The following is a 40,783-nucleotide window of genomic DNA, read 5'->3' as shown; positions in this document are numbered from 1 at the left end:
AGTGTGGCCGTCCACCCTCTCAGGCCGGCTACCCGTCACCGCCTTGGTAGGCCATCACCCCACCAACAAGCTGATAGGCCGCGAGCCCATCCCCCACCGAAAACACCCAAAGGCGCAATCTTTCCCAAACCCGCCATGCGACAGACCCGGAATACCCCGTATTAGCCCCACTTTCATGAGGTTATCCAGAAGAAGAGGGCAGGTTACTCACGTGTTACTCACCCGTTCGCCACTCATCCACACCCACCAAAAAGGCAAGCGCTTCACCGTTCGACTTGCATGTGTTAAGCACGCCGCCAGCGTTCGTCCTGAGCCAGGATCAAACTCTCCAAACAAAACCAACAAAACCCCAACCAACCCCAAAACAAGAGCCAACCAGAGCAAAGCCAGTACAAAGCCCAGAAAACCAGACCAAAGCCCAACCCAACCCCAAGCAAAACCCAGAGCCAGGCAAACCAAAAACAAACAGCCCCAAGAAACCACACAAACGCGCAGCCCCCCAGAACCAAATGACATAAAAAACATGACACACTATCGAGTTCTCAAACAACACACCCAGCCAGCTCTTATTCGAACCACGAAGGTTCGAACTTGCCCTGGCGAGCAACCCCGCTATCCTAGGATACTCGCTCATTTGATGTCAACCCGAAGCGCATTGCCCTCGATCACATCTCGCGTTGTCCTCGCGGCGGAGTCGCTACCGGAAGGCCTGACCGAAGGCGCAAGCCGTCCTGCAGCGGGCTGTACTTTAGGCAGGTTCACCCCCTGAACGTCAAACCAGATCACCATGATCCAGGACACATCGATTTTTCCCGATAATTCCAGCACTTCCTCTCTCTCCGTCCAGGAAGCACTCACACATGCAGGAGGGCGTCCGGCACCACGACGAAGAGTGGTGCCGGACGCCCTCGGCTGTATAACAGGACGAGAGCTCTTAGCCTCTACTCCTGCTCGGCAAACTTACACACCGCCTTGGCCACGGCGTCGGCGACCCGGGTGTCGAAGGCGCCGGGGATGATGTACACGGGGCTGATCTCGTCGTCGGCGATCACTGAGGCGATGCCGGTTGAGGCGGCCCGCAGCAGCTCGGTCGAGATGTCGGTGATGCCGGTGTCCAGCAGACCGCGGAAGAGACCGGGGAAGGCCAGGACGTTGTTGATCTGGTTGGGGAAATCCGAGCGGCCGGTCGCCACCACGGCGGCGTAATCGGCGGCGCCGATCGGATCGACCTCGGGAACCGGGTTCGCCATCGCGAAGACGACGGCGCCGTCGTTCATGACCTTCAGATCCTCGGGCTTGAGCAGGTTGCCCGAGGAGACACCGATGAAGACGTCGGCGCCCTTGAGGCCCTCCTTGAGGGATCCGGTCACCTGGCGCGGGTTGGTGTTCTCCGCGAGCCACTTGCGGTGCTCGTTCATGCCCTCGGTGTCCGCTGCGGACAGAGCCCCGGTGCGCCCGTAGCCGACGATGTCGGTGGCGCCGTGAGCCATGAGCAGCTTAGCGATGGCGTTGCCTGCCGCACCGACACCGGACAGGACGATGCGCACGTCCTCGATCTTTTTACCCACGATCTTCAGGGCATTGATGAGGGCGGCCAGGGTCACGATGGCAGTGCCGTGCTGGTCGTCATGGAACACGGGAATGTCGAGCTCCTCGCGCAGGCGAGCCTCGATGTCGAAGCACTTGGGTGCAGCGATGTCCTCCAGGTTGATGCCCCCGTAGGCTGGTGCGATGGCCTTGACGATGGAGATGATCTCTTCAGGGTCCTTGGTATCCAGGGCAACCGGCCAGGCGTCGACGTTGCCGAACTGCTTGAACAGGACGGCTTTGCCCTCCATGACGGGCATGGCGGCAGAGGGACCGATGTCCCCCATGCCCAGGACCGCGGTACCGTCGGTGACGACGGCAACGGTGTTCTTCTTGATGGTGAGCATCCGGGCGCGCTCGGGGTGGTCGTAAATGGCTTTGCAGACACGGGCCACCCCAGGGGTGTAGACACGAGCCAGGTCACGACGGTTGTGGATCGGGTACTTGCCGGTCACCTCGATTTTGCCGCCGACGTGAGTCAAGAAGGTGGAGTCGCCGACGTTGCGCACGACGACGCCGTCGATCTCCTCAAGCTTGGTGACGAGCTCATTGCGGTGCTTGGAGTCTCGGGTGTCCGCAGTGAGGTTGACGGTGAGCTTGTCGCCGTCGGCGTCGGCCACGTCGACGCCGGTGACGATGGCGCCAGTCGCAGTGGCGGTGTCGACCAGACGGGCAACCGCCTTCTGTGAGGCGGGCACCTCGAGGTACAGGGCGACGGTGTAACTGGGACTGGGCTGAACCATGGGCACTCCTTGTAGGACAGGCGGGGCTTGAGATGAAGTGCTCTGAGCCTATCCCCCACCGGCCGTCTCCTAGCCAAATGACGGTCCTATGCCGACCGGATAGTGAGACACCAATGCTCACTCGCAGGCATTCCACCTCCTTGTTGGGAGGGGTCTCACATGAAGAGGCATCCAGCCTCCCGTCTCCTCTGGAGCTCCCGACGACGAAGGCCCGGCCCGTTCCCCTGGCGGCAGCCATGGGAAACGGGCCGGGCGATATCAGCATCCCTCGGTGCGAGGGGACCGGTGGTGGCGGACGGTCAGCTCAGTGCGTCGAGCCTCTCAGCCCTGGACGCGCTCCATGACCAGCTCACGCACGCGCTTGGCGTCGGCCTGGCCGCGAGTCGCCTTCATGACGGCACCGACGATGGCACCGGCCGCTTGCACCTTCCCGCCGCGGATCTTGTCGGCAACGTCCGGATTCGCCGCCAGGGCCTCATCCACGGCCTTCAGCAGGGCCGAATCGTCGGAGACGACCTCCAGGCCGCGAGCGGCGGCCACGGCCTCGGGATCACCCTCTCCGGCCAGAACCCCCTCAAGGACCTGGCGAGCCAGCTTGTCGGTGAGACGCCCGGAGTCGACCAGCGTCTGCAGCTCGGCGATCTGCTCGGGCGTGACCGGCAGGTCCTCCAAACCGGTCTCTTGCTCCTTGGCGGTGCGGGAGAGCTCGCCCATCCACCACTTGCGAGCGGCCTGGCCGGTGGTTCCCGCAGCCGCCGTGGCCTCGATGAGCTCGAGGGCCCCGGCGTTGACGACGTCGCGCATCTCGGTGTCGCTCAGGCCCCACTCGGCCTTGAGGCGACGGCGTTTGGCTGCCGGCATCTCCGGCAGGCCCTCGCGGATCCGCTCGACCCACTCGCGGCTGGGCGCCACCGGCACGAGGTCCGGTTCGGGGAAGTAGCGGTAGTCGTCGGCGTCGGACTTGACACGGCCGGCGCGGGTGGTGCCGTCGGCCTGGCCGTGGCGCGTCTCCTGAAGAACCTCTCCCCCGGCGGCCAGGATGGCGGCCTGGCGCTGGATCTCGTAGCGGACGACCTGCTCGATCCCGCGGAAGGTGTTGACGTTCTTGGTCTCGGTGCGAGTGCCCAGCGGCGCGTCGGGCGACTCGCGCAGGGAGACGTTGACATCGGCGCGCACGTTACCGCGCTCCATGCGCGCTTCGGAGACCCCCAGCGCTCGGAAGATGTCGCGCAGCGTGCGCACGTAGGCGGCCGCGACCTGCGGGGCCTTGGCCCCCGCCCCCTCGATGGGGCGAGTGACGATCTCCACCAGCGGCACGCCGGCGCGGTTGTAGTCCACCAGGGAGTAGCTGGCGCCCTCGATGCGGCCGTCGGCGCCTCCGATGTGGGTGTTCTTACCGGCGTCCTCCTCCATATGGGCCCGCTCGATCGGGATGGTGAAGAAGGCTCCGTCCTCCAGCTCGATCTCCAAGGCGCCGTCGTGGGCGATGGGCTCGTCGGACTGGGAGGTCTGGAAGTCCTTGGCCAGGTCCGGGTAGAAGTAGTTCTTCCTGGCGAAGCGGCAGGACTCGGCGATCTGGCAGCCCAGGGCCAGGCCGATGCGGATGGCGTACTCCACCCCTCGGGCGTTGACCACGGGCAGCGCACCGGGGAGTCCCACCGAGGTGGGGGTCACCATCGTGTTGGGCTGGGCGCCGAACACGTTGGGGGCGGCGTCGAACATCTTGGTCGCGGTCCCCAGCTCGACGTGCACCTCCAATCCCAGGACCGGGTCGTAGCGGCGAACGGCCTCGTCAAAGTCCATCAGCGTGTCACTCATCGTGTCTCCTCCAGCTCGGGCGCGCGAGACAGCAGCGGCGCTCCCCATGTCTCCTCCAGCGCGGCCTCCAGCACGGCTCCGGCCCGGTAGAGCCGGTCATCGGCGCGCTGCGGCGCAAGGATCTGGAAGCCCACCGGCAGCCCGTCGTCACTCAGGCCCGAGGGCAGGCTCATACCGGGCACCCCGGCGAGGTTGGCCGGGATCGTAGTGACATCCAGCTTGTACATTGCCAGTGGATCGTCCTTCTCCCCGAAGCGGTAGGCCGTCACCGGGGCGGTGGGCGAGACGAGGATGTCCGCCTTGTCCCAGGCTGCGGCGAAGTCGCGCTGCACGAGGGTGCGCACCTTCTGGGCCGAGCCGTAATAGGCGTCGTAGTAGCCGGCCGACAGCACGTGCGTGCCCAGGATGATGCGGCGCTTGACCTCGTCGCCGAAGCCCGCCCCGCGGGTGGCCGCCATGACGGTCTCGGCGGTGACGGGCCCCGACGTCGGCTCGACCCGCAGGCCGTAGCGCATCCCGTCGTACCGGGCCAGGTTGGAGGAGGCCTCAGCCGGCATGATGAGGTAGTAGGCGTCCAGTGCGTACTCCAGGTGCGGTAGGGAGACGGTCTCCACACGTGCGCCCGCTGCCTCGAGCAGCTTCAGAGCGGCGTGGAAGGAGGCGACGACGCCGTCGTGGTAGCCCTCGCCGCCGTCGAGCTCGGAGATGACGCCGACCCGCAGACCGTTCAGGTCCCGCCCCTCCTGAGCGGCACGCACGACCGCCGCCATGCCTCGTGGCGCGTCCGGCAGCGAGGTCGAGTCCAGCGGGTCGTGGGAGGCGATGACGTCATGCAGGAGAGCGGTGTCCAGCACCGTGCGAGCCATGGGGCCGGGCGTGTCCAGGGAGGAGGCCATGGCGATGACGCCGAAGCGGGAGACCGTGCCGTAGGTGGGCTTGACGCCGACTGTGCCGGTGACCGCCGCGGGCTGGCGGATCGAGCCGCCGGTATCGGTGCCGACGGCCACGGGGGCCTCATAGGCACCGACGGCGGCCGCCGAGCCGCCCGAGGAGCCCCCGGGGATGCGCCCGAGGTCCCAGGGGTTGGCTGTGCGTCCGAAGGCCGAGTGCTCGGTGGAGCCGCCCATGGCGAACTCATCGAGATTGGTCTTACCCAGAATCGGGGTGCGGGCGGCGCGCAGGTTGCGCACGAGGGTGGCGTCGTAGGGCGGCACCCAGCCCTCGAGAATCCGCGAGGCGGCGGTGGTGACCTGACCGCGGGTGACGATGAGGTCCTTGACGGCCACCGGCACACCGGTCAGCTCACTGGTCGCCTGCCCCTCCTTGCGGGCGGCGTCGGCGGCATCGGCCTGGCTCAGGGCGTGCCCGGCATCGACGTGGAGGAAGGCGCCCACGGCGCCGTCGACGGCGGCAATGCGGTCCAGGTGGGCCTGGGTGAGCTCGCGGGAGGAGACCTCCCGGGCCGCCAGGGCTGCCGCCTGATCAGCGGCACTGCTTCTGATGAGACCGGCCAGTCCGGTTGTGTCAGTACTGCTCATGAGGCGGAGTCCTCCCCCAGGATCTGCGGCACGAGGAACATGGAGTCCTCGGAGGCTGGTGCTCCGGACAGAAGCTCATCGACGTCGAGTGTGGGAGCCGCGACGTCCTCACGCAGCACGTTGGTCAGGGGCACGGGGTGGGAGGTGGCCGGGAGGTCGGGCGAAACCACGCTGGTGACCCGGGCGAAGGAGGAGGCGACCGCGTCCAGCTCCCCGGCCAGCCGCGTCACCTCTTCCTCGCTCAGCGCCACCCGAGCCAGCGCCGCAACCCGTGCGACCTCATCAGTGGAGATAGCAGACATGGTGTGGAGTCTAGCCGGGACCGGCCGAACTGCCGTCGCATCATGGCGACACGGGACCCACAGCGGGGATCGGTACCCATGGACGATCCGGGACCGGAGGGTGAAGATAGTCTTCGAACCCCGGAATTACAGCGGAAGCGAAACCGAGGCCGGATTCGTGCGATCTCACAGCACGTCATCCTCGAGGATGATTGACATCCCCTCGTTTCACCGATGTCATGGTGGGCACCGGGTTGCTGACGACCGCCGGGAACAGTGTTCCCGCGACGGACCGACAGCGGCCCAGTAGACCAGGCCTCCAGGACGCTGGACCTTCCGGAGGTCGGACAACTGGATTCGACGGCGCTCCGCACGGTGCGGGGCATTCGGTCGAGGGACGAGGACGCATGAGCAGCAACACTTCCCCTACTGGTGCTCAGCACCAGGGAGAAGCCTCATCGAGCAAGACCCCTGTGCTCAGCACACCCTACGGAGAACCCGCAGGTGTGCATCGTCAGTCTGTCTTCCAGGCGGCTGCGAACGATACGACACCGCACGTACGCGCTACCAGCACTATCGCAGACGATATGAATAAGAACCTGGGCGGCACCGAGGAGATCGAGGCGGTCGACGCACCGGGAGCCGACAACGGGCTGCACGACCAGTCGAGCGGCTTAGGCACCGAGGCGGCAAGCAGCGCCGGCTTCACTGATGGCGCCGATGATGCCGCTGCGGCCGCCCCGGTTTCCCCGGTCGTCTCCGCTTTCGCGGCGCCCGCGCGCCCGAGTGAGGACTCCTACCTGAACGAGCCCCGGCGTCGTCGGCGTTGGCCGATCGGCGTCGCGGCCGCAGCGCTTCTTCTCCTGGGCGTCGTCGGTGCGGGGGGCTACGCCTATGCCGCGCACTACGACGGCCGGGCCGTACCGGGGACAACGGTGGCCGGCACCGACGTCTCCGGCCAGAACCGCGAAGAGGTGGTCGCCACCATCGAGAACCGCGCGAAGAATGCCAAAGTCGATATCTCAGGGGATGTCACTGCCAGCGCCTCCCTGGAAGATCTGGGAACAACCGTGGACGCCAAGGCCACAGCCAATGCTGTGATGGCGCGCGGCGACACGCTCGGGGAGAAGTTCCGTGCCCTGGTCTCCAAGGGGGAGATCCCGGTAGTCACCACTACCAACAAGGCCTCGGTTGACAGCTATGCCATTTCCCTGATCCCGGAGGACCGCGCCAAGGCGCGTAACGCCACCGTCGTCCTCGGCGATGACGGCGTCACCTTCTCCACTACAGGCGCTTCCAAGGGCGCGGCCCTGGACGCGGACGCCCTGACGCAGGCCGCACAGAAGGCCGCCACGTCGCTGGGCTCGTCATCGGTCTCCCTGACAATGACGAACGCCGACCCGAAGGTCTCCGACTCCGACGCCCAGAAGGTCGCTAACGAGGCCAATAGCTGGGTCTCCCAGGACGTGACCATCACCCTGGACGACGATTCCTACACGGCGGAGGACACGGACAAGGCCTCATGGATCACAGTGACCAACTCCGCCGACTCCGCCCCTACCATCGCGGTGGACTCCACGAAGGTCTCCCAGTGGGTCAAGGCTCAGGCCGAGGAGGCCAAGGTCGACCCGGTCACCGGTCAGCGCAATGTCAACGCCAGCGGGCAGGTGGTTTCCACCCCCACGGAGGCCAAGGACGGCAAGACCGTCAGTAACGCTGATGCGGTCACCACGTCGATCGTTCAGTCCCTCGGCAGCGACAAGGCCTACACCGGTTCTTTCGAGACGACGACGGTCAAGGCGGAGTGGAAGGATCGCACCATCGCCGACGGTGCGGAGAACCTGCCATACCAGGCTGCTCCGGGTGAGAAGTGGGTCGACCTCAACCTGTCGAGCAAGACGGTGACTGCCTACGAGGGCGCAACCGTTGTGCACGGCCCGGTCTCCATCGTGGACGGTGCCGCCGAGACCCCGACGGTGACCGGTACTTACAAGGTCTACCTGCAGTACGCGTCCCAGACCATGCGTGGCGAGAACGCCGACGGATCGCCCTATGTCGCCGAGGACGTCCCATGGGTGAGCTACTTCCACAGCGGCTACGCCTTCCACGGCGCGGGATGGCGTTCGAGCTTCGGGTACTCCGGCTCCCACGGCTGCGTCAACATGCCGGTTTCCGAGGCGCAGTGGATCTACAACTGGGTGGACACGAACACCGTGGTCCAGAGCCACTACTGAGCCAATCGGTCGATCCGCTGCCGGGGCGGGGCGCCTCCCTGAAGGAGGCGCCCCGCCCCGGCTCGGTGAAGAGCCTCAGGAGACCGCCTGCGGCCCACCCTCCAGGAGCGAGACAAAACCGTCCTCGTCGAGGATCGGCAGTCCCAGCTCACGGGCCTTGACCTCCTTGGAGCCCGCCTTGTCTCCGACGACGACGAAACTCGTCTTCTTCGAGACGCTGCCCGATGCCCTACCGCCCCTTGAGACGATGGCTTCCTTGGCACTGTCCCGGGTGAATCCCTCCAGGGAGCCGGTGACGACGATGGTCAGCCCGTCCAGGGTTCTTCTCGGTACCTCCGTCCCCGGCTGATCCGAGGTCTCCTCGCGGGTGCGGACACCGGCGGCCTCCCAGCGGCTAAGAATCTCGCGGTGCCAGTCGACGTCGCGCCACTGAGCCCAAGAATCGGCGATGGTGGGACCCACGCCGTCGACCTCGGCAAGCTCGGTGATCTCGGCATGGCACAGAGCGTCCAGCGACCGGAAACGCGTGGCCAGGGCCCGGGCCGCCGTCGGGCCGACGTGCCGCACGGACAGGGCCACCAGAATGCGCCACAGAGGTCGATTGCGGGCCTCACGGAGCTGGGAAAGCATGGCGGTCGCGTTCTTGCCCGGCGCCGTCGCCTTCTTGACCCGGCCATCGGCGTCGTATGTCTGCTTGGTCCAGAAGAACCGGCTCAAGCGCCAATCACCGGTGGGGACCCCGCGGCGGGAGATGGGACGCCACACGAAGACCTCGCGCAGGTCGTCCTCGGTCAGGTCGAACAAGGAGGCTTCCCCGGAGAGAACCGGGGTCTGCCCGTCGATCCCCGCCTTCTTCAGCATTTCCTCGACGGCCTCCACCCGCTGGGAGGCGTGCAGGGAGTCGAGTTCACCCGCCGACAGGCTGAGCCGTCCGCGTTCCGTCTCCAGGCTCTGCCCCGCAGCGAGCGCGGCCAGTGCCTCCCGGCGTTCGGCGTCGGGCCGGGTGAGGGCTCCGGCGGCTTCGTCACCCAGTCCTTCGACATCCAGTGCACCCCGGGAGCCGATATGGGCGATCCGCTCGGTCAGCTGGGCGGGACAGGAACGGGTGTTGGGACAGCGCAGATCGACGTCGCCGTCCTTGGCCGGGGCCAGCTCGGTGTCGCAGGAGGGACAGTGCGTCGGCATGACGAAGACCCGCTCGGTGCCGTCGCGCAGATCGGCGACTGGCCCCAGAATCTCGGGGATGACGTCGCCGGCCTTGCGCACGATGACCATGTCCCCGATGCGCACGCCCTTGCGGGCCACCTCGGTGGCGTTGTGGAGCGTGGCCCGGGCCACCGTCGAGCCGGCAACGAGGACCGGTTCCATCATGCCAAAGGGGGTAACGCGTCCGGTGCGGCCCACCTGGACGGCGATGTCCAGCAGACGGGTGCGGACCTCCTCAGGCGGGTACTTGTATGCCGTGGCCCAACGAGGCACCCGGGAGGTGTGGCCCAGGCGGCGCTGGAGGGAGTGGTCATCGAGCTTGAAGACGATGCCGTCGATCTCGTGGATGAGGTCATGGCGATGAGTGGCGTAGCGCTCGATGTAGGCCTCGCGCTCCGAGCGTCCGCTGACCACGGTGTTGTAGGGGGAGACCGGCAGTCCCCAGCCGGCCAGGAGCTCGTACCACTCGTGCTGTCGGGTGGGGAGTTTCTCCCCCGGAGCCGGAATGATCGCACCGACACCGTGGGCGATCATTGCCAGCGGCCGCGAGGCGGTGATGGCCGGGTTCTTCTGGCGCAGTGAGCCCGCGGCAGCGTTGCGGGGGTTGGCGAAGACCTGCAGAAGCGGGGCGCCGTCGGCCTGTCGCTGCACGTTGCGGATGCGGCGCTCCTCGTTGAAGGCCTCGAACTCCTGGGTGGGGAAGTAGACCTCGCCGCGCACCTCGAGCAGGGAGGGGTGGGCGTCGCCGCTCAGGATCAAGGGGACGGAGGCAATGGTGCGCACGTTGCCGGTGACGTCCTCGCCGGTGGTTCCATCGCCGCGGGTCGCGGCCCGGGTGAGAATCCCATCCTCGTAGGTCAGGGCCACGGCCAAGCCATCGATCTTGACCTCGGCGGTCATGGCGAGCTCGTCGTCGGCGACTCCGGTCTCGACGCCCATGCGCTCGGCCCACTCCTGGACCTCGACAAGGGAGAAGACGTCCTGGAGGGAGTACATGCGCTCGTGGTGGGGGGCGGGGGCGAAGTCGGTGACGGCGCGACCGCCCACGCTACGGGTCGGTGATCCGGCTCCGGCCAGAGCGGGGTGGGCGGCCTCCAATCCCTCCAGCTCGCGGTAGAGAACATCGTAGGCGGCGTCGGACAGAGGGCTCTCGGCGTCGACCGCGTTGTAGTAGGCGTCTCGGGCGGCCTCGATGTCACGCACCAATTCGCCCCAGCGTTCCCGAGCGGACGCGGGAACAGCACTCAGGACCGCTGAATCCTGCCGGCCGGAGCCTGCCGGAGAGGGGGCCGACGGGCGAGCGGAACCGGGGGAGGTATCGGTGTCAGTCATGGGGCCATCTTTCCTCAACCGGGATCAAAACGGTTTCAGGCGTCCCAGGTAGAAGTCCCCAGATGCAGCCAAACCGTGAAACTGCGGCATTCCGGGTTTCCACAGCACTCACAGACTGCCGCGAGGAGCGAGGTTGTCCACACCCGGCGTTGTTAGCCGGTGACGGCATCGACTCGACCAGTGATTCTGGACGAGTGAGTACCGCCGTAGATGTCTCAAGCCTCCATCGCCCCCGCTCGGAGCACGACCCGTCTCCCTCCTGCCCGCGGTCGGCCGGAGCAGCGGCGGCGGGGGCGGCTCTCGACGCCTTGTCCGGCCCATGGCACCTCGCGGTCCTGGACGGACCCGACCTCGGCCTGGTGGTGGCCATTGGGAACGGCACCGTCCTGGGCAGAGGCGAGGTGCTGAGCGATCCACTGGTCTCGCGCCGCCACCTGCGCCTACGGCTCCACGGCGGCCGCGTCCTGGCCCAGGACTGCGGCTCGGCCAACGGCACCTACCGTTACTGGCGCCTGGGCCTGTGGCTGCGTCTGCGCAGGGAGGTCGGGCTGAGCGAAGGGGCGCTGCTGCGTCTTGGAGACAGCGTGCTCGAGCTGCGCGGACGCCCTACCGACCTCGTGGTCCCGGCGCCTGAGTCGGCCTCGTCGATGGCCTGGTCGATGGTGGGCTCACTGATCTGCGTCCTGGTCATGGCCGGCTCCGCGGCGATAGCGATCACCACTGGAAGCCGTGGCGCCATGGGCATGGTCATGGTGGCACCGATGCTCGCCATGACGATCATGCGTCTGGTTCCATTCCTGCAACGACGTCGAGGAGGCCGTACCAACCGCACCGACGGACCTCGATGGCGCGGTCGCCGACGTCGCAGACGATGCCGGCCGGGCTGGAGCCGTGGCCGTCCGGATCCCGCCATGATGCTGCTGGCCCTGGCCGCGCGCTATAGCGTATTCGAGTCCGCAGGCGGCTCCGGGGATGATGCGGAGTCCGACGGCTCAGCAACGGCATCGACCTCCGGCGAGATCCTGGCCGCCTGGACCTCTGAGCCCCGACGACGGTACATCCTCTCACTCGCCGACTCGGAAAGCCTGGCTCTGGTCGGCAAGGACGCTGAGAGCACTCTGAGATGGTGGTGCGCTCAGCTCCTGGCCCGCGATGAGGTCCGGGTGACCGAGCTAGACGATCTGCTGGACAGCCGATTCGATGGCCGCGCCGGTGAGCGCAACAGGAACTCGTGCGGAGTCAGTCTCACCTGGGGGCCGCGGACTCGTCCTCATTGCGCTCAGATCCTGATCTGCCCGGGCGATCGGGTTCCACCGCAGGCACTGAACGTGTGCCCGGCTCCGGCCGGGGCGCCGTCGAGCTCACCGGTCTGGTGGGACGCGGTCCGTCATCTGTGTCGGTCCAGGATCACCTCGAGGGCCGACCCGTCGTTACAACTCGACGGCGTTCCCGATCTTGTCCGTCTCAGCGAGGTCATCGACGACCTCGACGACCACGAGCTGCGGGCGCGGTGGCAGGAACAGATGCGCTCGCCAGCCCGTGGAGCATCGTCGCTGTCCGCAATACTCGGAGTGGGACCGCAGGGGCGGGTCGGTGTCGACTTGGTGGCGGACGGCCCTCACGCCCTTCTGGCCGGGACCACGGGATCGGGAAAGTCTGAGCTGCTCATCTCCTGGCTGGTGCAGCTGGCTCTGAGGTGCCCGCCGGACCGCCTAACCATGGTCCTCGTCGATTACAAAGGAGGAGCCGCCTTCGGGCCTCTTGTCGGTCTACCGCACACGGCCGGGGTTCTCACCGACCTGGATCCGGCCGGTACTCAGCGGGCGCTGTCCTCATTGGAGACGGAGGTGCATCGGCGTGAGAAGATCCTAGCCGCGCACGGCGCCAAGGACGTCTCCTCGCTACCGCCGCGGGTCGTCATCCCCCACCTGGTGGTAGCGGTTGACGAGTTCGCCACATTGGCCGGCGACCACGCAGAGGTCCTGGAGGCTCTGGTGCGCATCGCCGCCCAGGGACGCAGCTTGGGGATCCACCTCATTTTGGCCACCCAGCGGCCCCAGGGCGCCGTCTCCCCCGCGATCCGTGCCAACACCTCCTTGCGGGTATGCCTGCGGGTACTCGACGCCGCAGACTCCAGAGACGTCTTGGGGCACGACGGCGCCGTCCGACTCGGCCGCCATCCCGGTCGGGTCATGGTCAGCGGAGTCAGCGCAGCTGGTGGGGCCGATCATGGCTCTCGCGACGACGAGGACCCGTTTCGCACGCAGACGCTCCAGGCCCCCTGGTGCGGGTCCGCTTGTGACGTCCAGGAGCTCGTGGATCTCATCTCTCGCGCCTCCGAGGGGCTAGCCTCGCCGTGGCGTCCGTGGGCGCCCGCCCTGCCCGCCGTCGTCGACGAGGCAGAGGCGCTCGAGCTGGGACGGCATCGGTGCCCGCAGGGGGCCCTCGCGGAAGGCGGGGAACCTGGCCAGCTAAGAGAGTCCGGGGACGACAGTCACGACGAACAGATGCAGTCCGGCCAGGACGGGATGGCTGACGAGGTTCTTCTCGCCCTGACTGATCTCCCCCATCAGCAGCGGCTGGGACTGTGGTACTGGCGGCTCACGCGTCCCCTGCTGGTACTCGGGGCACCGGGGTCGGGGCGTTCCACACTCGTGGTGTCAGCCGCAACGGCGGCACTGCTCTCAGGGCGAGGGGTGCACTTGTGCGGACTCACTCCCCCGGCGGGTGACAGCACCGGCGCGGCCGCGGGCCCCGCCTCGAGAGTGAAGAGCCTTCTGGCGCATCCCAGGGTGGGCACCGTTGTCGGCACAGAGGATCCGCGACGCCTGGCCCGATTGTGGGGGCTGGCGGCCGGCGGGAACCTGGGAGGGGACCTGCTGTGCCTCGACAACGTCGACGCCCTCATCCCGGCCATCGATGAGGTCCTGGGCCCCGGGCAGGGCAATGCCCTGCTAGAGGCGGTTATCCGTACCGCATCGGCGACGAACATGCCCCTGCTGCTGACAGCCCCACTGGTCGCTTCCACCTGCCGGTGGGCCGGGTCCGTGGGACTGAGACTGGTCCTGGGCGCCGCCACCGGTACCCAGGCTGCACTCGCCGGTCTTCCACGCGGAGTGGTCACAGGCGGTGTCCCGGGGCGGGGCGTCATCCTCGATGGGACGGCCACGACCAGCTGTCAGATCGTGCTCCGCGAAGGGCCCATGGCAATCGGCCCCGACCGGGATCGCGGCTCCACTCTCCGGCTCAGACCCTTGCCCACACGGATAACCTGGGAGAATGTCCCGGAGGGCACCTGGGCAGTGGGAGGAGATGCGGCCGCCCCCGTTGCACTACCGTCAGGCACCAGCGTCCTGGTCACGGGGCCGCCCGGTTCGGGGCGCTCCACGGCGTTGCGAGCGCTGGCTCAGGCGCTCGACTCGGGAGGTCTCGTCGTCGACGACCTGGACCTGGCCGATCAGACCACTGCCAGTCAGGTCGAGGCCGCGTTGGCGCGATCGGAGGTGGTTCTGGCCTCGGCATCGACGGAGAAGGTCGCCGCCACCTTCCGCGGCGCGATTTCAACCCTGCGCGAGCGCGAAGCGCTCGTCGTGCTGTGGCCCGGCTTGCGGCATGCAGACCAGGCCGCTGGAATATCTCTGAAAGCGGTCACCGATCCAAGAGCGGTGACGCTTCCGGGACGCGGAGCGCTCGTCTACCGGGGAACCTGTCTGGCGATTCAGATCGTGCTGCCACGGCCCGAGGCCGGCGACATCCCTCTTGAACATCCTGTTTAACAGGAATTCTCAATGGTGGAAAGTAGCGTTATCTCAACACTACAGTGCCCTGTGAGCATCACGACAGGGTATCAGCGCAGGTCTCACGACAGAAGTCTTGCCCGACGCCCCCCGTCATGTGAAAGTTGCTCTCAGAAGTGGCCGCCGTCCCCTTACGAGCCGGACTGGCGATAGCCGCATGACCGATGACCTTGAAGGGGGCCCTCATGGACTGGCGCAGCCAAGCCGCATGTCTCACCGTCGACCCGGAGCTCTTCTTCCCCGTGGGAAACACCGGTCCCGCCATCGCTCAGATCGCCAAGGCAAAAGAGGTGTGCGGCCGCTGCGAAGTTGTGGATACCTGCCTGAAGTGGGCACTGGAGAACGGCCAGGACGCCGGCGTCTGGGGAGGCATGAGCGAGGACGAGCGACGCTCCCTCAAGCGTCGTGCAGCTCGCGCTCGCAGGTCGTCCTGAAAGTCGATTGTTTTCTTCACGCCACGGCGTTCGCACGAATTTAATTGTGCGAACGCCGTTTTGCTGATTCCGACATTTCCGAAAAGTTGGTGGCGATACATCAGAGCTCGTTCCGGGCGGCCCTCTGGTTAAGACGAGCGTGAATGACGACGTCGGTTCCCCCTGTGTCGAGAGACTGCCAGTCAATACTTCCTCGCAGCTCCCCGCGCACCAGGGTGGCGACGATCCGTGTCCCCAGACCAGTCATGAGCGTATCCGGGGCCACGCCGGAACCGTTGTCTATGACATGAACCTCGAGCCGGTCCTCCTCACGGCGGACCTTGACCGTGACTCGGCCGTCACGCCCGTCGAGTCCGTGCTCGACGGCGTTGGTGACCAGCTCGGCCAGCACGGTGGCCAGTGCCTGGGCAGTGTCAGCGTCGACAACGCCGAACGAGCCCTCCAACGAGGTGCTGACCTGGCCGGTCGGCGAGGCCACGACTGCGGCCATGCGGAGGATGGATGAGAAGACGTCGTCGAAATCCACCCGCTCATTGACGTTGTGGCTCAGGGCGTCGTGGACGGTGGCGATCGTCGTTACCCGTCGTTCGGCCTCGGACAGGGCCTGGCGGGTCTCCTCGTTCGAGGCGCGGCGCGCCTGCATGCGCAGCAGCGCCGAGACGGTCTGAAGGTTGTTCTTGACCCGGTGGTGAACCTCGCGGATAGTGGCGTCTTTGTTGAGCAGGACCTGCTCGCGTCGGCGTACCTCGGTGACGTCACGGACCAGAAGTGCCGCCCCTGAGCGATGCCCGTCCAGAGACAGGGGGATGGATCGCACCGAGAGGAACACTCCTCCGACCTCCACCTCGGTGAGCCAGGCCTGCCGCCCCATGAGGACCACCGCCAGGGTCTCATCGACGGGGGTGCGGGCCGGAATGATCGAGGTGACGGCCTCGGCCAGCTGGATGCCCTCCAGCTCACCCTCGATGCCAAGACGGTGGAAGCAGGAGCGCCCATTGGGGCTGACGTAGACGATCCGCCCATCCTCATCCAGGCGCAGGACGCCGTCGGCCACGCGCGGGGTGCCATGGCGGATCGTGGTGCCCGCCCCCTGGATGGGGAAGTCGCCCGCCGCAGTCATCCGGCACAGGACTTCGGCGATTTCCTCCATCTCCCGCTCGACGATGCGCCCGCCGCGGATGACCCCCACCGAGGTCTCGCGGGTGACGACGGCGATCGGCGTGCCCGCATGGACGACCGGGATGTACTCCTCCTGCACTGCGGCAGTCCCGGTCCAGTAGGGTTCGGCGGCGTCCTGGATCTGGGCGGTGGACAGCGACTCCATGGCCATCGCCTCGCGCGAGGCCGGCATACGCCGGCCGATGACGTCCTCAAGATGAACGGTGGTACCGCCCGAGGGCCGGGTGTGCCCGGCTGCGATGAAACGTCCCGCGCGGGTGCGCACCCACAGGACCAGGTCAGATGTGGACAGGTCCGCGATCAGCTGCCAATCGGCCACCAACTGGTGAATCCAGTCGAGATCGGCCTCGGCGAGGTCGACTGCGTCTCTGAGGGCGCTGGGCAGAATATTAGGCACCTCTCAAGGTTATCGGCAGTGAGCGAAACCGGCTCGTTGAGGCGGCTATTTGCCAAGCATGACACACGGTCGGGGCGGAGCTCACCTCACCGCCGCCGCGTCGCGGGGCCTTCGGCCGGAGATGATGCGATGTGCTCCGACCCGGCAGGGCGTGGCAGGATCGCTGCATGAGGAAAACCATCACCATCACCTATCCCGCCGATCCCACCCGCACCGCCCAGATGCTCGCCAGTCCCGCTTACCAGGAGGGGAGGATCGCGCGAGCCGGACTCGACGACGCCTCGGTCGACGTCGCCCAGCGCGGTCAGGGTTTCGTCTCCACCATCTCCGGAAACATCCAACCCTCCCAGCTGCCCTCGGTCGCCTCGAAGCTGGTGCGCTCCGCCGTATCCTTCAGCGTGGCCGAGTCCTGGGGCGAGCCGGCGGACGACGGCTCACGTTCCGGCGGCTACGACGTGACGATCAAGGGCGCCCCGGTCAAGGTCAGTGCCACCTCCACCATGGCTCCGGCCACTGACAACGCTGAGAATGCCGAGAGCGCTGAGGACTCCGTTTCGACGCAGGCCACCGTGGTCACCGTCGACGTCGACCTGAAGGTCACCGTGCCCCTGGTGGGCAAGACCATTGAGGAAAAGGCCATGAGCATGGTGGACCGGGTCGTGGCGGACGAGGAGCGCCGCGCCGCCGCCTGGCTCGCTGAGCACTGAGCACCTCCACCGTCGCATATCCGCTCGTCCACTGTGAGCCTGGCCGCTAGGCGCCGTTATTCCCGGCTGCGCGCCTGGCGGACAGGCGCGCAGCACGGGCGTGTACGTGGACACCACCCCGATTCATGGCACGATCGGGCCATGAGCACATCAAGCATCCCCTCCTCCCCCGCCACGGCGGGCACTGCCGGTGCCGTGTGGGCCGAGCGCACGGGCACCCGCCAATACATCGGCCGCAACTCCGCCGGAGCCGAGGTGCGCGTCGGCATGGGCCCGGGCGAGTTCTCCCCCGGGGAGCTGATGAAGATCGCCCTGGCCACTTGCAACACCCTCTCGGCGGACCACCGCCTGGCCAAGGCCCTGGGCGAAGACTTCGAGGCCACAGTGGGCTGCTCCTCGGTCAAGAACGACACCGAGGAGCGCTATGAGTCCTTCCAAGTCGAGATCGTCGCCGATCTGTCCTCGCTCGACGCCGACCAGAGAAAGCTGCTCGACCAGAGGGTGGCGAGCGCGGTCGACCGCCACTGCACCGTGGGGCACACCGTCGAGCACGGCGCCACCTACACGACGACGATCGTCGACCCCGACGAGGATTGAGCGCTCGGCGCCCCCCACTGCCCCGCCCGCCATCGTCGCCGTCTGACACGCACATGAGGAGACAACCGTGAACGCCTCCGGCTCTGGGCGCTCCACCGCGTTGGAACGAGCCCTGGACAAGGCCATCGCCATCCCGGCGGCCCGCATCGAGGAACGCGCGGCGCGGATGCGCCGGGACCGTCCCGGAGCGGACGCAGCCGAGCTCGTCGAGATGGCTGCCTCCCGCTTCCGGCGGGATGCGGGACTGTCATCGGGCGCCGTCGGGGCCTCCGCAGCCCTGCCGGCGATCAGCACAGGCGCGGCGGCCGCTCTGACGGTGGGGCAGAGTGCCGCCTTCATCGCCTCGGCCGTCACCTACGTGCTGACGGTGGCGGAGATCCAGGGGATCCATGTGGTCGACGCCGAGCGCCGCCGGGCGCTGGTCCTATCCGCACTCCTGGGCAAGGAGGGCTCCGAGGCGGTCCAGGGCCAGCTGGGGCTGTCCACGATGTTCTGGGCGGCGCAGGTACTCATGCAGATGCCGCTGCCAACGGTGAAGTCGATCAACGCCCGCCTCATCAAGCGGGTGGCCAAGCGGTCGGCCGCCAAGGGCGGGGCGCTGGCACTGGGGCGTCTCATCCCCTTCGGGATCGGAGCCGCCATCGGCTGGTCCGGCGGGCGGGCACTGGCCAATCAGGTCATTGAAGGCGCGCAGGCCGCGCTCGGGCCGCAACTCGTCCTGGGCGGCCCCAGCACCTACATCAGTGATATGAACGACCCCAGCGTCGAGGTGATCGACGTATGAGCGACACCGGCGCACCCGGGCCGACGTCGGCGGCCGCCCGGTACCCGGCCCTGGAGCAGATGGGGCTCGTCCCCCCGCCAGGTGTCGACGTCGCCTACGAGAACCTGCTGGCCGACGTCCTGACCAACGGTGCCCCGAAATCGGACCGCACCGGCACCGGGACCCACTCGCTCTTCGCCCGTCAACTGCGCTACGACCTGGCACGGGGATTCCCCCGTATCACCACGAAGTTCGTGGCCATGAAGGCCGTCAAGGGCGAGCTGCTGTGGTTCCTGCGGGGCGACACGAACGTGCGCTGGCTCCAGGAACGGGGCATCGCGATCTGGGACGAGTGGGCTGACAATGCCGGTGAGCTGGGGCCGGTCTACGGCGCCCAGTGGCGCTCCTGGCCCACGTGTGACGGGGGCGCCATCGACCAGATCACCGGGCTCATCAACACGCTGCGCACCGACCCGGACTCGCGGCGCATGCTGGTCTCGGCCTGGAATGTCTCCGATCTGAGCTCTATGGCTCTGGCCCCCTGCCACGCCTTCTTCCAGTGCTATGTGGCCGATGGCCGCCTGAGCCTGCAGATCTACCAGCGCAGCGCCGACCTGTTCCTGGGGGTGCCCTTCAACATCGCCTCCTACGCGCTGCTCACCCACATGCTCGCCCAGCAGGCGGGCCTGGAACCCGGTGAGCTCATCTGGACCGGCGGGGACTGCCACATCTACGACAACCACGTCGAGCAGGTCCGCACCCAGCTCTCCCGGGTGCCGAGCGCATACCCCTTCCCGACGCTGCGCCTGGAGCGTGCCGCGTCCATCGACGCCTACGACATGGATGACATCGATGCCTCCCAGGGCTATGAACATCATCCCGCGATCAAGGCCCCGGTCGCGGTATGAGCGGCCTGGGAATGATCTGGGCCCAGGACGTGACCGGTCTCCTGGGGGCCGACGGCGACATGCTGTGGCGCGTGCCCGCGGACTTCGCCCACTTCAAGGCCACGACCATGGGCTGCGGGCTGGTCATGGGGCGTACCACCTGGGAGTCGCTCGGGGGCGCCCTGCCCGGTCGGCGCAACGTGGTCCTCACCCGCGACCGGTCCTGGCAGGCCGAGGGCGCGATCCGTGCCGGTTCGCTGCGCGAGGGGCTCTCGGTCGCGGCGCGGGGCCTGGCCGCGGAACTGGGTCACGACCCCCGTCAGGGGGCGGCCGTAGGGCTACCGCGCATGTGGGTGATCGGCGGCGGCAGCGTCTACGGGCAGGCCCTAGCCGAAGGCCTGCCCGATGTGCTCGTTGTCAGCGTCTTGGATCTGGATGCCACCGAGCGGGCCCGCGAGCGCGCTCTGCCCGCCTCGGCGCTGGTGCGCGCACCGGGGATCAGCACACAGGAGTGGGCCATTGATCCGGCCCTGTCCGACCCGGAGGGTCAGTGGCGCCCCGTGTCCGGGGACGCGCGCTGGCGAGTGGAGATCTGGCGGCACCTCTAGACGCGCTCAGTGGGCACAATGGGTACTCAGTGGGCGGCGTCATAGCGCGCTCGGGCCTCACTGACAGTGCCGAGGTGATCGGTGGCCCAGGTCTCGACCTGAGCGAGTGCCTCCGCCAGCCCCCGACCCGAGTCGGTGAGCTCGTAGGTCACTCGCGGCGGGATCTCAGGGTACTGATGGCGCTTGAGAAGGCCATCGCGTTCAAGCCCCCGTAGGGTCTGGGTGAGCATTTTGGTGGAGATGCCGTCGACTCGGGCCGATATCTCCTTGAAGCGTTGCGGCTGGTCCGCATGATGGAGCGCCCCGACGACGAGCACGGTCCACAGGTCCCCGAGTGACTTGAGTAGGCGGCGTGAGGGGCAGCTGCGGCTATAAGGGTCGGGGGCCATCTCCATGCCGGTCGGCTTCTCAGTATCGGCCACGTTGTCTCCTCGTGCGCTTGGTCACCGATCCGTCGTCGGGCGCCCATGAGTGTGAGCGCCCGACGACGGACATGGGTGACAGGCTACCTGCGAACCGGGCGCCTCACTCGGACACGACGGCAAGGCCTCCGGTCCAACCGATCTGCTCAGTGACGGCCAGGGCGATGTTCAGCGCGCCGAGCGCCTCCAGACGCTCCGCCCGCTTGAGCTCGCCAGCGTCTGCCCACGTCAGTCCGGCGGCCTCGATGAGCGCACGCAAGCTCGTCTTGGCCTCCGCGGAGTCGGAGGCGGCCAAGACGGTTGTCGGGCGAGCGCCGACGGTGCCGGTCGCCAGGACGGCGGCGAAGACGGTGTTGAAAGCCTTGACCACCTGGGCATCCGGGAGTCTCACGGCGAGCTCGGCGGCCGCAGAGCTACCGGCCGGAACGAGAGAGTCGAGGGTGGTGAAGTCCAGGGGGTTGGTCGGGTCGACGACAACCTTGCCGGCGAAGGCCCTGGCGCCATAGGTAGCGATGACGTCGTCGATGGCGGCGTAGGGCAGGGCGAAGACGACGATGTCGCCGCTCAGGGGCGAGCCGATCTCAGCGACTTCGACGCCCGACAGGCCGGTGACCTTGGAGGTGTCGCGTACCAGGACCTGAGTGCTGGCGCCGGCCTTGACCGCCAGACCTGCGACAGCTGATCCGATGTTGCCGGCGCCGATGATGGAGATGGAGGGGACTGACATGAGAGCTCCTTAGTGTTGTTGGTGGACGAACACCCATACTCTCCCACACATAGTCACTTCCCTAAAGAGAGTGAGTGCGTGAAAGAGAACATACTGGTGGCGGAGCAGGCCGTTCAGAGGAGCTTCTTGGATGTGAGCCAGTCGGTGGCGATGACCTTGGAGCTCAGTCCCTCACCGGTGGAGCGCTGGTTGAGGGCGCGCAGCTCGTCGGGGGTCAGTAGAGCCGAGACCCGGTTGATGGCGGTCACCGCGATGGCGGGCAGTGAGGCGGACACCAGTGGGGTGACGTTCTGCGGAAGGATGAGCATCTGGGGATCGGACAGGACGACGAGGTCCTGCGTCTGGATGACGGGGTCCGAGGAGTAGATGTCGGCGACGTCGACGGTGCCGTCAGTGAGCGCCTTGACGGTCAGCGGCCCGCCGGAGTCCTCTACTGGCGTGACAGAGGCCTCGACGCCGTAGACGGCCTTGAGCCCCTCGGGCCCATAGGGCCGGGTGGTGAACTCGGAGTTCGCGGCGATCGTAATGGGCCGCCCCAGGGAGGCCAGGTCTGCGATCGAGGCCAGGGAGTGGGCCTGGGCGGTGGCCCGGGTGACGGTCAGTGAGTCCTGATCCGTAGCCTCGGCCGGGGTCAGGACGGTCAGGGAGCGCGGCAGAGTCGTCAGCAGGGTGTCCTGAATGGAAGTGGTGTCGCTTGCGGCGCGGGAAGGAGTGGCGGTGCCGGTAGCGGTGGAGGGACTACCTGAGCCGGCGGTCTTGCTGTAGTACTCCAGCAGATTGCCTCCGTACTCAGGGATGACGTGGATCTTGCCAGCCTCGAGCTCGGGCAGGTAGACCTCGCGCTGGCCGATCTGGTACTGCCGGGTGACAGTCAGGCCCGCCTTCTCCAGCATCTGGGCGTAGAGCTCGGCGATGATCTCGTTGGAGTAGTACTGCTGGCTGCCAATGATGATGGGACCGCCGGAATAGCCTCCCGAGGCCCGGTCGATGGCGAAGGGATCGGTGTCGGAGCAGGCGCTGAGCGCGACCAGGCCGCCCAGCGCGCCGACGCCAGCCAGCAGGCCACGTCGCGTCAGTGGTTCTCCGGAGCGCGTGCTGGGGTGTGCGGTCATGCGGTTTCCTTCCGGTGCTGCCGGACGCCCGGGGGCGTGACAGCCCACTGAGCGAGGGCGAAGAGGGCCTCGGAGGCCAGGGCGAGGGCGATGACCAGCATTGCCGAGGCGAGCATCATGACGTAGTCCTGAGTCTTGAGTCCCAGGAACATGAGCCGGCCCAGCCCACCGGCGCCGGTGTAGGCGGCCAGCGTGGCGGTGGAGATGACCTGGAGGCTGGCCGAGCGCAGCCCGCCAATGAGCAGCGGCGCACCCAGAGGGATCTCGACGCGCCCCAGAATCTGGAGCTCGCTCATGCCGCTGGCCCGGGCCCCGTCGACGGCCATGACGGAGGCCGCACGCACGCCGCTCATAGCTCCGGCCAGGACGCTGGGCAGGGCCAGGACGACGAAGGCGATCATGGGAGCGGTCAAACCGACGCCGAGCGCGAGACCGAACATGGTGATGAGGCCCAGGGTGGGCAGAGCGCGGGCGGCACCGCTGAGCGGCTGCACCCAGCTGCGCCCGCGACCGGTATGGCCCACCCACCAGCCGGCGGGAACCCCGATGAGGGCGGCGATGAGGACGCCAGCCAGCGAGTACACGGCGTGCTGGATCATCAGCGACCCGATCCCCATGGCCCCACTCCAGTGAGCGGGGTCGGTGATGTAGGCCAGGGCGGCCAGGACGAACCTCATGCCTCATCCTCCTGGTTCTCCCGGCCGTCATCCTCGCGGCCGCCGGCTGCAGGCACCTGTGCGGGCCACCCGGCCGTCTGAAGCACCTGTCCGGCACCGGCGCGTTTCCACGTCCATGGCAGGCACAGGCGCCCTAGGGCGAGAATGATCCCGTCCAGGACGAGGGCCAGGACCGCGGTGGCCACCAACCCGGTGACGATCTCCGCGGTGATGCCGCGCTGGAACCCGTCGGTGAACAGCCAGCCCAGGCTGCGCACGCCGAGTACCGCTCCGACGGTGGTCAGCGAGATCGTCGAGACGGTCACCACCCGCAGGCCCGTGAGGATCGCGGGTCCTGCCAGCGGCAGCTCGACGGTGAGGAAGCAGCGGAAGCGTCCCATGCCCATGGCGGTCGCGGCGTCCAGGACTCGCCCGTCGACGGCGTCGAGCGCATCGGCGGTGGCCGGAACCAGCAGCGCCAATCCGTAGAGGGTCAGGGCGACGATGACGTTGAACGGGTCGCGGATCCCAGTGGCCAGGATGATGGGAAGGATGACGAACAGCGCCAGCGACGGGACGGCGTAGAGCAGGGAGGAGCCGGTCACTAGCACGGCGCGCAGAGGGCGGGCCGCGCGGGCCAGTCTGGCGATGGGGATCGCCAGGACGAAGGCGGCGAGAATCGCGGGAACCGCCTGGAGCAGGTGGGCCAGCAGGTGCCCGGCGATGGTGGGCAGGTTGGCCAGGACCCAGCTCATGCGCTACTCGCCACACTCTCAGAACTCTGCGCACTGCCCGGCTTCGTGGTCACCGGCTCATCGGACAGGCGCCCGACGGCGCGGCCAGCCTGGTCCAGGACGATCCGGGTGTCGACGACATCCTTGAGCCGTAGCTGGCGTGCGGCGTCATCGAGTCCGAGGAAACGGGCCACGAAGTCGTCGGCCGGGTCGGCGAGCAGCTCTGCTCCACTGCCTCTCTGAGCGACCCGGGCGCCCTCGCGCAGGAGGATGATCTCGTCCCCTAGGGCCAAGGCCTCGTCGACGTCATGGGTGACGAAGATGATCGTCTTACCCAGCTCGGCCTGAATCCGGACCATCTCGCGCTGGAGCTCGCGGCGCACGAGGGGATCGACGGCGCCGAAGGGCTCATCCATGAGGAGAACCTCGGGATCAGCGGCCAGAGCCCGGGCCACGCCAACCCGCTGGGCCTGCCCTCCGGAGAGCTGGTGGGGGTAGCGCCCCGCCAGGTCGCGATCGAGGTCGAGCATGTCCATGAGCTCGAGGGCCCGTTGCCGGCAGTCACGGCGGTCCGCGCCCTGGAGGCGGGGCACGAGAGTGATGTTGTCGATGACGCGTCGGTGCGGTAGCAGCCCCGCGTTCTGCATGACGTAGCCGATGGACCGACGCAGGGCAACGGCATCGCGGGCGGCGATGTCCTCATCATCGATGAGCACTGCACCGCTGGAGGGCTCCACCATGCGGTTGACCATGCGCAGCAGGGTGGTCTTGCCGCAGCCGGAGGATCCCAGCAGGACGGTGGTGGTGCCGGCCTCGATGCGGGCCGAGAAGGAGTCGACGGCGGGGGCACCGGATCCGGCGCCCCTCCCGGCCGGGTACAGCTTGGTGACGGCGTCGAAGATGATGGTGCTGCTCATAGAAGGTGCCGGATATCCTCTCCTGGCCGCAGACAGCACGACCGTATAGCGTGCCGCAACCGTACCAGCCGTCACTTGCTGAACTGCCGGAAGGCAGGCTTTACCAAGGCGATTGGTGCAGGATTGAAAGCAAACACCCAGGTACCCGCGAACAACCTCGGAGGCGCACGCATGACGGACATCACCGACAGCGACGCTCCCGCCACGATGCTGGCGGCTCAGCTCAGTGAATCGGGCAGCATCGGCAACCTCCGTATCGTCGAGCTTCCGATGCCGGTGCCTCCGGATGGCTGGGTGCGTCTGAAGGTCATGGCCTTCGGCCTCAACCGCAGCGAGTACCATTCCGTTCACGGCCTGGCTGAGGGGATGACCTTCCCGCGCATCCTGGGGATCGAAGCCTCCGGGGTCATCGACCTGGACCCGGAGGGCATCCTGGAACCCGGCACCCAGGCTGTCACGATGATGGGTGGGATGGGACGGCTCTTCGACGGCGGTTACGCCCAGTACGTTGTCGTGCCGCGCACGCAGATCATCACCTTCCATTCCAGCCTGCCCTGGGAGGTCATCGGCTCGGTGCCTGAGACACTGCAGACGGCCTACGGAACCCTGACCACAGGCTTGGATCTCCAGCCGGGGCAGAGCCTGCTCGTACGCGGAGGCACCTCGGCGCTCGGACTGGCCACAGCCGCGCTCGCAGCCGACATGGGCTGCCGGGTCTATGCGACCTCTCGCCGCGAGGCCGGGCTGGAGCTGCTGCGCTCACGAGGCGCCACCCCACTCCTGGACGACGGGAAGGTCGCTCCACGGCTGCGCGAGGCAGAGCCGAGTGGGGTTCACACCGTCCTTGAGCTGGTCGGCGTGCCGACGCTACGGGACTCGCTGGCAGCGACGGCGGTTCACGGAACGGTCTGCTTCTCCGGGATGCTGTCGGACTCATGGACGATTCCCAATTTCTACCCGATGGACTGGATCCCCAACGGGGTGCGTCTGACCACCTACTCCGGCCAGGCCCAGGACCTGCCGGCGGAGGTGCTTCAGCGGACCCTGGATCGGATCGAGTCGGGCGATCTCGATCTCCTGCCCATCCACTCCTACCCTCTGGCCGACATCGCCCAGGCGCACGAGGACATGGCCTCGGGACGCCACATGGGCAAGCTCGTCGGTCTGCCGTAGGACTAAGTCGGCGCGCTCAGGCTGCCAGTGACACGGCGTCATCGACTCGGAAGTCACCCTTGATCAGGGCCTGGATGCCTTGTGCGTAGGAGCTTGCCGTAGGTCCTGCAGTGCGTGCCAGCACATCCTCCAGCCAACGGGAGTAGGCGGTACCGGCGGCATTGGCAACACGGTTGAGAGCAATTTCGATCACGATAATCTCCTTGGTGAATCTCTGGTATTTCAACGAGTTCTGCGCCGATCTCTGTCGACACCCACTACTGTAGGAGACCATATGATCATCTGAAATCTTCATTTAGACGTAAAGTGATCATCCGTGAGTACCTTCTCCCCCACCAGCCGTCAGCGTCAGATCCTCAAGAGCCTGAGCACGACGACGGTCATGAGCGTGAACGCCCTGTCGCGACTCACCGACGTCTCCGGAGTGACGATTCGTCGCGACCTTGCGGAGCTCGCTCACAAGGGCCTCGTCACCCGCGTCCATGGAGGTGCGCTGCGCGCACCCCGGCGCGGGGCCAGCCAGCCAATCTCCTTGCGCCGCGGCGAGGACCTGGAGGCCAAGAGGGTGCTGGCCCGGGCCACGGCAGAACTCATCGATGACGGGGAGAGCGTCATCATCGACAACGGAACCACCTGTGAGATGGTGGCTGAGAAGCTCGTCGGGCGCGACATCCGGGTCCTGTGCCTGTCACTGTCGGCCGCAGCAGCACTGGCATCCACGCCCGGCCCGATCGTCACCGTTCCCGGAGGGATTGTCGAGACCGACACACTGGCGATGCTGACGACAACCGCGGTCGACGCCGTGCGCCGCTTCCGCGCTGACGTCGCCGTTCTGGGAGCCTGCGCCGTCTCCGCGCAGAGCGGCCTGACCTGCACCGAGGATCACGACGCCGTTCTCAAGGCAGCCATCATCGGTTCCTCGGCTCGATGCCTTATGCCCGCTCCACCGCGCAAGCTGACGCGGTCCTCCACCTACGGGTTCGGCGAGCTGAACGACCTGGACACCCTGCTGACGACGACCGCCATCGACCCGGAAACGCTGACAGGCCTGCAGGAGGCAGGCGTGTCCGTCGAGATGCACGACGTATAGAGAGACACAGCTGCTCGGCAACACGGTGGGGCCACGCCGTCAGGCGCAGCCCCACCGGGGAGTACCAGGGGTTACTGAGTGCTTTCGTAGTCTCTTCCGGCTCAGAAGGTCGGGCGCAGGGCGACGTCGTCGGAGTAGTCGGAGGCGACGAGTTCGACGCGGTTGCCCTCGGGGTCGAGCACGGTGGCCTCGTAGTAGCCGTCTCCGGTCTCGCGGGGTCCGTCGATCACCGGTACACCGGCCTCGGACATGTTGGAGGCCAGGCGGTCGACGTCGTCACGCCCGGGCAGGCCGAAGGAGACGTGTGCCCAACCCAGCGCGTCGGTCTCTCGCCGCTCGGCGAGCTCCGGACGGGTCATGATCTCCAGGCGGGTTCCCCGCTCGTCCGCGGGGGTCTCGGCGAAATGGAGGATGTGGGTGCGCAGGCCGGTCTTCGGGTTCTCGTAGAGGCCGTTGGCGTGCCCGTCGAACCAGTGGGAGTAGAAGTCGCGGGCGCCGTCGAGGTCGGCGACCCAGATGGCAACGTGGTCGAGGTGCGGCATGATCGTTCCCTTCGTGACGGTGCAGAATCACTGTAAATGACCAGAGATGATCGCACGATCATTCTTCTCAACAGTGATTTTCTGCTGTTAATTCAACGGATTAGCTGAACCGCTCTCCGTTGACACCAACAGTAAAAGACCATACGATCATTGTCATTGCTCGTTCCCAGGCAAAACGATCACCTCATCGCTGTTGAAGCGGAGGAAGCATGCCCAACAGTCCCCACGAGAGGCGCCGCACCATCCTGCGGGCCCTCAGCCCCACCACGGTCCACAGCGTGCAGGCGCTGTCCCGACTGACCGGAGTCTCAGTCATCACCATCCGACGGGACCTGACCGAGTTGGCCCATGAGGGTCTGGTGATTCGGGTCCACGGCGGGGCCCTGCGCGCTCCGCGCCGTGGGGCCGCCCGACCAGCCGCCATGCGCCGCGGTCAGGACGTGGAGATCAAGCGCCGCCTGGCGCAGGCTACCGCCGAGCTCATCGAGGACGGAGAGGCGGTCATCATCGACTCCGGGACCACCTGTGAGATGGTGGCCGAGCAGCTCGCCGGCCGCGATATCCGGGCCCTGTGCTTGTCGCTGGGTGCCGGTGCGGCACTGGCCTCCGTGCGCGGGGCCGCGGTAACCATCGCGGGTGGCCCGGTGGATCCGGAGTCCCTCTCCCTGTTCTCCGCCGAGGCGGTCGACTCTGTTCGCGCCTTCCGGGCCGACGTCGCGGTCCTATCCACCTGCGCCGTGTCCACCCGCGAGGGGCTGACCGTTATGGAGTCCGACGATGCCATGGTCAAGCGCGCCATCAAGGCCTCCTCCACCCGGCGCATCCTGCCGACCGCGCCGAGCAAAATCACTCAGACCAATACCTATCGGTTCGGCCGTATCGAGGACCTCGACGCGCTGCTGACGACAAGCCAGATCGATCCCGACGCCCTCGAGGAGCTACGGGGTGCCGGGGTCGACGTCGTGCTGTGCGACTGACCGCCGGCAGCCGAGCCGGGATCGAACCGACTCAGCCAAGAAGCGCCGCAATGGTGCAGGAAGCGGCCAGCAGCGGGAAGGTCCCTTGCTTGGCTGCCGCGCTGCGGTGGGGCGCCAATGCCAGGACCAGGACGACCACAGCCGCCAGCATCGCCTCGGTACCGATGCTGTTCCCCAGGACAATGCTCAAAGCCTCCCGCGCTCAGGAAGTCGCCTGCTGGGTCACCCAGGCGATGAAGTTCTCCTCACCGGAGCCGGTCAGCTCGGCCATCGTGTGCCCCTGACCCCAGATGGTGGCGAAGTCGACGCTGCCGGCTCCGGCTTGCTGGAGCGCCAGGGCGAGGTTGACCTCCACGGTGGAGGCGGTGTCGCCCTGGGTGATGCCGGTGCGGATTCGCCAGGCCGGGGCGATAGTCGACGTACCACGCCCCTTGGAGTCCTGGGTGAGGTAGTAGAGGGGGTCGTACATCGACACGCGCGTGGCCATGTCGGTGCCGACCGAATCCTTCGTAGCAAGGTCCTTCTCGTACGCGGCGACACCGTAGTCGTTGCTCCAGCCGCTGAGGGCGGAGTACTTCGACTGCCCCTTGGAGATGACCTCGCGGCTCGAGGAGGAGAAATGCAGCTTGTTCTCCCCTGATCCCATGACGAGATTCTCGGTCTGGGCGCGGTCGACGCCGTCGAAGGCTCCCACATCCTTGGAGGCGTTCTTCTGGGAGGTGACGAAGCCCTCGAGGCCGGTGATCGTCGCGGTATTGGTGGAGGCGTCGTAGGCGACCCACCGCGAGGAGGAGTTGAGAGAGGCGATGTACTCCTCCACCGTGTTGTAGGTGGTGGTCTCGCTGCTTGATTGACCGTCCGGCCCGCCACTCGAGGGCGCACCACCGCCACCGGGTCCCATGCCGGCCATCTCGGTGGATGAGGGCGTGTAGGGGAAGGAGGTGGCGGACAGGAAGTCGTTGAGGGATTTCTGGATGACCGCCACGAGGTGGTCGTAGTAGGAGCCGGCCAGATAGGTGCCCTTCGAAGAGCTCTCCAGGCTCAAAGGCTTGCCGTCCGAATCGGTCAGCTTCAGCTCGTTGAGATAGGCGGGGAAGGCCGCCGCGAGGTCCTGGGAGTAGGCCCTCGTCCAGGTGCCCTCGGCCCGGGTGCCGGAGGAGGCGAACTGTCCCATGTTCCACTCGTAGGCGGCGTTGGCGCTGTCCAGGGTGGTGATGGGGCACCAGCACATGGCTCCGGCGACGGCGTCGGACAAGGCCTTTCCGCTGGTGTCGGTGGTGGCGGCGCCCAGGGCGGCCAGGTAGGGGGCGAAGAGCCCGCTGTCGCCCGAGGCCCCGGCCACGGCGCTCTGGGCACCTCCTCCGCTGTGCCCGAAGACATAGACCTTGGCGGCGTCGCCGGGGATGGAAGCGGCGTTGTAGCGCCGGTAGCGCACGGCGGCCTTGAGGTCGGTAACGCCCCAGGGCGCGTTGCCGGAGTAGGTCTGGGAGTTGGAGTCCTTGCCGCGAAGGCCGGCGTGGACGTAGATGAAACCGGCCTCCATGTAGGCCTTGATGGTGTCGTAGGAGTACTCGCTGGGCGGCTTCTGGGCGGAGTAGCCCGGGGTGTTGACCGGGAGGACAGTCGGTGCCGTGGCGGCCGTGAAGCTGCCGACGGCGCCTGAGGCATTGATCGTGGCGGTGTAGGTGCCGTTGCCGTTGTCGGTTCCGGTGAAATAGGCGCCAGGCACGTAGATGCCCAGAGTCTCGTAGTCTGAAGCCTGGGGCGTGGCCACGTAGCTCAGACCCAATTGGTAGTAGACGTCGCCCGTCGCGTCATAGCGCCAGGCGGCGCTGTCAAGGGTCAGCTTCGGGTCGGTGGGGGCCTGCGACGACGCCGTGGCGGAGGCCTGTGAGGCGGTTCCTCCACTCGAACAGGCCCCCAGTCCCAGGACTCCCGCCGCAGCGGGCAGGGCGGTGAGGACGGTGCGTCGCGACAGGTTCATAGTGGTTCCCCTTCCATACCGTGGTCCGAGTCATGATCCACTTGTCTTCTGCGTGCTTGGCTTCAGCACATCACCCTAGAACAGGGTTCCTCCCATAACCGACCTGTGGCTTTCCTGTGGGAGTGAAGGACAAGGACGATGACGGTTCCCGCCTCCTGAGATGGAGGGCGGGAACCGTCATCGTGCTCGGTGGTCGGGGACCGGAGTCGGGGTTCAGTCCTCAGCGGCGCTGGGGTGGGTCATGTCCATGGGCACGACCCACTTGTCGAACTCCTCGGCAGTGACGAAGCCGAGCTCGAGGGCGGACTCGCGCAGGGACAGGCCCTTGTGGTGGGCGTTCTTGGCGATCTTGGAGGCCTTGTCGTAGCCGATGTGGCGGTTGAGGGCGGTGACCTGCATGAGGTTGGTCTCCAGGTTGGCCTCGATCCGCTCGGTGTTGGGCTCGATGCCGTAGGCGCAGTTGGTGTCGAAGGAGACGCAGGCGTCGCCCAGGAGCTGGATGGACTCCAGGACGCACCAGGCCATGACCGGCTTGAAGACGTTGAGCTGGAAGTTGCCCTGGGAGCCGGCGAAGCCGACGGTGGCGTCGTTGCCGAAGACCTTCGTGGCCACCATGGTCATGGCCTCGCACTGGGTGGGGTTGACCTTGCCGGGCATGATCGAGCTGCCAGGCTCGTTCTCCGGGATGATGAGCTCGCCGATGCCGTTGCGGGGGCCGGAGGCGTACCAGCGCACGTCGTTGGCGATCTTCATCAGGGCGTCTCCCAGGACGCGCAGGGCGCCGGAGACCTGGACCAGGGCGTCGTGAGCGCCCAGGGCGGCGAAGAGGTTGTCCGCCTGAGTGAACTCGATGCTGGTCTCCTCGCTGATCTTGGCCGCGCACAGGGCCCCGAACTTCGGGTGGGCATTGAGACCGGTGCCCACGGCGGTGCCGCCGATGGCGAGCTCTCGGGCGCGGGAGTCGGCGTAGCGGATGCCGTCGAGGGCGAAGTCGATCTGGGCGACCCAGCCGCTGATGACCTGGCCCAGGGTGATGGGGGTGGCGTCCTGCAGGTGGGTTCGCCCGACCATGACGACGTCGGCGTAGGCCTTGGCCTTGGCGTCCAGAGTGTCGCGCAGCTGCTGGACGCGCGGGTACATGGCGGCCAGCTCGTTGACGACGGCGATGTGCATGGCCGTGGGGAAAGTGTCGTTGGAGGACTGGCCGCGGTTGACGTGGTCGTTGGGGTGGACCGGGGTCTTGGAGCCCCGCTCGCCGCCAGCCAACTCGATGGCGCGGTTGGAGATGACCTCGTTGGAGTTCATGTTGGACTGGGTGCCCGAGCCGGTCTGGAAGACCACGAGCGGGAACTCGGCATCGAGGTCACCGGCGATGACCTCGTCACCGGCCTTGGCGATGAGGTCGGCGATGTCGGTAGGCAGCTCGCCGAGCTCGGCATTGGCCAGGGCGGCGGACTTCTTGAGGATTCCCAGGGCCTTGATCATGGGGCGGCCCCACACGAAGGTCTCGCGGCCGATATCGAAGTTGTGCAGGCTCCGCTCGGTCTGGGCCCCCCAGTAGCGGTTGGCGTCCACCTCGATGGTGCCCATGGAGTCGGATTCGGTACGGGTCGTGACGGCCTGGTCTGGCGTCTTTGCATCAGTTGTCATAGGTGCAAGGTTAGGCGCACACGATCGTCGACGGGCGAGGACGGGCGTCCCACGCGTCTCAGATCGCTACCGGCCGACGGCGTCGTTACGGCGGCTCATGACGACCGGAGCTGTTCCAGAGCCAGGTCGAGCAGGTCCGCGAGATGCTCGCCTCCGTCGATGGTTCGGGGCTCATGGAGATGACCGGTGATCTGCAGGGCGGCCAACCCATGAAGCAGGACCCAGACGATGGTGGCAATCTCACGAGTCGGCCCGGGGCGCAGCAGATCGGCATCCTGGGCCTGAGCAACGAGCTCGCCGACGGCGGACATGGCGTCGTCGGCAGCCTCCTCCAACCCGGGATCCGGCTCGGCAATCGGCGTGTCCCCGAAGACCAGCTGGTAGTGATGGGGGTGCTCGACAGCGTAGTCGATGTAGGCCCGACAGCCGGCGTGCACCCGTTGCCAGGCATCCTGATGGCGCTCCGCGCCGTGACGAATCCATCCCGCAATCTGTCGCAGCGTTCGCTCGGCCAGTGCGCGCATGAGCGCCGCCTTGTCCGCGTAGTGACGATAGGGCGCTGAGCGGGACACACCAGCGGCTTCTCCGACGGCGCGCAGCGTCACCGCCTCAGGCCCGCTGTCCTCGAGCAGCCTTGAGGCTGCATCGAGGATGGCGGCACGAGTCGGTGCTGAATCACGGGGGCTCACGAATCAAGCCTACCCACATGTTGACAACGTCAACTTCAAGGCTATGCTGACATTGTCAACATAGCCTTCTGAAAGGGACGATTCATGACCGACTCCACCCAGACCAACGCCGACTTCGACGCCGCCTACCTGCGCACCTGGACCGAACCTGACGCGAGCAAGCGCCTTGCGCTCATCGAGCAGGTGTGGGCCCCCCAGGGCTCACTGCACGTCTCCTCACCCGGCCTGTCTCTGACCGGAACCACCGATATCGCGGCGCACATCGAACACGTTCACAACGATCTCATCGCGAACAAGGGACTGACCTTCGCCTACGACCAACGTGCGGAGTCCGGTGACGCGCTACTGCTGCGCTGGTCGATGACCGCACCGAACGGCGACGTCGTCGGGCGCGGAGTTGACACCGTCTTCCGCGATTCCGATGGCAAGGTGACACGCGCCTACATGTTCATGGGTGTGAACTGACCCGAACTGGGATCAGACGTCGCAGTACACGTCCGACCCCCTACGATATCGCCGCCAGCACCGCCTGGATGCCGGCGGCGATCGTCGCGTGCGCGGCGGCCGCGAGGCGAACGACCTCGTCGGGATCGGTGGGCGCCTGCGCAAAGGACAGGTCGGAGACGATGCTCATGCCAGCCACGCGCACGCCGAGCTGATGCAGAGCGATGGCCTCCATGACCGTGGACATGCCCACGCAGTCGGCGCCGACGGCCTCCAGCATCCGGGTCTCCGCCATGGTCTGGTACTCCGGGCCGCGCAGGGCGGCATAGACGCCGGACCGCTCTGTCACGGCGCCCGCCGCCTCGGCGAGCTCGGCGTCCCAGACCCCGCGCACATCGACGAAGACCGGACCGGTCAGGGGTGAGGATCCGGTGAGGTTGAGGTGATCGATGATGGTCATGACCTCGCCGATCCTCCAGCTGCGCAGGCAACCACCGGCATTGACCAGGACGGCGCCGCGCACGCCGGCAGCGGCCGCGATACGGGCCAGGGCGACCACCGGCCCGGGGCCGTGCCCCTCGTAGAGGTGGGTGCGTCCCTGGGCCACGAGCACGCGCCGTTCTCCCCCGCCCTCCTGTTGACCGCGGCCGACGACGTAGGAGTCGAGGCGGTCTTCGTGCCCCGGGGCGACCGGTGCGAGGACGCCGGGCAAGTCCGACAGGGGCAGGCTCGCCGCCGGCTCACCCCAGGCGGCCAGGGCGCCAGCGGCGCCGGAGCCCAGGACCACCAGGAGATCGTGTCGAGGAGCGCCGGTGCGTCGGGCTACCTGATGGGCGCCTTCCATGACCGCACCGGGACCTTCCGCTCCTGCGGAGGCGCACAGAGCCTCCATGCGTTCAGGCTCGAGGGCGAAGCCAGCGGCGGCGGCGTTCAAGGGCGGGCCTCCTGCCGTGCCACCCGTCCCCGCCCCAGGACGAGGTGCCCGATCAGGCCGATGAGCAGTGCGGCCAGTACGCCGAGGTTCGCCCCGGACCAAGTGCCCTCACGGCCGCCCAGCGGCCCGAGCAGATAGCCCTGCCAGGACAGCCAGGAGGCGGCAGAGTTGACCACCAATCCCCAACCGACGATGGAGCCGGCAGCCACTAAACCGATGGCCTCCCAGTTGACCGAGCCGTAAACGCCGTCGGGAGTGAAGAGCGCCTCCTCATCATAGTCGCGACGGCGCAGGACAACCTCGGCGACCATCACTCCCGCCCAGGCGGCGATGATGACACCCAGAGTGGTCAGGAAGCCCTGGAAGGGGCCGAGGAAGTCGTCGGCGCCGAAGATGACAGCGATGGTGCCCACGGTCATGATGGTGGCGTCGATGGAGGTGGCCACGTGACGGCGTACGGGTAGACCCGTAGCCAGCAGGGACAGGCCCGATGAGTACAGATCCATGATGATGCCCCCAGCCAGCCCCAGAATGGCGACGATAGCGAAGGGGACGAGGAACCAGGCGGGCAGGATCGTGGTGAGGGCTCCGATGGGGTCGGCGTTGATGGCCTGGCCGAGGGCGGCGTCGGAGCCCACCAGGAGGACGCCGAAGAAGACGAGGATGACGCAGGGCAGGGCCGAGCCCAGCGTCGTCCAGCCGATGACACCGGCCGTCGAGGCCTTGCGGGGCAGGTAACGGGAGTAGTCGGCGGCGGCATTCACCCAGCCCAGACCGAAGCCGGTGGCCACCATAACTAGAGCGCCGACGAAGGCCGCCATCCCACCGGAGGGCAGGGCCAGGAGCGCACGGAGGCTGATCTGGGGCGCTACGAGGATGAGGTAAACGACCGTGAGGATGCCGGTGGCCCAGGTGATCCAGGTCTGCACCCTCATGATGGCCTCGAAGCCGAGGATGCCGGCGCTGGCCGCCAGGCCGACGGTGAGCAGGAAACCGAGGATCTGGGCGCCGACCTGGTTGTGCCAGCCCAGCGCCTGGAGCACCGTCGCCGAAGCGAGGGTGGCCGAGACGCACAGGACGGTCTCCCAACCCACGGTAAGGATCCACGACAGCGCTGCCGACAGTCGGTTGCCGTTATACCCGAAGGCGGCTCGGGACAGGGCCAGAGTGGGAGCGCTGCCCCGCTTGCCCAGGACGGCGATGACGCCGCACAGGAAGAACGACAGGACGACGCCGACGGCGCCGGCCACGACCGCTTGCCAGAAGGACAGGCCGAAGCCGAGTACCCAGGCGCCCCAGGACAGTCCCAGGACCGAGATGTTGGCGGCGAACCACGGCATGAAGAGGTCGCTGGGCCGGCCTTTGCGATCAGACTCGGCGATGACGTCGAGACCGACGTTCTCGACGCGGGTGGCGGTGGGGGCATCGGCAGCTGCACTGCTCATGGGCGATCGACCTCGGTATCGGAATCGGGGCGCCTCTGGCGGAGATGAGGCATTGAACGAGGAAAACGGCACTGGACGTTGTGAAACGTTCAAGGTGAAGTGTACGGCCTCGACAGCCCGGCGGTCTCAGTCAAGAGTGCCGCCGCGGCCTCCACCTCAGAAGATAAGAAAACCGCACGATCTACATGGTTTCCATAGTAATTCTCACTATATATGGAGCGGCGTCCCAGGCGACGGCCTGTAGTGTTGAGCTATCCGCTATGTCTCCACCTCGGGAGACTCACCACGGAAAGGAGCTCTCATGAGCGACAACGGAACCTTCGACAGGATCGCCGGCAAGGCCAAGGAGGCCGCGGGCAAGGTCACTGGCAACAAAGAGACGGAGACCGAGGGCAAGCTTCAGCACGCCGAGGGCAAGGTCAAGGAAGTCGCAGAGGATGCCAAGGACGCCGTCAAGGGCGCGGTCAACCGCCTCAAGGGCGACAAATAGAACCTCCCGACGCTGAGAACTAGCAGGAGCCCAGCCCCTTTCAAGAGGGGCTGGGCTCCTGCCGCGCGTGCCGCGCGACCGTGGAATGCCTCTGGTACGCGACTCAGCCCTGGCGGGCCGGCCTCAGCTGTCCGCGGGAATGAGGGTCGGCGCCACATTGACGACGCTCTGCGAGGGATCGGCCTGCCCCCACGAGTTGTTCCCCCAGGTCCAGGTCCCCTTGTCGACCGTTGCCCACGTGTCGTAGCCGGACGTGCCGATACGGGTCACTCCTTCAACCTTGTCGACCCGCACCAGTCCGGACGGGGAATCGGAGACAGCACCGTTGACCTGGCCGTAGCGGTTGGATCCGAAGCACCAGACGGCTCCCCCGGCCAATGCGCAGGTGTGCTCATAGCCCGAGACGAGCTCACTGGGAACCACGGGCAGCTTGCCGACCTCGACGGCCTGGTTGACGAGCGCCTCGTCGGTCTTCTTACCGAGCTGACCGACCTCATTGGCCCCCCAGGCGTACACAGCACCCGAGTCGTCCACGGCCACGGCGAAGCCCTTGCCCACGCTCAGCGCGGAGATCTTGACCTTCTCAAGGCCGGGCACCGCCGTCGGCGACACGCGCGCGCCCTGAGTATTGGCCTGAGCATCGGCACCCCAGCAGGAGACTCCGACACCGCCGGAGGAGCAGATGAAGGACCCGCTACCAGCACGCAGTAACGCCGGCTTCGTGGCGCCAGGAGCCGCAGCGGACGGGGCCAAGGCCGACGACTTCCCGCCGGGCCAGAGCCAGTGCCCTCCCAGGGCACCTCCTACCAGCCCGATCACGAGAAAGCCGACTGCGATCACGGGCAGGATCCAGTTGGGGCGCGGAACACCATCCGTGTACTGGACAACACCCTGACTCGACGGAACCTCGGTCACGGCGGGCAGCGGCTGGAGGCGGAAGCCCTGCGGCTGGGGCTGCGTCGGTGTCACCGTCTGCGGCTGGGGCTGCTCGGCTCCCGACGGCTGCGATTGGACCCGAGTCACGCCGGAGTCGGCGCCGTAGCCACTCGTGTAAGCGCCATCGGAGGCGAAGGCGCCCCCCGATACCCCAGAGGCCGGGGCGGGCTGCTGTGCGGACGGGTACCTGGTGGACTCGGAGGAGTATCCAGCGGATGAAGCCATCTGTTCCAGCTGCGCGCGCTGCTCGGGCGTCCAGGCATGGCCGTCGCGGAGAGCCTCCCGAGCGCGTTCAGGACTGCCGCCGATGAACCACAGCATCTTGTCCCCGTCGAGCATCCGGTCATCCATGGGCCAGATTTCTCCTCAAGGCCGAGAACCAATGCGCGTCAGTATGTCAGCCGGCGGCGCGCCATGAGCATGGCGGCACCCGTAGCACTTGCCCCCACGGCCATCCAGGCGGCGGTCGTTCCGGCACCGGTCTGCGCCAGAACAGGACGACCGGCAGTGCCGGCACCGCCCTGCCGGGGAGCGATGGTCTGCTCACGGGAGGCGCCGGCAGAGCCCTGAGTGGGCCCCTCACCGGACGCCGCAGGAGCACCCTCGGAGGACTCCTCGGACCCTCCAGCCTGGGGCGCCTGTTGCTCAGGAGCACTGCCCGCGCCGGAGGTGCCGCCCTGGTCCCCCTGGCCCTGCTCCGCCGGCGCAGCCGGACTGTCCTGCTGCCCCGTGGAATCGTCGACGCCGGGCGCCTGCTGGCCGGCATCGTCTCCGGGAGCAGGCGCAGGGGCCGGGGCGGGCTCAGGAACGGGGGCGGGAGTCGGAGCGGGCTTGTCGACGATGGGGTTGGGGTTAGGGTTGGGATCGGCGGGGGCGGGCGTAGTGGGCTGAGGGTCCGTGGGGGAGGGCTTGGCCTCACCGGCCTGCGACGCCGCCTGCTCGGTTGTCTGAGCAGTGTCCGAATCCGCAGCAGCCGCTCCAACGGGAATAACGGACAGAGCGACAGCCGCGGACGCGGCCATCCACACGCTTCGCTTCATGGGAACTCCTTCAATATCGAGAACCGCGGGTTCTCGAGGCGGGTCATAGGGTTTGGATGCCGACACTTTACCCGGCAGAACCCCGGTCATGTCACGCCGCCGACACGGGCACCACTCCCACTGTTAGATACCTCACATTATAATCATGCGCCGTTAGACCCTCAGCCCCAGCCCTTTCATCCGCGAGACGGCCCCCTGGGACAGGACCGTGTGGAGCCGCTCGGGGGCAATGGTTCCGAGCAGCTCGGGGAACTGGGCGAGCAGCCGCTGGAAGGAGCCGATCTCCTCGCCGACGACGCGCCTGCCCCACAGCCCCAGGCGCGCAGCCAACTGCGGGTCGGCGGCGATAACGGTCTCCAGCTCGGCGATGGCGTAGGAACCGATCGGGTCCAGGCTCAGCTCGTCAATGAGTCCGCCGCGCAGAGGCTCGGCCAGCGAGTCGCTCAGCGCCATACCGAAGTCGATGAGCAATCCGAAGGCGATATAGGTCTTGACCAGGCGCTCGGCCCAGTCCAGGGGACGCAGGCGCTCGTCGAAGTCGCCGAGCACGTCCGTGAAGCGCTCAGCCGCGCCAGCGGCGTCGATACCGTGCTCCGCAGCCAGGGCAACCACACGATCGAAGGAGCCGACCTCCCAGGCACTCATGCGCAGCAGGTCGACTCGGGCGCCCATCTGCGGGGCGCGGTCGGCGTCTTTGGCGTAGCGCGTACAGGCCGCCGTCCTAGAGATGGCGACAATGCCGACCACGGAGAGCTCGTGAGGACCAACCCGCATCGGGGAGGGGGCACTGGGCTGCGGAGACGGCGTCGACATCTGAGTCATGGCCCCAATCGTAGCCAGGTCCGCCGCACCACGACGCAGCACCGTGACATCAGCCACGCCCATGGCACGTTTCTCCGCCCAAAGGCGCCATCTGGGCGTTTTCCAGCTACGCTGACAGGGTCCACGGTTGCCCGGTCGTCAGATGGACTCAGATAACTCGCGATCGGCTGCCATACCCGACGGCGCCCGCGCCCACGCAGCGCACCTCTGCCGTGCGCGCGAGCGACAGCCGCGCCAGACCGGAACAACCTGATCAGAAGACAAGGAACCTCGTGACCAACGAGCAGCACGGGGCCGACGCCGTCGAGCCCAGCAACAACTCCACAGACGAGAACGCAACCGCCAACGCCGCAGGCACGTCCACCAGCACCGCGGCTTCCGGGATCCTCGAGACGGCCGGAGCCCACGCACCTGTCCTGGACGAGGCCACACCCGACATCACCGATGAGGGCAACCGGACCGACCTGACTCGCAAGACCTTCGCCGATTTCGGTGTTGAGCCTGAGATCTGCGACGCCCTGTCCGCCAAGGGCATTACCCACCCCTTCCCCATCCAGGCCCTCACCCTGCCGGTGGCCCTGGAGGGGCAGGACATCATCGGCCAGGCCAAGACCGGTACCGGTAAGACCCTGGGCTTCGGCATCCCTCTGCTCATGGACACCCTGGGCCCCGGGGAGGAGGGCTGGGACGAGGACCCCGCCTCCGGCAGCCCGCAGGCCCTGGTCATCCTGCCCACCCGCGAGCTCGCCAAGCAGGTCGCCGAGGAGCTGTCCACCGCCGCCGCCAGGCGGACCGTGCGCATCGTCCAGGTCTACGGGGGCCGCGCCTACGAGCCCCAGATCGAGGACCTCGAGCGGGGCGCCGAGGTGGTCGTGGGAACACCCGGCCGCCTCATCGACCTCATGGACCGCGGTGTGCTGGACCTGGCCCACGTAACCACCGTCGTCCTGGACGAGGCCGACGAGATGCTGGATCTGGGCTTCCTGCCGGACGTGGAGAAGATCCTGGCCCGCACTCGCACCGACCGGCACACGATGCTGTTCAGCGCCACGATGCCCGGCGCCGTGGTCGCTCTGGCGCGCCGCTACATGACCCGCCCCACCCACATCCGCGCCCAGGACCCGGGCGATGAGGGCATGACCGTCCAAACCGTCCAGCAGGTCGTCTATCGCACCCACTCGATGAACAAGGTCGAGGTCGTCTCCCGGATCCTGCAGGCCGAGGGCCGCGGGCGCACGATCATCTTCGCCCGCACCAAGCGCACGGCAGCCCGGGTGGCCGACGATCTGCGGACGCGCGGTTTCGCCCCCGCGGCCCTCCACGGAGACCTCGGCCAGGGGGCCCGGGAACAGGCCCTGCGCGCCTTCCGTAACGGCAAGGTGGACGTGCTCGTGGCCACCGACGTGGCCGCCCGCGGCATCGACGTCGACGACGTCACGCACGTCATCAACTACCAGTGCCCCGAGGACGAGAAGATCTACGTCCACCGCATCGGGCGCACCGGCCGCGCCGGCAACTCCGGCACAGCGGTCACCTTCGTGGACTGGGACGACGTGCCTCGCTGGAGGATCATCGCCAAGGCCCTGGGACTACCCATCGAGGAGCCGGTGGAGACCTACCACACCAGCAAGCACCTCTTCTCCGACCTGTCGATCCCCGAGAAGGTCACCGGCCGCCTCCCCCGCCACAAGCGCACCCTGGAGGGCCTGGACGCGGAGGAGATCGAAGATCTGGGCGAGACCGGCAGGCACGGGCGCAAGCAGCCCGGTCGGCGGGGAGGGCGCGGTGGGCGCGACGGCAACAGCCAGCGGGGCCGCGGCAGCAGGGACACCAAGCGCGGTGAGCGCTCGCGCTCCCGACGCTCGGCCGATGACGAGGCGAAGCCCCGGCG

37 protein-coding genes and 1 rRNA gene are annotated in these 40,783 nt (G+C 67.3%); 14 read left to right on the top strand and 24 right to left on the bottom strand.

What is annotated here, in order from left to right:
• From HMPREF0975_RS07430 to gatC, 5 genes are all read right to left on the bottom strand, one after another.
• Positions 1 to 335 (bottom strand): 16S ribosomal RNA (locus HMPREF0975_RS07430); the annotation flags it as partial.
• A gap of 606 nt (positions 336 to 941) precedes the next feature.
• Positions 942 to 2,330: an NAD(P)-dependent malic enzyme gene (locus HMPREF0975_RS07425; protein WP_009233526.1), complete on the bottom strand. Its 1,389-nt coding sequence runs from the start codon at positions 2,328 to 2,330 to the stop codon at positions 942 to 944.
• A 321-nt stretch (positions 2,331 to 2,651) separates the two neighbouring features.
• A complete protein-coding gene (gene gatB, locus HMPREF0975_RS07420; RefSeq protein WP_009233525.1) occupies positions 2,652 to 4,148 on the bottom strand; it encodes an Asp-tRNA(Asn)/Glu-tRNA(Gln) amidotransferase subunit GatB in 1,497 nt (498 codons plus the stop codon).
• On the bottom strand, positions 4,145 to 5,686 hold the full coding sequence (gatA, locus tag HMPREF0975_RS07415; RefSeq protein WP_009233524.1) for an Asp-tRNA(Asn)/Glu-tRNA(Gln) amidotransferase subunit GatA: 1,542 nt from the start codon (positions 5,684 to 5,686) through the stop codon (positions 4,145 to 4,147). Before gatA ends, gatB begins: the two co-directional genes overlap by 4 nt.
• Complete coding sequence (gatC, locus tag HMPREF0975_RS07410; RefSeq protein ID WP_009233523.1) at positions 5,683 to 5,988, bottom strand: Asp-tRNA(Asn)/Glu-tRNA(Gln) amidotransferase subunit GatC; 306 nt, start codon at positions 5,986 to 5,988, stop codon at positions 5,683 to 5,685. The genes gatA and gatC overlap by 4 nt, the downstream gene beginning before the upstream one ends.
• 386 nt (positions 5,989 to 6,374) lie before the next feature.
• On the opposite strand from gatC, the gene HMPREF0975_RS07405 reads away from it, so the two are divergent.
• Positions 6,375 to 8,201, top strand: coding sequence for a L,D-transpeptidase (locus HMPREF0975_RS07405; RefSeq protein ID WP_049939578.1), 1,827 nt, complete (start codon positions 6,375 to 6,377; stop codon positions 8,199 to 8,201).
• A gap of 75 nt (positions 8,202 to 8,276) precedes the next feature.
• On the opposite strand, the gene ligA is transcribed toward HMPREF0975_RS07405, so the two are convergent.
• Positions 8,277 to 10,739, bottom strand: a complete 2,463-nt coding sequence (ligA, locus tag HMPREF0975_RS07400) for an NAD-dependent DNA ligase LigA (RefSeq protein WP_009233521.1) — start codon at positions 10,737 to 10,739, stop codon at positions 8,277 to 8,279.
• A 62-nt stretch (positions 10,740 to 10,801) separates the two neighbouring features.
• On the opposite strand from ligA, the gene HMPREF0975_RS07395 reads away from it, so the two are divergent.
• Positions 10,802 to 14,515, top strand: a complete 3,714-nt coding sequence (locus tag HMPREF0975_RS07395) for an FtsK/SpoIIIE domain-containing protein (protein WP_009233520.1) — start codon at positions 10,802 to 10,804, stop codon at positions 14,513 to 14,515.
• A gap of 206 nt (positions 14,516 to 14,721) precedes the next feature.
• Positions 14,722 to 14,970 carry a WhiB family transcriptional regulator gene (locus HMPREF0975_RS07390; RefSeq protein ID WP_003779481.1) on the top strand — a complete coding sequence of 83 codons (249 nt, stop codon included), beginning with the start codon at positions 14,722 to 14,724 and terminating at the stop codon, positions 14,968 to 14,970.
• A gap of 100 nt (positions 14,971 to 15,070) precedes the next feature.
• Here the strand turns inward: HMPREF0975_RS07390 and HMPREF0975_RS07385 are convergent, their stop codons facing one another.
• Positions 15,071 to 16,546, bottom strand: a complete 1,476-nt coding sequence (locus tag HMPREF0975_RS07385; RefSeq protein WP_009233519.1) for a sensor histidine kinase — start codon at positions 16,544 to 16,546, stop codon at positions 15,071 to 15,073.
• A 167-nt stretch (positions 16,547 to 16,713) separates the two neighbouring features.
• Here HMPREF0975_RS07385 and HMPREF0975_RS07380 point away from each other — a divergent pair, with 167 nt between their 5' ends.
• The 5 genes from HMPREF0975_RS07380 (at position 16,714) to HMPREF0975_RS07360 (ending at position 20,108) form a co-directional block, all read left to right on the top strand.
• Positions 16,714 to 17,253 (top strand): DUF2505 domain-containing protein, encoded by a 540-nt coding sequence (locus HMPREF0975_RS07380; RefSeq protein ID WP_009233518.1) that lies wholly within the window; start codon positions 16,714 to 16,716, stop codon positions 17,251 to 17,253.
• A 141-nt stretch (positions 17,254 to 17,394) separates the two neighbouring features.
• On the top strand, positions 17,395 to 17,850 hold the full coding sequence (locus HMPREF0975_RS07375; RefSeq protein ID WP_009233517.1) for an OsmC family protein: 456 nt from the start codon (positions 17,395 to 17,397) through the stop codon (positions 17,848 to 17,850).
• 67 nt (positions 17,851 to 17,917) lie between these two features.
• Positions 17,918 to 18,634, top strand: a complete 717-nt coding sequence (locus HMPREF0975_RS07370) for a hypothetical protein (protein WP_009233516.1) — start codon at positions 17,918 to 17,920, stop codon at positions 18,632 to 18,634.
• Positions 18,631 to 19,521 carry a thymidylate synthase gene (locus HMPREF0975_RS07365; RefSeq protein WP_009233515.1) on the top strand — a complete coding sequence of 297 codons (891 nt, stop codon included), beginning with the start codon at positions 18,631 to 18,633 and terminating at the stop codon, positions 19,519 to 19,521. The genes HMPREF0975_RS07370 and HMPREF0975_RS07365 overlap by 4 nt, the downstream gene beginning before the upstream one ends.
• A complete protein-coding gene (locus HMPREF0975_RS07360; RefSeq protein ID WP_009233514.1) occupies positions 19,518 to 20,108 on the top strand; it encodes a dihydrofolate reductase in 591 nt (196 codons plus the stop codon). The genes HMPREF0975_RS07365 and HMPREF0975_RS07360 overlap by 4 nt, the downstream gene beginning before the upstream one ends.
• Before the next feature lie 26 nt (positions 20,109 to 20,134).
• On the opposite strand, the gene HMPREF0975_RS07355 is transcribed toward HMPREF0975_RS07360, so the two are convergent.
• The 6 genes from HMPREF0975_RS07355 to HMPREF0975_RS07330 all read right to left on the bottom strand — a co-directional run bounded on the left by HMPREF0975_RS07355 (position 20,135) and on the right by HMPREF0975_RS07330 (position 24,676).
• Positions 20,135 to 20,530, bottom strand: a complete 396-nt coding sequence (locus tag HMPREF0975_RS07355) for a winged helix-turn-helix transcriptional regulator (protein WP_009233513.1) — start codon at positions 20,528 to 20,530, stop codon at positions 20,135 to 20,137.
• Positions 20,531 to 20,633: 103 nt separating this feature from the next.
• Positions 20,634 to 21,257 carry an NADPH-dependent F420 reductase gene (locus HMPREF0975_RS07350; RefSeq protein WP_009233512.1) on the bottom strand — a complete coding sequence of 208 codons (624 nt, stop codon included), beginning with the start codon at positions 21,255 to 21,257 and terminating at the stop codon, positions 20,634 to 20,636.
• 113 nt (positions 21,258 to 21,370) lie between these two features.
• The gene (locus tag HMPREF0975_RS07345) at positions 21,371 to 22,369 is read right to left on the bottom strand and encodes an ABC transporter substrate-binding protein (RefSeq protein WP_009233511.1); all 999 of its coding nucleotides are present in this window, start codon (positions 22,367 to 22,369) and stop codon (positions 21,371 to 21,373) included.
• Positions 22,366 to 23,046 carry an ABC transporter permease gene (locus tag HMPREF0975_RS07340; protein ID WP_009233510.1) on the bottom strand — a complete coding sequence of 227 codons (681 nt, stop codon included), beginning with the start codon at positions 23,044 to 23,046 and terminating at the stop codon, positions 22,366 to 22,368. Before HMPREF0975_RS07340 ends, HMPREF0975_RS07345 begins: the two co-directional genes overlap by 4 nt.
• Positions 23,043 to 23,780, bottom strand: a complete 738-nt coding sequence (locus HMPREF0975_RS07335; protein ID WP_009233509.1) for an ABC transporter permease — start codon at positions 23,778 to 23,780, stop codon at positions 23,043 to 23,045. Before HMPREF0975_RS07335 ends, HMPREF0975_RS07340 begins: the two co-directional genes overlap by 4 nt.
• The gene (locus HMPREF0975_RS07330; protein WP_009233508.1) at positions 23,777 to 24,676 is read right to left on the bottom strand and encodes an ABC transporter ATP-binding protein; all 900 of its coding nucleotides are present in this window, start codon (positions 24,674 to 24,676) and stop codon (positions 23,777 to 23,779) included. The genes HMPREF0975_RS07335 and HMPREF0975_RS07330 overlap by 4 nt, the downstream gene beginning before the upstream one ends.
• A gap of 171 nt (positions 24,677 to 24,847) precedes the next feature.
• Here HMPREF0975_RS07330 and HMPREF0975_RS07325 point away from each other — a divergent pair, with 171 nt between their 5' ends.
• Positions 24,848 to 25,849 (top strand): zinc-binding dehydrogenase, encoded by a 1,002-nt coding sequence (locus tag HMPREF0975_RS07325; protein WP_009233507.1) that lies wholly within the window; start codon positions 24,848 to 24,850, stop codon positions 25,847 to 25,849.
• Between the two features lie 16 nt (positions 25,850 to 25,865).
• Here HMPREF0975_RS07325 and HMPREF0975_RS07320 read toward each other — a convergent pair whose 3' ends face one another.
• A complete protein-coding gene (locus HMPREF0975_RS07320; RefSeq protein WP_231382044.1) occupies positions 25,866 to 26,042 on the bottom strand; it encodes a hypothetical protein in 177 nt (58 codons plus the stop codon).
• Between the two features lie 123 nt (positions 26,043 to 26,165).
• On the opposite strand from HMPREF0975_RS07320, the gene HMPREF0975_RS07315 reads away from it, so the two are divergent.
• Positions 26,166 to 26,939: a DeoR/GlpR family DNA-binding transcription regulator gene (locus HMPREF0975_RS07315; RefSeq protein WP_009233505.1), complete on the top strand. Its 774-nt coding sequence runs from the start codon at positions 26,166 to 26,168 to the stop codon at positions 26,937 to 26,939.
• 101 nt (positions 26,940 to 27,040) lie between these two features.
• Here HMPREF0975_RS07315 and HMPREF0975_RS07310 read toward each other — a convergent pair whose 3' ends face one another.
• The gene (locus HMPREF0975_RS07310) at positions 27,041 to 27,481 is read right to left on the bottom strand and encodes a VOC family protein (RefSeq protein ID WP_009233504.1); all 441 of its coding nucleotides are present in this window, start codon (positions 27,479 to 27,481) and stop codon (positions 27,041 to 27,043) included.
• A 209-nt stretch (positions 27,482 to 27,690) separates the two neighbouring features.
• Here HMPREF0975_RS07310 and HMPREF0975_RS07305 point away from each other — a divergent pair, with 209 nt between their 5' ends.
• Positions 27,691 to 28,458 carry a DeoR/GlpR family DNA-binding transcription regulator gene (locus HMPREF0975_RS07305; protein ID WP_009233503.1) on the top strand — a complete coding sequence of 256 codons (768 nt, stop codon included), beginning with the start codon at positions 27,691 to 27,693 and terminating at the stop codon, positions 28,456 to 28,458.
• 31 nt (positions 28,459 to 28,489) lie between these two features.
• On the opposite strand, the gene HMPREF0975_RS15575 is transcribed toward HMPREF0975_RS07305, so the two are convergent.
• From HMPREF0975_RS15575 to HMPREF0975_RS07290, 4 genes are all read right to left on the bottom strand, one after another.
• A complete protein-coding gene (locus tag HMPREF0975_RS15575) occupies positions 28,490 to 28,648 on the bottom strand; it encodes a hypothetical protein (protein WP_156808213.1) in 159 nt (52 codons plus the stop codon).
• A 12-nt stretch (positions 28,649 to 28,660) separates the two neighbouring features.
• The gene (locus tag HMPREF0975_RS07300; RefSeq protein WP_009233501.1) at positions 28,661 to 30,442 is read right to left on the bottom strand and encodes a carboxylesterase family protein; all 1,782 of its coding nucleotides are present in this window, start codon (positions 30,440 to 30,442) and stop codon (positions 28,661 to 28,663) included.
• A gap of 213 nt (positions 30,443 to 30,655) precedes the next feature.
• Positions 30,656 to 32,092 (bottom strand): class II fumarate hydratase, encoded by a 1,437-nt coding sequence (gene fumC / locus HMPREF0975_RS07295; RefSeq protein ID WP_009233500.1) that lies wholly within the window; start codon positions 32,090 to 32,092, stop codon positions 30,656 to 30,658.
• 95 nt (positions 32,093 to 32,187) lie between these two features.
• Positions 32,188 to 32,781, bottom strand: a complete 594-nt coding sequence (locus tag HMPREF0975_RS07290; RefSeq protein ID WP_009233499.1) for a TetR/AcrR family transcriptional regulator — start codon at positions 32,779 to 32,781, stop codon at positions 32,188 to 32,190.
• An 84-nt stretch (positions 32,782 to 32,865) separates the two neighbouring features.
• Here HMPREF0975_RS07290 and HMPREF0975_RS07285 point away from each other — a divergent pair, with 84 nt between their 5' ends.
• Complete coding sequence (locus tag HMPREF0975_RS07285; protein WP_009233498.1) at positions 32,866 to 33,246, top strand: nuclear transport factor 2 family protein; 381 nt, start codon at positions 32,866 to 32,868, stop codon at positions 33,244 to 33,246.
• Between the two features lie 40 nt (positions 33,247 to 33,286).
• Here the strand turns inward: HMPREF0975_RS07285 and HMPREF0975_RS07280 are convergent, their stop codons facing one another.
• Both HMPREF0975_RS07280 and HMPREF0975_RS07275 read right to left on the bottom strand, forming a co-directional pair.
• The gene (locus HMPREF0975_RS07280; RefSeq protein WP_442852329.1) at positions 33,287 to 34,117 is read right to left on the bottom strand and encodes a phosphorylase family protein; all 831 of its coding nucleotides are present in this window, start codon (positions 34,115 to 34,117) and stop codon (positions 33,287 to 33,289) included.
• 38 nt (positions 34,118 to 34,155) lie between these two features.
• Complete coding sequence (locus tag HMPREF0975_RS07275) at positions 34,156 to 35,604, bottom strand: purine-cytosine permease family protein (protein ID WP_009233496.1); 1,449 nt, start codon at positions 35,602 to 35,604, stop codon at positions 34,156 to 34,158.
• Positions 35,605 to 35,905: 301 nt separating this feature from the next.
• Between HMPREF0975_RS07275 and HMPREF0975_RS07270 the strand changes: the two genes are divergently transcribed.
• On the top strand, positions 35,906 to 36,094 hold the full coding sequence (locus HMPREF0975_RS07270) for a CsbD family protein (RefSeq protein WP_009233495.1): 189 nt from the start codon (positions 35,906 to 35,908) through the stop codon (positions 36,092 to 36,094).
• Between the two features lie 123 nt (positions 36,095 to 36,217).
• On the opposite strand, the gene HMPREF0975_RS07265 is transcribed toward HMPREF0975_RS07270, so the two are convergent.
• The 3 genes from HMPREF0975_RS07265 to HMPREF0975_RS07255 all read right to left on the bottom strand — a co-directional run bounded on the left by HMPREF0975_RS07265 (position 36,218) and on the right by HMPREF0975_RS07255 (position 38,883).
• Positions 36,218 to 37,381 carry an RCC1 domain-containing protein gene (locus tag HMPREF0975_RS07265; protein WP_049939574.1) on the bottom strand — a complete coding sequence of 388 codons (1,164 nt, stop codon included), beginning with the start codon at positions 37,379 to 37,381 and terminating at the stop codon, positions 36,218 to 36,220.
• A gap of 38 nt (positions 37,382 to 37,419) precedes the next feature.
• Entirely contained in the window at positions 37,420 to 38,070 is a 651-nt protein-coding gene (locus tag HMPREF0975_RS17095; protein WP_009233493.1) for a hypothetical protein, read from the bottom strand.
• A gap of 153 nt (positions 38,071 to 38,223) precedes the next feature.
• Entirely contained in the window at positions 38,224 to 38,883 is a 660-nt protein-coding gene (locus tag HMPREF0975_RS07255) for a ferritin-like fold-containing protein (RefSeq protein ID WP_197274085.1), read from the bottom strand.
• A gap of 281 nt (positions 38,884 to 39,164) precedes the next feature.
• On the opposite strand from HMPREF0975_RS07255, the gene HMPREF0975_RS07250 reads away from it, so the two are divergent.
• Positions 39,165 to 40,783 (top strand): DEAD/DEAH box helicase (locus HMPREF0975_RS07250; RefSeq protein ID WP_009233491.1); only part of this gene is annotated, 1,619 nt, incomplete at its 3' end.

It is taken from the genome of Actinomyces sp. oral taxon 849 str. F0330 (assembly GCF_000239715.1).
Classification (GTDB): Bacteria; Actinomycetota; Actinomycetes; order Actinomycetales; family Actinomycetaceae; genus Actinomyces; species Actinomyces johnsonii.
Note: the sequence above shows the minus strand (reverse complement) of the source record. Positions and strands in the feature narration are given on the sequence as shown.

What these genes read in the sequence shown, in the direction of transcription:
- HMPREF0975_RS07425 (WP_009233526.1), bottom strand. Translation starts at nt 2,330, where the DNA reads ATGGTTCAGCCCAGTCCCAGTTACACCGTCGCCCTGTACCTCGAGGTG.
- gatB (WP_009233525.1), bottom strand. Translation starts at nt 4,148, where the DNA reads ATGAGTGACACGCTGATGGACTTTGACGAGGCCGTTCGCCGCTACGAC.
- gatA (WP_009233524.1), bottom strand. Translation starts at nt 5,686, where the DNA reads ATGAGCAGTACTGACACAACCGGACTGGCCGGTCTCATCAGAAGCAGT.
- gatC (WP_009233523.1), bottom strand. Translation starts at nt 5,988, where the DNA reads ATGTCTGCTATCTCCACTGATGAGGTCGCACGGGTTGCGGCGCTGGCT.
- HMPREF0975_RS07405 (WP_049939578.1), top strand. Translation starts at nt 6,375, where the DNA reads ATGAGCAGCAACACTTCCCCTACTGGTGCTCAGCACCAGGGAGAAGCC.
- ligA (WP_009233521.1), bottom strand. Translation starts at nt 10,739, where the DNA reads ATGACTGACACCGATACCTCCCCCGGTTCCGCTCGCCCGTCGGCCCCC.
- HMPREF0975_RS07395 (WP_009233520.1), top strand. Translation starts at nt 10,802, where the DNA reads ATGCAGCCAAACCGTGAAACTGCGGCATTCCGGGTTTCCACAGCACTC.
- HMPREF0975_RS07390 (WP_003779481.1), top strand. Translation starts at nt 14,722, where the DNA reads ATGGACTGGCGCAGCCAAGCCGCATGTCTCACCGTCGACCCGGAGCTC.
- HMPREF0975_RS07380 (WP_009233518.1), top strand. Translation starts at nt 16,714, where the DNA reads ATGAGGAAAACCATCACCATCACCTATCCCGCCGATCCCACCCGCACC.
- HMPREF0975_RS07375 (WP_009233517.1), top strand. Translation starts at nt 17,395, where the DNA reads ATGAGCACATCAAGCATCCCCTCCTCCCCCGCCACGGCGGGCACTGCC.
- HMPREF0975_RS07365 (WP_009233515.1), top strand. Translation starts at nt 18,631, where the DNA reads ATGAGCGACACCGGCGCACCCGGGCCGACGTCGGCGGCCGCCCGGTAC.
- HMPREF0975_RS07360 (WP_009233514.1), top strand. Translation starts at nt 19,518, where the DNA reads ATGAGCGGCCTGGGAATGATCTGGGCCCAGGACGTGACCGGTCTCCTG.
- HMPREF0975_RS07350 (WP_009233512.1), bottom strand. Translation starts at nt 21,257, where the DNA reads ATGTCAGTCCCCTCCATCTCCATCATCGGCGCCGGCAACATCGGATCA.
- HMPREF0975_RS07345 (WP_009233511.1), bottom strand. Translation starts at nt 22,369, where the DNA reads ATGACCGCACACCCCAGCACGCGCTCCGGAGAACCACTGACGCGACGT.
- HMPREF0975_RS07340 (WP_009233510.1), bottom strand. Translation starts at nt 23,046, where the DNA reads ATGAGGTTCGTCCTGGCCGCCCTGGCCTACATCACCGACCCCGCTCAC.
- HMPREF0975_RS07335 (WP_009233509.1), bottom strand. Translation starts at nt 23,780, where the DNA reads ATGAGCTGGGTCCTGGCCAACCTGCCCACCATCGCCGGGCACCTGCTG.
- HMPREF0975_RS07330 (WP_009233508.1), bottom strand. Translation starts at nt 24,676, where the DNA reads ATGAGCAGCACCATCATCTTCGACGCCGTCACCAAGCTGTACCCGGCC.
- HMPREF0975_RS07325 (WP_009233507.1), top strand. Translation starts at nt 24,848, where the DNA reads ATGACGGACATCACCGACAGCGACGCTCCCGCCACGATGCTGGCGGCT.
- HMPREF0975_RS07310 (WP_009233504.1), bottom strand. Translation starts at nt 27,481, where the DNA reads ATGCCGCACCTCGACCACGTTGCCATCTGGGTCGCCGACCTCGACGGC.
- HMPREF0975_RS07305 (WP_009233503.1), top strand. Translation starts at nt 27,691, where the DNA reads ATGCCCAACAGTCCCCACGAGAGGCGCCGCACCATCCTGCGGGCCCTC.
- HMPREF0975_RS07300 (WP_009233501.1), bottom strand. Translation starts at nt 30,442, where the DNA reads ATGAACCTGTCGCGACGCACCGTCCTCACCGCCCTGCCCGCTGCGGCG.
- fumC (WP_009233500.1), bottom strand. Translation starts at nt 32,092, where the DNA reads ATGACAACTGATGCAAAGACGCCAGACCAGGCCGTCACGACCCGTACC.
- HMPREF0975_RS07285 (WP_009233498.1), top strand. Translation starts at nt 32,866, where the DNA reads ATGACCGACTCCACCCAGACCAACGCCGACTTCGACGCCGCCTACCTG.
- HMPREF0975_RS07280 (WP_442852329.1), bottom strand. Translation starts at nt 34,117, where the DNA reads ATGGAGGCTCTGTGCGCCTCCGCAGGAGCGGAAGGTCCCGGTGCGGTC.
- HMPREF0975_RS07275 (WP_009233496.1), bottom strand. Translation starts at nt 35,604, where the DNA reads ATGAGCAGTGCAGCTGCCGATGCCCCCACCGCCACCCGCGTCGAGAAC.
- HMPREF0975_RS07270 (WP_009233495.1), top strand. Translation starts at nt 35,906, where the DNA reads ATGAGCGACAACGGAACCTTCGACAGGATCGCCGGCAAGGCCAAGGAG.
- HMPREF0975_RS07265 (WP_049939574.1), bottom strand. Translation starts at nt 37,381, where the DNA reads ATGGATGACCGGATGCTCGACGGGGACAAGATGCTGTGGTTCATCGGC.
- HMPREF0975_RS17095 (WP_009233493.1), bottom strand. Translation starts at nt 38,070, where the DNA reads ATGAAGCGAAGCGTGTGGATGGCCGCGTCCGCGGCTGTCGCTCTGTCC.
- HMPREF0975_RS07255 (WP_197274085.1), bottom strand. Translation starts at nt 38,883, where the DNA reads ATGTCGACGCCGTCTCCGCAGCCCAGTGCCCCCTCCCCGATGCGGGTT.